The organism is Brevundimonas sp. GW821-FHT09G01 (assembly GCF_059416065.1).
In genome coordinates this window covers 441585-495881 of record NZ_JBWKOL010000001.1, presented here as the reverse complement: position 1 = coordinate 495881, position 54297 = coordinate 441585, and the positions used below count along the sequence as shown (strand labels likewise).

Annotated in this window: 56 protein-coding genes, 1 tRNA gene and 1 pseudogene (2 of these 58 running past the window's edge); 29 read left to right on the top strand and 29 right to left on the bottom strand. The window is 69.2% G+C overall.

Annotated elements, in window-relative coordinates; translation table 11 throughout:
* Positions 1 to 27, top strand: partial view of an aminoglycoside phosphotransferase family protein gene (locus AC07NB_RS02440; protein WP_494571611.1) — the 3' end only. 807 nt of this gene lie to the left of the window's left edge; only the last 27 of its 834 coding nucleotides appear in the window; its start codon lies beyond the left edge, outside the window; the stop codon is at positions 25 to 27.
* 6 nt (positions 28 to 33) lie between these two features.
* Here AC07NB_RS02440 and AC07NB_RS02435 read toward each other — a convergent pair whose 3' ends face one another.
* From AC07NB_RS02435 to glmU, 6 genes are all read right to left on the bottom strand, one after another.
* Complete coding sequence (locus AC07NB_RS02435) at positions 34 to 810, bottom strand: chorismate mutase (protein ID WP_492313227.1); 777 nt, start codon at positions 808 to 810, stop codon at positions 34 to 36.
* Positions 811 to 1037: 227 nt separating this feature from the next.
* On the bottom strand, positions 1038 to 1619 hold the full coding sequence (locus AC07NB_RS02430) for a prephenate dehydratase domain-containing protein (protein WP_291839251.1): 582 nt from the start codon (positions 1617 to 1619) through the stop codon (positions 1038 to 1040).
* Positions 1620 to 2993, bottom strand: a complete 1374-nt coding sequence (locus tag AC07NB_RS02425; protein WP_494571610.1) for a class II 3-deoxy-7-phosphoheptulonate synthase — start codon at positions 2991 to 2993, stop codon at positions 1620 to 1622.
* Between the two features lie 58 nt (positions 2994 to 3051).
* A complete protein-coding gene (gene gor / locus AC07NB_RS02420) occupies positions 3052 to 4449 on the bottom strand; it encodes a glutathione-disulfide reductase (RefSeq protein ID WP_492313229.1) in 1398 nt (465 codons plus the stop codon).
* 150 nt (positions 4450 to 4599) lie between these two features.
* Positions 4600 to 5283: a ribose-5-phosphate isomerase RpiA gene (gene rpiA / locus AC07NB_RS02415; protein WP_492313230.1), complete on the bottom strand. Its 684-nt coding sequence runs from the start codon at positions 5281 to 5283 to the stop codon at positions 4600 to 4602.
* 78 nt (positions 5284 to 5361) lie between these two features.
* Entirely contained in the window at positions 5362 to 6726 is a 1365-nt protein-coding gene (glmU, locus tag AC07NB_RS02410) for a bifunctional UDP-N-acetylglucosamine diphosphorylase/glucosamine-1-phosphate N-acetyltransferase GlmU (RefSeq protein ID WP_494571609.1), read from the bottom strand.
* Positions 6727 to 6791: 65 nt separating this feature from the next.
* On the opposite strand from glmU, the gene AC07NB_RS02405 reads away from it, so the two are divergent.
* The 3 genes from AC07NB_RS02405 (at position 6792) to AC07NB_RS02395 (ending at position 8989) form a co-directional block, all read left to right on the top strand.
* Positions 6792 to 7475, top strand: coding sequence for an HAD-IA family hydrolase (locus AC07NB_RS02405; protein ID WP_494571608.1), 684 nt, complete (start codon positions 6792 to 6794; stop codon positions 7473 to 7475).
* A 77-nt stretch (positions 7476 to 7552) separates the two neighbouring features.
* Positions 7553 to 8842 (top strand): dicarboxylate/amino acid:cation symporter, encoded by a 1290-nt coding sequence (locus AC07NB_RS02400; protein WP_494571607.1) that lies wholly within the window; start codon positions 7553 to 7555, stop codon positions 8840 to 8842.
* 72 nt (positions 8843 to 8914) lie between these two features.
* Positions 8915 to 8989 (top strand) — tRNA-Val (locus tag AC07NB_RS02395).
* Positions 8990 to 9005: 16 nt separating this feature from the next.
* Here the strand turns inward: AC07NB_RS02395 and AC07NB_RS02390 are convergent.
* Positions 9006 to 9548 carry a hypothetical protein gene (locus AC07NB_RS02390; protein ID WP_494571606.1) on the bottom strand — a complete coding sequence of 181 codons (543 nt, stop codon included), beginning with the start codon at positions 9546 to 9548 and terminating at the stop codon, positions 9006 to 9008.
* Positions 9549 to 9563: 15 nt separating this feature from the next.
* On the bottom strand, positions 9564 to 11582 hold the full coding sequence (locus AC07NB_RS02385; RefSeq protein ID WP_494571605.1) for a pre-peptidase C-terminal domain-containing protein: 2019 nt from the start codon (positions 11580 to 11582) through the stop codon (positions 9564 to 9566).
* A gap of 191 nt (positions 11583 to 11773) precedes the next feature.
* Here AC07NB_RS02385 and AC07NB_RS02380 point away from each other — a divergent pair, with 191 nt between their 5' ends.
* The 4 genes from AC07NB_RS02380 (at position 11774) to alr (ending at position 16618) form a co-directional block, all read left to right on the top strand.
* On the top strand, positions 11774 to 13915 hold the full coding sequence (locus AC07NB_RS02380) for a DEAD/DEAH box helicase (RefSeq protein WP_494571604.1): 2142 nt from the start codon (positions 11774 to 11776) through the stop codon (positions 13913 to 13915).
* 123 nt (positions 13916 to 14038) lie between these two features.
* The gene (locus AC07NB_RS02375) at positions 14039 to 15121 is read left to right on the top strand and encodes an ABC transporter ATP-binding protein (protein WP_494571603.1); all 1083 of its coding nucleotides are present in this window, start codon (positions 14039 to 14041) and stop codon (positions 15119 to 15121) included.
* A gap of 104 nt (positions 15122 to 15225) precedes the next feature.
* Positions 15226 to 15465 (top strand): hypothetical protein, encoded by a 240-nt coding sequence (locus AC07NB_RS02370; protein ID WP_492313237.1) that lies wholly within the window; start codon positions 15226 to 15228, stop codon positions 15463 to 15465.
* 115 nt (positions 15466 to 15580) lie between these two features.
* Positions 15581 to 16618, top strand: a complete 1038-nt coding sequence (alr, locus tag AC07NB_RS02365) for an alanine racemase (protein WP_494571602.1) — start codon at positions 15581 to 15583, stop codon at positions 16616 to 16618.
* Here the strand turns inward: alr and AC07NB_RS02360 are convergent.
* A complete protein-coding gene (locus tag AC07NB_RS02360; RefSeq protein ID WP_492313239.1) occupies positions 16615 to 17136 on the bottom strand; it encodes an RICIN domain-containing protein in 522 nt (173 codons plus the stop codon). The two genes, alr and AC07NB_RS02360, sit on opposite strands and share 4 nt — an antisense overlap.
* Before the next feature lie 10 nt (positions 17137 to 17146).
* Positions 17147 to 17737, bottom strand: a complete 591-nt coding sequence (locus AC07NB_RS02355; protein WP_494571601.1) for an RICIN domain-containing protein — start codon at positions 17735 to 17737, stop codon at positions 17147 to 17149.
* Positions 17738 to 17892: 155 nt separating this feature from the next.
* Here AC07NB_RS02355 and radA point away from each other — a divergent pair, with 155 nt between their 5' ends.
* The 8 genes from radA to AC07NB_RS02315 all read left to right on the top strand — a co-directional run bounded on the left by radA (position 17893) and on the right by AC07NB_RS02315 (position 25335).
* Entirely contained in the window at positions 17893 to 19269 is a 1377-nt protein-coding gene (radA, locus tag AC07NB_RS02350) for a DNA repair protein RadA (protein WP_494571600.1), read from the top strand.
* Positions 19270 to 19334: 65 nt separating this feature from the next.
* Complete coding sequence (locus AC07NB_RS02345) at positions 19335 to 19976, top strand: hypothetical protein (protein WP_494571599.1); 642 nt, start codon at positions 19335 to 19337, stop codon at positions 19974 to 19976.
* 100 nt (positions 19977 to 20076) lie between these two features.
* Complete coding sequence (locus AC07NB_RS02340) at positions 20077 to 20673, top strand: CvpA family protein (RefSeq protein ID WP_291836721.1); 597 nt, start codon at positions 20077 to 20079, stop codon at positions 20671 to 20673.
* Positions 20674 to 20701: 28 nt separating this feature from the next.
* The gene (gene purF / locus AC07NB_RS02335) at positions 20702 to 22216 is read left to right on the top strand and encodes an amidophosphoribosyltransferase (protein WP_291836720.1); all 1515 of its coding nucleotides are present in this window, start codon (positions 20702 to 20704) and stop codon (positions 22214 to 22216) included.
* 6 nt (positions 22217 to 22222) lie between these two features.
* On the top strand, positions 22223 to 22567 hold the full coding sequence (locus tag AC07NB_RS02330) for a VOC family protein (protein ID WP_492313242.1): 345 nt from the start codon (positions 22223 to 22225) through the stop codon (positions 22565 to 22567).
* Between the two features lie 48 nt (positions 22568 to 22615).
* On the top strand, positions 22616 to 23368 hold the full coding sequence (locus AC07NB_RS02325; RefSeq protein WP_291836716.1) for an SDR family NAD(P)-dependent oxidoreductase: 753 nt from the start codon (positions 22616 to 22618) through the stop codon (positions 23366 to 23368).
* A 7-nt stretch (positions 23369 to 23375) separates the two neighbouring features.
* The gene (locus AC07NB_RS02320) at positions 23376 to 24182 is read left to right on the top strand and encodes an AraC family transcriptional regulator (protein WP_494571598.1); all 807 of its coding nucleotides are present in this window, start codon (positions 23376 to 23378) and stop codon (positions 24180 to 24182) included.
* Positions 24183 to 24213: 31 nt separating this feature from the next.
* Positions 24214 to 25335 carry a serine hydrolase domain-containing protein gene (locus tag AC07NB_RS02315; protein ID WP_494571597.1) on the top strand — a complete coding sequence of 374 codons (1122 nt, stop codon included), beginning with the start codon at positions 24214 to 24216 and terminating at the stop codon, positions 25333 to 25335.
* A 6-nt stretch (positions 25336 to 25341) separates the two neighbouring features.
* Here the strand turns inward: AC07NB_RS02315 and AC07NB_RS02310 are convergent, their stop codons facing one another.
* Positions 25342 to 25701: a hypothetical protein gene (locus AC07NB_RS02310; protein ID WP_494571596.1), complete on the bottom strand. Its 360-nt coding sequence runs from the start codon at positions 25699 to 25701 to the stop codon at positions 25342 to 25344.
* A 132-nt stretch (positions 25702 to 25833) separates the two neighbouring features.
* Here AC07NB_RS02310 and AC07NB_RS02305 point away from each other — a divergent pair, with 132 nt between their 5' ends.
* Together AC07NB_RS02305 and AC07NB_RS02300 are read left to right on the top strand one after the other, a co-directional pair.
* On the top strand, positions 25834 to 26505 hold the full coding sequence (locus AC07NB_RS02305) for a DUF2306 domain-containing protein (protein ID WP_494571595.1): 672 nt from the start codon (positions 25834 to 25836) through the stop codon (positions 26503 to 26505).
* Complete coding sequence (locus tag AC07NB_RS02300; protein ID WP_494571594.1) at positions 26505 to 27440, top strand: LytTR family DNA-binding domain-containing protein; 936 nt, start codon at positions 26505 to 26507, stop codon at positions 27438 to 27440. The genes AC07NB_RS02305 and AC07NB_RS02300 overlap by 1 nt, the downstream gene beginning before the upstream one ends.
* 32 nt (positions 27441 to 27472) lie before the next feature.
* On the opposite strand, the pseudogene AC07NB_RS02295 reads toward AC07NB_RS02300, so the two are convergent.
* From AC07NB_RS02295 to AC07NB_RS02260, 8 genes and pseudogenes are all read right to left on the bottom strand, one after another.
* Positions 27473 to 27868, bottom strand: a pseudogene (locus tag AC07NB_RS02295) (lysozyme inhibitor LprI family protein); the annotation flags it as partial.
* A gap of 55 nt (positions 27869 to 27923) precedes the next feature.
* The gene (gene der, locus AC07NB_RS02290) at positions 27924 to 29546 is read right to left on the bottom strand and encodes a ribosome biogenesis GTPase Der (protein ID WP_492313249.1); all 1623 of its coding nucleotides are present in this window, start codon (positions 29544 to 29546) and stop codon (positions 27924 to 27926) included.
* 32 nt (positions 29547 to 29578) lie between these two features.
* The gene (locus tag AC07NB_RS02285; protein ID WP_492313250.1) at positions 29579 to 30994 is read right to left on the bottom strand and encodes a PQQ-like beta-propeller repeat protein; all 1416 of its coding nucleotides are present in this window, start codon (positions 30992 to 30994) and stop codon (positions 29579 to 29581) included.
* 23 nt (positions 30995 to 31017) lie between these two features.
* Positions 31018 to 31809: a tetratricopeptide repeat protein gene (locus AC07NB_RS02280; protein WP_494571593.1), complete on the bottom strand. Its 792-nt coding sequence runs from the start codon at positions 31807 to 31809 to the stop codon at positions 31018 to 31020.
* Between the two features lie 93 nt (positions 31810 to 31902).
* The gene (gene panB / locus AC07NB_RS02275; protein ID WP_291838154.1) at positions 31903 to 32739 is read right to left on the bottom strand and encodes a 3-methyl-2-oxobutanoate hydroxymethyltransferase; all 837 of its coding nucleotides are present in this window, start codon (positions 32737 to 32739) and stop codon (positions 31903 to 31905) included.
* A gap of 57 nt (positions 32740 to 32796) precedes the next feature.
* Entirely contained in the window at positions 32797 to 33210 is a 414-nt protein-coding gene (locus tag AC07NB_RS02270) for a hypothetical protein (RefSeq protein WP_291838152.1), read from the bottom strand.
* Positions 33200 to 33754, bottom strand: a complete 555-nt coding sequence (locus tag AC07NB_RS02265) for an RNA polymerase sigma factor (RefSeq protein ID WP_291838149.1) — start codon at positions 33752 to 33754, stop codon at positions 33200 to 33202. Before AC07NB_RS02265 ends, AC07NB_RS02270 begins: the two co-directional genes overlap by 11 nt.
* A gap of 25 nt (positions 33755 to 33779) precedes the next feature.
* Positions 33780 to 34184 carry a DUF6249 domain-containing protein gene (locus AC07NB_RS02260; protein WP_291838147.1) on the bottom strand — a complete coding sequence of 135 codons (405 nt, stop codon included), beginning with the start codon at positions 34182 to 34184 and terminating at the stop codon, positions 33780 to 33782.
* A 157-nt stretch (positions 34185 to 34341) separates the two neighbouring features.
* On the opposite strand from AC07NB_RS02260, the gene AC07NB_RS02255 reads away from it, so the two are divergent.
* Positions 34342 to 35163, top strand: a complete 822-nt coding sequence (locus AC07NB_RS02255; RefSeq protein ID WP_291838145.1) for an endonuclease/exonuclease/phosphatase family protein — start codon at positions 34342 to 34344, stop codon at positions 35161 to 35163.
* Here AC07NB_RS02255 and AC07NB_RS02250 read toward each other — a convergent pair.
* From AC07NB_RS02250 to AC07NB_RS02240, 3 genes are read right to left on the bottom strand one after another with little or no spacing between them, the layout of a single operon-like run.
* Positions 35127 to 35450, bottom strand: a complete 324-nt coding sequence (locus tag AC07NB_RS02250) for a hypothetical protein (RefSeq protein ID WP_291838142.1) — start codon at positions 35448 to 35450, stop codon at positions 35127 to 35129. The genes AC07NB_RS02255 and AC07NB_RS02250 overlap by 37 nt on opposite strands.
* Complete coding sequence (locus tag AC07NB_RS02245; protein WP_291838158.1) at positions 35440 to 35967, bottom strand: RNA polymerase sigma factor; 528 nt, start codon at positions 35965 to 35967, stop codon at positions 35440 to 35442. The genes AC07NB_RS02250 and AC07NB_RS02245 overlap by 11 nt, the downstream gene beginning before the upstream one ends.
* Positions 35968 to 36006: 39 nt before the next feature.
* Positions 36007 to 36411 carry a hypothetical protein gene (locus tag AC07NB_RS02240; RefSeq protein ID WP_291838139.1) on the bottom strand — a complete coding sequence of 135 codons (405 nt, stop codon included), beginning with the start codon at positions 36409 to 36411 and terminating at the stop codon, positions 36007 to 36009.
* A gap of 243 nt (positions 36412 to 36654) precedes the next feature.
* On the opposite strand from AC07NB_RS02240, the gene AC07NB_RS02235 reads away from it, so the two are divergent.
* Both AC07NB_RS02235 and AC07NB_RS02230 read left to right on the top strand, forming a co-directional pair.
* Positions 36655 to 36894, top strand: a complete 240-nt coding sequence (locus AC07NB_RS02235) for a DUF2188 domain-containing protein (RefSeq protein WP_291838136.1) — start codon at positions 36655 to 36657, stop codon at positions 36892 to 36894.
* Between the two features lie 232 nt (positions 36895 to 37126).
* Positions 37127 to 39262 carry a glycoside hydrolase family 3 N-terminal domain-containing protein gene (locus tag AC07NB_RS02230; RefSeq protein ID WP_494571592.1) on the top strand — a complete coding sequence of 712 codons (2136 nt, stop codon included), beginning with the start codon at positions 37127 to 37129 and terminating at the stop codon, positions 39260 to 39262.
* Here AC07NB_RS02230 and AC07NB_RS02225 read toward each other — a convergent pair.
* The 3 genes from AC07NB_RS02225 to AC07NB_RS02215 all read right to left on the bottom strand — a co-directional run bounded on the left by AC07NB_RS02225 (position 39259) and on the right by AC07NB_RS02215 (position 42122).
* Positions 39259 to 39606: an arsenate reductase gene (locus AC07NB_RS02225; RefSeq protein ID WP_291838130.1), complete on the bottom strand. Its 348-nt coding sequence runs from the start codon at positions 39604 to 39606 to the stop codon at positions 39259 to 39261. The two genes, AC07NB_RS02230 and AC07NB_RS02225, sit on opposite strands and share 4 nt — an antisense overlap.
* A gap of 84 nt (positions 39607 to 39690) precedes the next feature.
* Positions 39691 to 40914 (bottom strand): patatin-like phospholipase family protein, encoded by a 1224-nt coding sequence (locus AC07NB_RS02220; protein WP_494571591.1) that lies wholly within the window; start codon positions 40912 to 40914, stop codon positions 39691 to 39693.
* Between the two features lie 287 nt (positions 40915 to 41201).
* Positions 41202 to 42122, bottom strand: coding sequence for a LysR substrate-binding domain-containing protein (locus AC07NB_RS02215; protein ID WP_494571590.1), 921 nt, complete (start codon positions 42120 to 42122; stop codon positions 41202 to 41204).
* A 116-nt stretch (positions 42123 to 42238) separates the two neighbouring features.
* Here AC07NB_RS02215 and AC07NB_RS02210 point away from each other — a divergent pair, with 116 nt between their 5' ends.
* Genes AC07NB_RS02210 through AC07NB_RS02200 form a run of 3 tightly spaced genes read left to right on the top strand, consistent with a single transcriptional unit; the run spans position 42239 to position 44483 of the window.
* The gene (locus AC07NB_RS02210; protein ID WP_494571589.1) at positions 42239 to 43111 is read left to right on the top strand and encodes a pirin family protein; all 873 of its coding nucleotides are present in this window, start codon (positions 42239 to 42241) and stop codon (positions 43109 to 43111) included.
* A 60-nt stretch (positions 43112 to 43171) separates the two neighbouring features.
* Positions 43172 to 44068 (top strand): pirin family protein, encoded by an 897-nt coding sequence (locus tag AC07NB_RS02205; RefSeq protein ID WP_494571588.1) that lies wholly within the window; start codon positions 43172 to 43174, stop codon positions 44066 to 44068.
* A gap of 13 nt (positions 44069 to 44081) precedes the next feature.
* A complete protein-coding gene (locus tag AC07NB_RS02200) occupies positions 44082 to 44483 on the top strand; it encodes an OsmC family protein (RefSeq protein ID WP_494571587.1) in 402 nt (133 codons plus the stop codon).
* Positions 44484 to 44496: 13 nt separating this feature from the next.
* On the opposite strand, the gene cysC is transcribed toward AC07NB_RS02200, so the two are convergent.
* The 4 genes from cysC to gcvA form a co-directional block, all read right to left on the bottom strand.
* Positions 44497 to 46371, bottom strand: coding sequence for an adenylyl-sulfate kinase (cysC, locus tag AC07NB_RS02195; protein WP_494571586.1), 1875 nt, complete (start codon positions 46369 to 46371; stop codon positions 44497 to 44499).
* Entirely contained in the window at positions 46371 to 47336 is a 966-nt protein-coding gene (gene cysD / locus AC07NB_RS02190) for a sulfate adenylyltransferase subunit CysD (protein WP_494571585.1), read from the bottom strand. Before cysD ends, cysC begins: the two co-directional genes overlap by 1 nt.
* Positions 47337 to 47427: 91 nt before the next feature.
* Positions 47428 to 48249 (bottom strand): ferredoxin--NADP reductase, encoded by an 822-nt coding sequence (locus AC07NB_RS02185; protein WP_494571584.1) that lies wholly within the window; start codon positions 48247 to 48249, stop codon positions 47428 to 47430.
* A 97-nt stretch (positions 48250 to 48346) separates the two neighbouring features.
* Positions 48347 to 49276: a transcriptional regulator GcvA gene (gene gcvA / locus AC07NB_RS02180; RefSeq protein WP_494571583.1), complete on the bottom strand. Its 930-nt coding sequence runs from the start codon at positions 49274 to 49276 to the stop codon at positions 48347 to 48349.
* A 112-nt stretch (positions 49277 to 49388) separates the two neighbouring features.
* Between gcvA and cysG the strand changes: the two genes are divergently transcribed.
* The 5 genes in view from cysG to AC07NB_RS02155 are tightly spaced (at most 35 nt apart) and all read left to right on the top strand, a layout consistent with a single transcriptional unit that may run on beyond the window.
* A complete protein-coding gene (cysG, locus tag AC07NB_RS02175; protein ID WP_494571582.1) occupies positions 49389 to 50750 on the top strand; it encodes a siroheme synthase CysG in 1362 nt (453 codons plus the stop codon).
* Positions 50747 to 51016, top strand: coding sequence for a DUF2849 domain-containing protein (locus AC07NB_RS02170; RefSeq protein WP_492313265.1), 270 nt, complete (start codon positions 50747 to 50749; stop codon positions 51014 to 51016). The genes cysG and AC07NB_RS02170 overlap by 4 nt, the downstream gene beginning before the upstream one ends.
* Positions 51016 to 52683, top strand: a complete 1668-nt coding sequence (locus tag AC07NB_RS02165; RefSeq protein WP_494571581.1) for a nitrite/sulfite reductase — start codon at positions 51016 to 51018, stop codon at positions 52681 to 52683. The genes AC07NB_RS02170 and AC07NB_RS02165 overlap by 1 nt, the downstream gene beginning before the upstream one ends.
* Positions 52670 to 53743, top strand: coding sequence for a phosphoadenylyl-sulfate reductase (locus AC07NB_RS02160; RefSeq protein ID WP_494571580.1), 1074 nt, complete (start codon positions 52670 to 52672; stop codon positions 53741 to 53743). Before AC07NB_RS02165 ends, AC07NB_RS02160 begins: the two co-directional genes overlap by 14 nt.
* 35 nt (positions 53744 to 53778) lie before the next feature.
* Positions 53779 to 54297, top strand: partial view of a cysteine synthase A gene (locus tag AC07NB_RS02155; protein ID WP_494571579.1) — the 5' portion only. It continues 501 nt past the right edge of the window; the window shows 519 of its 1020 coding nt (coding positions 1–519); the start codon lies at positions 53779 to 53781; the stop codon falls past the right edge of the window.

Here is a 54297-nt window from a genome sequence, read left to right as displayed (position 1 = left end):
ATGGCTCTGGCCGCCCGCGAGGAGTGATGTGGCCTAGCCGACCGCGCCGACGCAGCCCTCGGCGCCGCCGACGCTGAGCGGGGCGTCGGTCAGTGACAGGGTCCAGCCGTGGTGGGTGGCCAGGCCCTGGCGGCGGATGCCGCCGCCGTCGCCCGCATCGCCGCCCACGTCGACGATGACGCGGCGGCCGTTCGGCAGGGCGGCGGGATCGATCTTGCCGACGGCCAGGGCGGTCGGGATGGCGGCGCCGCCGAAGCCGTCGAAGACGCTGAGACCCGTCCATTCGCGGCGCAGGCCGGTCCACCAGGCGTCTTCGGTGTTGATGGCCAGGACGGCGACGCCGTGGCCCTCGGCGGCCCACTTCAGCGCGGCCTGGGGGTCACGGACCGCGCGCATGTCGGCGGCGGCGCCGAAGCGCAGACGGGCGCCGTCGAAGGCGCGGGTCGGTTCGATGGGCGACCAGACCTGGACCTGCATCCGGCCCTGGCGGGCCAGACCCCAGCCGACGATCTGGCGCCAGAGGCTTTCCACCGCCTCGCGGTTGTCGGGGGCGGCGTGGGAGATCAGGCGGTCCAGCACCGCCTTCTCGCGGTCGGGGCGCAGCTTCACGTGCGGACCGGCGGGGGCGTCCTTGGCCTGACCGACGCGGGCGGCGATGGCGAGGCGGCGCTCGAACAGGGCCAGGAGCTCGTCGTCGAGCAGGTCGATCTCATGGCGCAGCGCGGCCAGGGCCATGTGTTCGGGCGACAGATCAGCGGGGTTGGTCATGGAATGCGGCCAGACCTGCTGCAGGGTGTTGGATTGGGGCACGGGGGCAAGACTTTCGATTTCGATACGGCATGGAGCTTTTGCGAGCCGCCGCCCCTAGCGGGGCGGTCGCCGGCGAGGCCGTCAGGACGCGATGCCCGACGCCTCAGCCGGCGTATCGAAAGCCGTAGAAATACAGGTCCGCGGCCGCGGCGAAGCGGGCGGAGAAAGTCGCAGCGATGGCTTGCGAGCGGACCATGGGCTTCAAAAGCCGCAAGGATCGTGCGCGGTCAAGCGATTCCGGCGCTCAACAGGACGAACCGCGTGCGGTTGTCGCTGGAATCCTGGATGTCGTTGCGCAAAATCGACAGGTCGTAGACCTCGGCCGCCCGCGCGGGGGCGACGGCGGCGCGGCTGGGATCGCCGGCCTCCGCGACATCGCGCGCGGCCCCGGCGGTGTCGAAGGCCTCGACCGCCGTGACGCCCAGCGCGCCAAGGGAAGCCGGGCATTGGCGCAGGGCGATGGGGTGGCTTTCGGCCGTCTTCACCGTGCGCAGCGAGGCGCCGTGCGGAGCCATCAGGGCCAACCGGATCGGGCGCCAGACCTCGGAGACAATGGTCAGGCCGGACTGTTCGACCAGGGTCGCGGCGGGCTCCACCCGGCCGATGGTGGAATTCTCGACCGGGATCAGGGCGGCGCCGATCCGGCCCGCCTTCAGCGCGTCGATGACCTCGGCGAAGGTGTCGAAGGCGACGGGGTCGTCCCACGGACGCAGGTCGACGCAGGCCTCATGGCTGAACGCGCCGGGCGCGCCCTGATAGCCGCAGCGGCCGCCGGTGCTGTCGCCTTCCGGTCGGCCGACGCCCTGCATCTAGGCCGCTTTCGACCGAGCCTGCCGGCCGGCCTTGAGCCGTTCGGCGACGAGGAAGGCCAGCTCCAGCGCCTGATCGGCGTTGAGGCGCGGGTCGCAGTGGGTGTGGTAGCGGCTGGACAGGTCGTCCTCGGTCAGGGCCTGCGCCCCGCCCAGGCATTCGGTGACGTTCTGGCCGGTCATCTCCAGGTGCACGCCGCCGGGGTGGACGCCCTCGGCCTCGGCCACGTCGATGAAGCCCCGGACCTCGCCCATGATGCGTTCGAACGGACGGGTCTTGTAGCCGTTGCCGGCCTTCAGCGTGTTGCCGTGCATCGGGTCGATCGACCAGATGACGCGCTTGCCGTGCTCCTTGGCCGCCCGCATCAGGCGCGGCAGGCGGTCGCCGACCTTGTCCACGCCGAAACGGCCGATCAACGTCAGGCGCCCGGGCGTGTTGTCCGGATTGAGCGCGTCGATCAGCGGCAGCAGGTCGTCCGGCTCCATGGTCGGGCCGCACTTCACGCCGATGGGGTTCTTCACGCCGCGCATGAACTCGACGTGGGCGCCGTCCAGCTGACGCGTGCGCTCCCCGATCCACAGCATGTGGGCCGAGGTGTCGAACCATTCGCCGGACGCGCCGTCCAGACGGGTCAGGGCGCTCTCGACGTTCAGCAGCAGGGCTTCGTGCGAGGTGAAGACCTCGACCCGGCTGAGGTCCGGATGGGTCTCGGGCGTGACGCCGACCGCCTCCATGAAGGCCAGGGCCTCGGTGATCTTGTCGGCCAGCTCGCGGTACTGGGCGCCGGCAGAGCTGTCGGCCGCGAAGCCCATCGTCCAGCGATGGATGTTGTAGAGGTCGGCGTAACCGCCGCCCGCGAAGGCGCGCAGCAGGTTCAGCGTCGAGGCGGACTGGTTGTAGGCCTTGAGCAGGCGCTGGGGATCCGGGACCCGTTCCTCGGGCGTGAAGGCCATGCCGTTGATGATGTCGCCGCGGTAGCTGGGCAGCTCGACGCCGTCGATGGCCTCGACGCCCGACGAGCGCGGCTTGGCGAACTGGCCGGCGATGCGGCCGACCTTCACGACCGGCTTGCGGCCCGCGAAGGTCAGGACCACGGCCATCTGCAGGATCAGGCGGAAGGTGTCGCGGATGTTGTCGGTCGAGAACTCCTTGAAGCTCTCGGCGCAGTCGCCGCCCTGCAGCAGGAAGGCGTTGCCCGCCTCGACCTCGGCCAGCTTGGACGTCAGCCGACGCGCCTCGCCCGCGAAGACGAGGGGCGGCATGGCCCGCAGCTCATCCTCGACACGGTGCAGCGCAGCCATGTCGGGATAGTCCGTCGGCATCTGCACGACGGGTTTCTGTCTCCAGCTCTCGGGCGTCCAACGGGTACTCATGGCGCCAAGATAGGCCGGAGAGCCGCCGGGGACAATGAACGCGGTGTCGCGTTTTTCCTCAGCCCGCCGACATGTTGCCCGCGTGCTGCTTCTCGCGCAGCGTGACCAGCTCCTCGGCCATGGTCGGATGGACCGCGCAGGTGGCGTCCCACTGGGCCTTGGTGAGGCCGGCCTTCACGGCGATGGCGGCCAGCTGGATCATCTCCGGGGCCTCGGGGCCGACGATATGGACGCCGACGACCTTCTGGCTCTGGGCGTCGACGACCAGCTTCATCAGGACGCGTTCGTCCGAGCCGGTGAAGGCGTATTTCATGGGGCGGAAGCGGGTCAGGTAGACATCGACCTCGCCCGGACAGGAATGACGCGCCTCGCTTTCGCTCAGGCCGACCACGCCGACCGGCGGCTGGCTGAACACGGCGGTGGCGACGGCCTCGTAGTCGAAGGCCTGCGGATTGTCCCTGAAGACGGTCTGGTGGAAGGCGACCGCCTCGCGGATGGCGACGGGGGTCAGGTTCATGCGGTCGGTGACGTCGCCGATGGCCCAGATGTTGTCCGCGGTCGTCTTGGAGAAGCCGTCGACCTTGATGGCCCCCTGCTCCGTCAGCTCGACGCCCGCCTTCTCGAGCCCCAGCCCCTTCACATAGGGCATGCGTCCGGTGGCGAACATGACCACGTCGCTCTCGATCGTCATGCCGTTGGCGAGGTGGTTCACCAGGCCGGTCTCGGTCTTCTCGATGGACTCGTGCTGGCAGCCGAGGATGACCTTGATGCCGCGCTTCTCGATCTCGCCGGCCAGGTGGGCGCGCACGTCGTCGTCGAAGCCGCGCAGGATGTTCGGGCCGCGATAGATCAGGGTCGTCTCGACGCCCAGACCGGCGAAGATGCCGGCGAACTCCACCGCGATATAGCCGCCGCCCGCGATCAGGATGCGCTTGGGCAGTTCCGGCAGGTGGAAGGCCTCTTCCGAGGTGATGGCGTGCTCGATCCCCGGCATGTCCTCGGGCGACCAGGGCCTGCCGCCGGTGGCGATCAGGATCTTGTCGGCGGTGATCTCCCGGTCGATGGAGCCGTCCTTCTTGAGGATCTGGACGGTGTGGTTGTCCTTCAGGATCGCGCGTCCATGGACCAGATCGACGCCCGCCTTGCCCAGGTTGGCGGCGTAGATGCCCGACAGGCGGGCGATCTCGACATCCTTGGCCTGGATGAATTTGGGCCAGTCGAAGCTGGCCTCGACGGTCCAGCCATAGCCTTCGGCGGTCTCGAACTGGTGGGCGAAGTCACTGGCCATGACCATGAATTTCTTGGGCACGCAGCCGCGGATCACGCAGGTGCCGCCGACCCGGAACTCTTCCGCGATGGCCACCCGCTTGCCGCCCAGCGCCGTCAGCCGCGCCGCCCGCACCCCGCCGGAACCGGCGCCGATGACGAAGAGGTCGTAGTCGTGGGTCTCTGACATTCTCTATCCGCTCATCCCGGCGAAAGCCGGGACCCAGTGCTGTCCAGCATGACGCCGGCGCTTCCGGACCTTCATCCGCGCCGACCGGAAAGAGTGCTCACCCAAAGGTCTGGGTCCCGGCTTTCGCCGGGATGAGCGGAGTAATTGGTATCAGGGCAGCAGCACCTCAACCCCGTCGTCCGTGCCGATGATCGCCTCGTCCGCGAGGTCGAGGAACAGGCCGTGCTCGACCACGCCGGTGATCAGCTTCAGGTCGTCGGCGAGACGGGCCGGGTCGTGGATCGCGCCGCAGGCGGCGTCATAGATCAGATTGCCGCCGTCGGTGCGGACCAGGCCGCGCTCGGCCATGCGGACGCGGGCGGGCATGGCGATGTCGTGGTCCGTCAGGACGTCGGCGATGCGGTTGCCGGTCGTCTTGTGGCCGAAGGCGACGACCTCGATCGGCAGTGCGAACTTGCCGAGCACCGGCACGACCTTGGCCTTGTCGGCGATGCAGATGCAGCGGGTCGAGGCTTCCCACACCAGCTTTTCGCGCAGCAGGGCCGCGCCGCCGCCCTTGATCAGGGCCAGTCCCGGCCCGACCTCGTCGGCGCCGTCGACGGTCAGGTCGATGCGCGGGCTGTCCTCCAGCGTCGACAGCGTCAGCCCCAGTTCCCGGGCCAGTTCGGCGGTCGCCTCCGAGGTCGGCACGCAGCGCAGGCCGGTGAGGTTGCGAGCGGCCAGCGCCTTGACGAACCAGGCGGCGGTCGAGCCGGTGCCCAGGCCGACGACCATGCCGGCTTCGACGCGGAGGGCGGCGGCCTCGCCGGCGTTCTTCTTCTGAATATCGGACATGGTCGGCTCGCTGGCGGGAGGGAATCGCACGGACAGGCGGGCTTTATCCGGCCATGGAGACGCGGGGAAGCGTGGTGATCAGCCCCTCGCCTTCTTCGCCCGCATCATCTCCATGAATTTGGCCGCCCAGCCGGCCTTGGCCGTCTGGGGCGCGCGGGCGAGGCCGAGATCGCCGGGAGCGACGTCGGACGTGATCACGGAGCCCGAACCGACCATGGCGCCGGCGCCGATGGTGACCGGAGCCACCAGCGAGGTGTTGGAGCCGACGAAGGCGCCCTCGCCTATCGTGGTGCGGTGTTTGAAGAAGCCGTCGTAGTTACAGAAGATGGTCCCGGCGCCGATGTTGGCCTTGGCCCCCACCTCGCCGTCGCCGAGATAGGCCAGGTGGTTGGCCTTGGCCCCGGCGGCCATGGAGACATTTTTCACCTCGACGAAATTGCCGACCTTCACGCCCTCGGCCAGTTTGGCGCCGGGGCGCAGGCGGGCGTAGGGGCCGACCTCGGCGCCGCCGGCGACCGTCGCGCCCTCGATGTGGCTGAAGCTGCGGATGCGCGCGCCCGGGGCGATCTTCGCGCCGGGGCCGAAGACGACATAGGGCTCGATCGTCGTGCCGCCGCCGACCTCGGTGTCCCACGAGAAGTGGACGGTGTCAGGCGCGGCCATGGTGACCCCGGCGGCGAGGAAGGTCTCGCGCTGCACCTTCTGGAACAGGGCCTCCGCGACGGCCAGTTCGCCCTGGGCGTTGACGCCCATGACGGCGTCCTCGTCGGCCATGACGGCGCGGGTCGGAGCGCCGCGTCCGCGGGCCAGCTCGACCACGTCGGTCAGATAGTATTCGCCCTTGGCGTTCTCGTTCTTCACCTCGGCCAGCAGTTCGAACAGCAGGCCGATCGGCGCGGCCATGACGCCGGAGTTGCAGGCGGTGATGGCCAGGACCTCGGCCGACGCCTCCTTGGCCTCGGTGATGGCGGTCAGGGTCTCGCCGTCCATGACCAGGCGGCCGTAGGCGCCGGGATCGCGGGCCTCGAAGCCGATGACGCGCACGCCCTCGGTCTGGGCGAAGACCGGCTCGATGTCGGCGGCGCGCAGCAGGGGCACGTCGCCGTAGGTGATGACCACCTGGCCGACAAAGTCGCCGAGCACGGCCTCCGCGGCGCGGACGGCGTGGCCGGTGCCCAGCGGCGGGTCCTGTACGGCGATGGCGTCCTCGCCCAGCCGCGCGACGACGTGCGCGCGCACCTGCGGCGAGTGGGAGCCGACGACGACCACGATGCGCTCGCAGCCCAGGGCCTCGGCGGCGTCGATGGCGTGATCCAGCATGGCGCGGCCGCCGACCGGGTGCAGCACCTTGGGCAGCGGCGATTTCATCCGCGTCCCCTGCCCGGCGGCGAGGATGATGGCGGCCCTGGCTTCAGAAGATCTGGGTTCGGCGTGGGTGGTCATGAATCGGTCCGGCGGATAGTCACCGGTCCGGTCTAGCCCATCGGGGCCGATGACGGGAGAGACGGGTGACGCAGCGGGATCTGGACGGCTGGACCATCGCCTTCGACCTGGACGGGACGTTGGTGGAGACCCACGTCGATCTGGTGGGGACGCTGAACCGGATGCTGGTCGCGCGCGGCCTGCCGGCGGCGCCGATGGACAGCGCCGCCTCCCTGATCGGCGGCGGGGCGCGGGCCATGCTGCAGCACGGGTTCGAGCGGGCGGGCGCGACCTGGGACGAGGCGCAGGCGCCGGCCCTGTTCGAGGCCTTCCTGGCTGACTACGTCCTGCACATCGCCGACCATTCGCGGCCCTATCCGGACGTGGTCGAGACGCTGGAGCGGCTGGCGGCGCGCGGGGCGATCCTGTGCGTGGCGACCAACAAGCGCACCGACCTATCCATGCTGCTGCTGGAAAAACTGGACCTGACCCGGCATTTCGCGGCCATCGCCGGGCCGGACAAGGTCAGCGCGCGCAAGCCCTCGGGCGCCCATCTGATCGAGGCGGTGCGGATGGCCGGCGGCGATCCGGCCAGAGCGGTCATGGTCGGAGACGCCCCGCCGGACGTCGGCGCGGCGAAGAACGCCGGCCTGGCCTGCATCGTCGTCACCTACGGCTACACCCCTATAGCGCCCGCCGAACTGGGCGGAGACGTGCTGATCGACGCCTTCGCGCAGCTGGAAACGGCGATTGACCGGCTGATCGGGTAAAAAGCCGCGCCTCGGGCGGTTGCGGTTTGCTGCACCTGCTAACATCTGCAAGGGCTGGCCACTCGAGAGACCCGTCCATGATCCGTCGCTTCTTCGCGATCCCGCTGTGGATTCGGACATTCGCCGGCTTCGGCCTCGGCATCCTCGCCGGCCTGATCCTGCGGGATAAGGCGGAGGTCTGGCTGCAGCCGATCGGCGACGTCTATCTGAACCTGATCCGGATGGTGGTGGCGCCGCTGGTGCTGTTCACCATCGCCAGTTCGATCGCCAAGCTGGGCGAAGGCGCCGGGGCGGTGCGGCTGGGCGTGCGGACCCTGGTCTGGTTCGCCATCACCTCCCTGCTGGCCGTGCTTGTCGGTTTCGCCTTCGGCCACTTGATCAATCCGGGCATGGGGCTGAGCAACCTGCCGCTGGGCGAAGTGCGCGAGCGGGTGATCCCGACGCCCCTGGAGGTGCTGATCGGCATCGTCCCGACCAATCCCTTCGCCGCCCTGAGCGACGGCAAGGTGCTGCAGATCATCTTCTTCTCGGCCCTGGTCGGCGGAGCGCTGGTGGCGCTGGGCGACCGGGCCCAGACGGCGCGCCGGCTGGTCGATGAGGGCGCGGCGATCGTCTTCCGCATCACCCGCTGGGTCATCCAGTTGACCCCCTTCGGCGTGTTCGGCCTGATCGGCTCGGTCGTCGGCGGCTACGGCTGGGAGGCCCTGCTGCCGCTGGGCAAGTTCATCTTCGCCATCTACGCGGCCTGCCTGTTCCACATCCTGATCGTCTATTCGGGCCTGCTGAAGCTGCACGGACTGAAGGTCCGCAGCTTCTTCCGCGGCGCCTTCGCGGCCCAGCAGACGGCCTTCGCCACCTCCTCGTCGCTGGGCACCCTTCCGATCACCCTGCGCCAGACGGTGGAACGGCTGGGCGTACCCCAGGCCTACGCCGCCTTCGCCGTGCCCCTGGGCGCCAGCGTCAAGATGGACGGCTGCGGCGCCATCTATCCGGCCATCGCCTCGATCTTCATCGCCCAGTATTTCAACATTGATCTGTCGCTGACCCAGTACATCCTGATCGGCCTGACCGCCGTGCTGGGCTCGCTGGGCACCGCCGGCGTGCCCGGCACCTCGATCGTCATGCTGACCCTGACCCTGTCGACGGCGGGCCTGCCGCTGGAAGGCATCGGCTACATCGTCGCCATCGACCGGATCATCGACATGATGCGCACGGCGACCAATGTCACGGGTCAGATGCTGGTCCCCGTGCTGGTCGCCAAGGAGGAGAAGATCCTCAACGAGGACATCTACAACGGCCACGTGGCCTGGCTTCCGGGCGACCCGGAGGCTGAAACGCCGGACGCCGTGAAAGCATCGGGCATCTAGGCTTGCGCCATCGGGGAGGTCGGGCTATGTCCGCGCCCTCCCCGACAGGCACATGGCCTCGGGGCCCGAGATGGATGTGTAGCTCAGCGGGAGAGCACCTCGTTCACACCGAGGGGGTCACAGGTTCAATCCCTGTCACATCCACCATTTCCTTCCTGCTCCTTCAGACTCCGTAGCCTTCGTCGGCGCAGACGACCGGCTCGCGGATTGCGGTCAATCCGCCGTCGGCGGACACGTCCCATGCCGCTTCGGCGCGCAGCAGGCCGAAGTCGCCGTTGTCGATCGCATATTCGGCGCCCACCAGAGCGATGACGCCGGGCTCCGGCGTCGGGTCCTTCAGCCCCCGGCTCGTCCGCTTGCATTCATAGGCGACGTAGCTCTCGGCGGTGCGTCCTGACGCCCGAACCGTGTCCACGCCTCGCCACAGGGCATGATCTCCAGCGCGACCGATTTCGATCTTGGAGACGAAGATCCAGTCGCGTGGGTTCGAAAGCGAGCGGTGAACGCCGATCGCAACCGGCGCACGCACGAAGGAGCCGCCATAGTTTTCATAACCGGCGATTCCCCGCTCTTCGCCACCCGACCAGGTCGCCCCCACCAGGGCGCGTTCCGGACCGCGAGCCTGGGTCTGCGCGGCGGTTCCGCATGCGGCCGCCAGGCTCGCCAGGATCACAAAACCGCCCAGGATCGACCCCGATGCTTTCATCACTTCATCCTCTCGCTATTCGGCGACCGGCAGGCGCACGATCACGTCGTCGACCTGCACGCCGCCCCGGTCGATGACCAGGTTCTGGTAGTTGCGCTGGCCGTCCTGGGTTTCCGATTCGACGTCCTCGACCTCGGTGCGGAACTGACGGCGCAGGTAGGTGGCCAGTTCGCCCGCGGTGACCAGGCGGTCGCCGTCCATGTCGGCCTCGCCGGACATACCCTCGCGCAGGAAGTGGGACAGGTAGCCGCCGGCGCGGAACTTGTCGGCCACGGCGCTGGTCAGGTCCTCTTCCGAGCTGAACAGGCCCATGACGCCGGGGCGGTCGACGACGTTGCGCGCGAAGCCGCCCGAGTAGCAGGCGTCGATCACCAGCAGCGACAGGCGGGTGCGCAGCGTCCCGAACAGGCGGCCCATCTCGGCGTCGCTGATCTCGCCGTCGCGCAGGACGATGGACTCGCTCTTGCCGTCCGGCTCGACGCCGCTGACCGCGACCTCGTTCTGGTCGCCGTGGCCGGAGAAGAAGAACAGGAACATGTCGTCCGGCCCCGCTTGGGCCGCGACGCGTTCGAAGGCCGAGCGCACGCCCGCCACCGTGGCTTCGGCGTTGGTCAGGACGACGCTGGCGTCGTTCAGCGAGCCTTCGCGCTGCAGCGCCTCGGCCAGCTTGCGGGCGTCCTCGTCGGTGAAGGCCAGGTCGTTCTGGGCGCCGCCGTAGTCCGAAACCCCGACCATGACCGCGAACACCCGCGCGCCGCCGGGCGCCGCCGCCTGACGCGAGGATTCCTGACCGGGCTCGACGGTGAAGCGATACGAGCCCGTCTCGCCCGGACGATAGGAGGTGACCTGGACCTCGTACCGGCCGTCTTCCGGCAGGGTGATCTGCTGGCGGCTGTTGGTGCCGTCGTCGCCGTCGTCGTTGTCGAACTGTTCGCCCGAGGGGGAGCGCACGATGGTGTAGGCGTCGAAGGCCGAGGAGGTCAGCTCGACCGCCACGCGCTCGCCGCGCCGGCCGTTGAAGGTGTAGCGGTCGAAATACTCGCCGCTGTCGAGGGTTTCGTCCCCGCCGGACAGGGCCCCGCCGATGGCCTGGCCGATCTGGATCTCCCCGCCGGGCGAGGCCTGTTCGGACGCTCGCACCGCGGCCGCGGGCGGCTTCTCGGCGCCGGCGCCTTCCAGCACCGACAACTGGTAGCCCCCCCGCTCTCCGGCGGCGTAGCTGGTGGCGGTGATGGTGTAGGCCCCGTCGGCCGGCAGGGTGACCAGCAGGCGGCTGTCGCGCGAATCCGCTGCGGAGGCGTCGTCGTCGTTGAACTCGGAGAAGCCGTCGGGACCGGAGATGGCGACATAGGGATCGAAGGCCTGTGAGGTCAGGCGGATGTCCAGCTGCTGCCCCCGGCGACCGGCCAGGGTCCAGCTGTCGGTGTACTCGCCGCTGCTGAGCGTCGCGTCGCCGTCCCGCAGTTCACCCGAGACCGGCCGGCCCAGGCGAATCACGCCTGTTGGCGCGGCGGCGGCCGGCGCGTCGGCCCCGCCGCCCACGGCGGTCAGCCGCAGGGTGTAGGCTCCCGTCTCGCCCGCCCCATAGCTGGTCGCGCCGATGGTCACGACGCCATCCGCCGGGACGGTGAACCGGATCCGGCTGTCGCGCGAGCCGCGCGCGGCGGGATCATCGTCGTTGTCCTCGCTGAGACCGCCCGGACCGCGCACCAGCAGGTAGGGATCGAAGCCCCGGCCGGACAGGGTCGCCTCATAGGTCCGGCCGCGCCGCAGGGGCACGGTGTAGCGGTCGATGTATTCGCCGCTGTCGAGGGTGGCGTCGCCGCCCGCCAGCTGGTTGCGAACGGTTTCGCCGACCGCCAGGCCAGGCTCGATCCGGCCGGTCGGCCTGACCGGGACGGGCGACGTATCCGGCGTGGCGCGCGTGCCCGAGGCTCCGACGGCGGGCGTGTCCTGTCCCGGACGGACCTGGGCGAAGACGGGTGCGGCCAGGACGGTAAGGGCGGTCGTGGCGGCGAGAACGGTTCGAAGCATGAAATCCCCCAGTCGGCGCAGCTTGCCCTGACACGCCCAGCTTGTCAGCGGGAACCGCCCCCCCGCGTCAGGAAATGGCGGAACAGCGCTCCCGGGGCCGCGGTTCCGCCTTGATTGCGGCGCACATGCCCCGCCCTTCGCTTGCCGGAATGGCTGGCGCGCGCCGCGTCGGCGCCCTACGGACCCTGCCCATGCCCTTCCCCGCCAGCCATCCCGCGCTTGACCGCGCGCTTTCCGAACGCGGCTATGCCGAGCCCACCCCCGTCCAGGCCGCCGTGCTGGAGGCCGAACAAGGCCGCGACCTGCTGGTCTCGGCCCAGACCGGCTCGGGCAAGACGGTGGCCTTCGGCCTGGCCCTGGCTCCCACCCTGCTGGGCGAAGCCGAGAAATTCGCCGAGTTCGGCGCCCCCGTCGCCCTGGTGATCGCGCCGACGCGCGAACTGGCGCTGCAGGTGTCGAACGAACTGCAGTGGCTCTACGCCCAGACCGGCGCGCGAATCGTCTCGTGCGTCGGCGGCATGGATCCCAAGACCGAGCGCCGTCAGCTGGATCGCGGCTGTCATATCGTCGTGGGCACCCCGGGCCGCCTGCGCGATCACGTCGAGCGCGGCGCGCTGGACCTGTCGACGCTGCAGGCCGTCGTGCTGGATGAAGCCGACGAGATGCTGGACATGGGCTTCCAGGAAGACCTGACCTTCATCCTCGACGCCGCCCCGGCCGAGCGCCGCACCCTGCTGTTCTCGGCGACGCTGGCGCGCGACATCGTGCAGCTGGCCAAGACCTATCAGAAGGACGCGCTGCGGATCGACACGGTCGCCGGCGCCGGCTCGCACGCCGACATCGAGTACAAGGCCATCCGCGTCGCCCCGAACGAGGTCGAACTCGCGGTCGTCAACGTGCTCCGCTATTTCGAGGCGCCCGGCGCCCTGGTGTTCGCCAACACGCGCGAACGGGTGAAGCATCTGACCTCGTCCCTGCGCGAACGCGGCTTCTCGGTCGTCGGCCTGTCGGGCGAACTGACCCAGAGCCAGCGGTCCGAGGCGCTGCAGGCCCTGCGCGACGGCCACGCCCGCGTCTGCGTCGCCACCGATGTCGCCGCTCGCGGTCTGGACCTGCCCGATCTGGGTCTGGTCATCCACGCCGAGATCCCGGTCAACAAGGCCGGCCTGCTGCACCGTTCGGGCCGTACGGGCCGCGCCGGCAAGAAGGGCGTGTCTGTCCTGCTGGTCAGCTATACGCGCCGCCGCAAGGTCGAGCTCATGCTGGGCTCCGCCGGGATCAAGGCGGAATGGTCGGGCCCTCCGAGCGCCGACGAGATCCGCGCCAAGGACCAGCAGCGCATGCTGACCGACCCTGTCCTGACCGCCCCGGTCGAGGACGAGGACATGCTGGCCATGGGCCGACAGCTTCTGGAGAAGAGCACGCCCGAGCAGATCGCCGCCGCCCTGATCCGCCTGTACCGCGAGAAGCTGCCGCCGCCCGAGGACGTCTATGACGACGACCGGATGAAGCGTCAGCAGGAGAGCGGCAAGAACGACAAGGGCCAGCCGGACGTCCCGTACACGGACTTCGCCCGCGGCGGGGACATGGCCTGGTTCCGCATCAATATCGGCCGCGACAAGAACGCCGACCCGAAGTGGCTGATGCCGACCATCTGCCGTCTGGGTCACGTGACCAAGCGCGACATCGGCGCGATCAAGATCTTCGACCGCGAGACCAAGTTCGAGATCACCGAGGAGATGAAGGCCAAGTTCGAGGCCGCCATCGCCCAGGGTCTGGAAGACGGCGTGAAGATCGAACCGGCGGTCAAGCCGGGACCGTCCGAGAAGCCCGTCAGCCGCTGGGACAAGAAGCCCGCCGGCGGCGGGGATCGCCCTGACAAGAAGCCCTGGAAGGCGCGCGAAGAGGGCGGCGAGAAGCCCGCCTGGAAGCCCCGGGAAGACCGTCCCGAGGGCGCCAAGAAGCCTTGGGTCAAGCGCGAGGACGGCGACAAGCCGGCCTGGAAACCGCGTGAGGACCGCCCGCAGGGTGAAAAGAAGCCCTGGGTGAAGCGGGAGGACGCCGCCGCTCCGGCCGCCGAGGGCAAGAAGCCCTGGGTCAAGCGGACCGCCGCCGATCCGACCCCTCCCGGCAAGAAGCCGTGGGTGAAGAAGCCCGCCGCCGAGGGCAAGACGCCCTGGACGCCGCGATCGGACGCCGAGGCCGCTCCGGCCGCCGCCGGCGACAAGCCGTGGAAGGGCAAGCCCAAGGGCGGCGACCGTCCGTGGGCGGCCAAGGACGCGCGCGGCAAGCCGGCCGCGAGCAAGCCTTTCAAGCCCAAGGGTCCCCGGTAACTCCGGGGCCCACGCCGCCCTGCGTCGCCTTGCGCCGCGACTGTAACCGTTTACGGTGACGTCGAAATCGGCTCGAACGGCGGCCAACGCCGCGAGTCGGGCGACAAGAAACGGGCAGGAAACATGGCGGACGTCCGGCTGACCGGCGTGACGAAGCGGTTCGGGACGACCGAGGTGCTGAAGGGAATCGATCTGGAGATCGAGGACGGCGAGTTCGTGGTCTTCGTCGGCCCCTCGGGCTGCGGCAAGTCCACCCTGCTGCGCACCATCGCCGGTCTGGAAGAAGCCTCGGGCGGCGAGATCGCCATCGGCGGACGCAAGGTCAACGACCTGTCCCCGTCAGACCGCGGCATCGCCATGGTGTTCCAGTCCTACGCGCTCTATCCGCACATGAGCGTGTATGAAAACATGGCCTTCGGGCTGAAACTTGCGAAGGCGGACAAGGCGGAGATCGACCGCCGGGTGCGCGCCGCCGCTGAAACGCTGAACATCACCGACTATCTGGAGCGCAAGCCCAAGGCGCTGTCTGGCGGGCAGCGCCAGCGCGTCGCCATCGGCCGGGCCATCGTGCGCGAGCCGCAAGTCTTCCTGTTCGACGAGCCCCTGTCCAATCTCGACGCCGCCCTGCGGGTGCGCATGCGCTACGAGTTCGCCGGGCTGCATGAGCGGCTGAAGACGACGATGATCTACGTCACCCACGACCAGGTCGAGGCCATGACGCTGGCCGACCGGATCGTGGTGCTGAACGCGGGCGTGATCGAACAAGTCGGCGCCCCGATGGAGCTGTACGAACGGCCCCGCAACCTGTTCGTCGCCGAGTTCATCGGCAGCCCGAAGATGAACCTGATCCCGGCCGAGATCGTCACCGCGACGGCGAAGGCTGCGACCGTGAAGACGGCCGCGGGCGATACGCTGAAGGTGTCAGTGGACGCCTCCACCGCCAAGGCCGGCGACAAGGTCACCCTTGGGATCCGCCCCGAACACCTGGCCCTGGGCGGGTCGAGCGGCGGGATCATGACGCAGGTGACCTTCGCCGAGACCCTGGGTCACGCCACCTATGCGTATGCGACCTACGGCGAGACGGCCCTTACGGTGCAACTGCCAGGCGACGTGCGGCCCCAAACCGGCAAGGCCCTGGCGCTGGCGATTCCGGCGGAGCAGGCGCACCTGTTCGACACCGGCGGGATCGCGTTCCCGCGCGCCTGACGAACCGCCCCGGGGACACCCCTGCAACAACACCTGCAGGTTGAGGCTCAACTCAATCTGTGATGGTAGTGACGCGGGCGCTTTCGCCCTTAGGGAGGTTACCGATGAAGACCATCGCCAAACTCGCCTTCGCCGCCGCCATCGCCCTGGCGGCCGCCTCCGGAACCGCGACCGCATCCCCGCCGCCCGCCGCGACTTCGGGACCCTGGGCCAGCGTCGCCTATCTTTCGGGCGGTCAGCTGGTGGGCGGTGCGCAAATCTACTGCGACACCGATCCTGTGACCTGGGGCAACACCACGACCTACGATTCCGAGGTGTGGACCTACTATTACATGTGTCCCTGATTTTGACCGGCGGCGCCCCTTCGGGGGCGCCGTCCTTGCTGCGGAGATCGCCTTTTCCGCACTTGCCGCGACCACTCGTGTTGCATCGCACAAGGGGAGGCTTCTAGATGGCGGGATGCCCTCTCCGGCCACGCTGACCATCGACCTCAACGCGCTCGCCGCGAACTTCCACACCCTGCAGGCGGTGGGCGGCGCCCCCGTGCACCCCGTGGTCAAGGCCGACAGCTACGGCCTGGGCGCCGCGGCGTGTGCGACCCGGCTGGCGGCCGAGGGAGCGCGGACCTTCTTCGTTTCCCGCAGCGCCGAGGGCGAGGCCCTGCGCCAGGCGCTGGGCGGCGGCCCTGTGATCTACGTGCTGGACGGCTGCCTGACCGGCCACGCCGGGCGGCTGGCGGCGGCGGACCTGCGACCGGTGCTGAACACCGCGGCGCAGCTGGCGGAATGGCGCGCCGCGAACGGCGGTCCGTCCGGCCTGCAGATCGACACCGGCATGAACCGGCTGGGCTTCCGCGTGGAAGATGCGCCCGAGCCGTTCGAGGGGCTTGAGCTGGTGCTGAGCCACCTGGCCTGCGCCGACGCCCCGGACGAGCCGATGAACGCCCGCCAGCGCGACGCCTTCGCGACGGCGGCGCTGCGTTATCCGGGGACGGTGCGGTCGTTCGCCAACTCGGGCGGCGCCTTCCTCGGTCCCGACTACGTTTTCGACGCCCTGCGCCCGGGCATCTGCCTGTACGGCGGCGGGCCGGAAGGCCGCCCCGATCCCCGTATCCGCGCCGTCGCGACGGTGGAGGCCGAGGTGCTGCAGGTGCGCGACGTGCCCGCGGGCGAAAGCGTCGGCTACTCCCAGGGCTTCCGCGCCGCCGCCCCGGTCCGCATCGCCACCTGCGCGGCGGGCTACGCCGACGGCCTGCTGCGCAGCTACAGCCCCCGAGGCGAGGTCTCCGTCGGGGGCGAACTGCGCCCGATCCTGGGCCGCGTCTCGATGGATGTCTGCGCCGTCGATGTCAGCGGGCTGGACGTCTCCGTCGGCGACCGCGTCGAACTGTACGGCCCGAACCGGATGATCGACGACGCCGCGACGGCGGCGGGGACGATCAGCTATGAACTGCTGACCTCGATCACCACCCGCGTGCCGCGCCTCTACGTCGGCTAGACCGCCTCGGCGCGCCAGATCTGGTTGGAGCCGCCGTTCCACGACCACGGGATGATCGGCGTGCGCTCGTCCGTGTGTTCCCCCGCGATATCCGCGACCCGGTCGTGATCCGGATTGTTGAGCGCGAACCAGCAGCCGTCGACGAAATCGATCGTGAAGCGGGTCGAGGGATCGCCCGACATGTCATCCATAGGAACGCGGTCGTTCGACAGGCTGAATCCCCCGTCTCCCCAGATCAGCAGACATCCGGGATCGGCACCCCAGCCGAGCGTGAACGTGCCGCCCGGCGCGGCCTCGGCGACGAGGACGGTCGCGCCGTCATCCCCCAGCGACATTCGCCGCACGCCGATGAAGTACTCCAGCGCCAGGGTCTCGACCTCGCCCATGAAACCGCTCCCGCCGGACGGCCGCGCGGCGTGGAGCCCGAAGGCGATGTCGGGATCCATGTAGGAGATCAGCCGGAGGCGTCGTCCGTTCGCGAACTCCGACAGGTCGGTCAGATTGCCGTAGGCGTCCATGGGGGTTTCCTCAGCCGAGCTTGCCGGATTTGACGGGATCCGGCGCAGCCGAGGCCGCCGGGGTGTCGGCGTTGGCCAGCGCGCCGCCGGCCGGCGGGACGAAATCCACGTCCTGGGCGCGCCAGGTCTGGTTGCCGCCGCCGTTGGCCTGGAAGGCGATGATCGGATTGTTCTCGTCCGTGCCGGACTCGCTGATGTCGACGACCTGGCTGGAGCCGAAGGCGCTGAGCACGAACCAGGGACCATTCTGCCACTGGGCCTGGAACTCCGGGTAATAGGTGGGGTCGCCGTCGATGGACTGGGAGATCGGCTCCAGTGTCAGACGGCCGGTGGAATCCCCCTCCATGGACAGGGCCTGGTTCGGGTCGCTGCCCCAGGCGAGGTAGAACATCCGGGATTTGCTGCCCGCCGCGACCCCGGCGATGAAGATCGTCTCGTTCGGACTGCCGTTCGACAACCGGTGCACGCCGACGCCGGACCAGCCGGTATCGGTGTCGCCCGTCACTCCCATGGCCACATCGGGATCAAGATAAGAGATCAAGCGGATGCGCCGGCCGGTGAGGAACTCGTCGTCCGTCGTCAGATTACCGTAGGCGTCCATGACCCGCGCTCCCTTGAGCGAACAACGATACACCGATGCAACGGCAAAGCTAGTCGCTGGGCATCCAGCGTGCGCCGCGGGCGGTACGTCAGAATTGGTCGTAGGCCTGTAGACGCCCCCTGCCCCGCCTTCGCCGACTCCTGTAAGCCAGCGGCATGGCGAGAGACGGCGCGATCTATGTTTGTCAGTCCTGCGGGGCGGTCCACGGCAAGTGGTCCGGCCAGTGCAGCGCGTGCGGGCAATGGAACTCCATCGTCGAGGAAAGCCGTTCGGCCCCGCCCGGCGCGCTGAAGCCGGCGGCGGCCAGCCGAACGCGCGGCCTGCAGTTCGAGACGCTGCAGTCCGACACGCCCGAGCCGCCGCGCATCATCACCGGCGTGGCCGAGTTCGACCGGGTGTGCGGCGGCGGCGTAGTGCCCGGCTCGGCTATCCTGCTGAGCGGCGATCCCGGCGTCGGCAAGTCGACCCTGCTGCTGGACGTGGCCGGACGGGCGGCGCTGGCGGGCAAGCGGGTGGCCTATATCTCGGGGGAGGAGGCGGTGGAGCAGATCCGCTCGCGCGCCCGCCGCATGGGGCTGGAGAAGGCGCCGGTCGAGCTGGCCTCGGCCACGGCGCTGCGCGAGATCCTCGGGACGCTGAAGCGCGAGAAATTCGACATCGTCATCGTCGATTCCATCCAGACCCTGTGGTCCGACGCCCATGAAGCCGGACCCGGCTCGGTGACCCAGGTCCGCGCCTGCGCCAGCGAGATGGTGCGGCTGGCCAAGTCGGGCGGGCCCGCCGTCATCCTGGTCGGCCACGTGACCAAGGACGGCCAGGTCGCCGGACCGCGCGTGGTCGAGCATATGGTCGACGCCGTGCTGAGCTTCGAGGGCGAGCGCGGCTATCCCTTCCGGATCCTGCGCGCGGGCAAGAACCGCTTCGGCGCCACCGACGAGATCGGGGTGTTCGAGATGGGCGACGGCGGCCTGCGCGAGGTCAGCAACCCGTCGGCCCTGTTCCTCGGCGAGGGCACCGACCGCGCGCCCGGCGTGGCGGTCTTCGCCGGCATCGAGGGCTCGCGGCCCGTGCTGGTCGAGATGCAGGCCCTGGTGTCGAAGTCCGCCTACGGCACGCCGCGCCGGGCCGTGGTCGGCTGGGACACCGGGCGCCTGGCCATGGTGCTGGCCGTGCTGGAGGCGCGCTGCGGCATCGGCTTCGGCGATCAGGACGTCTATCTGAACGTGGCGGGCGGACTGCGCATCAATGAGCCGGCGGCCGATCTGGCGGCGGCGGCGGCCCTGATCAGTTCGGCCATGGACATGCCCCTGCCGCAGGGCTGCGTCGTCTTCGGCGAGATCAGCCTGTCGGGCGAACTGCGGGCGGTGGGCCGAGCCGAGGCCCGCCTGCGCGAGGCCCGGAAACTGGGGTTCGACCTGGCCCTTTCGCCCCCTCTGACGGTCAAGGACCGGGGGGTGAAGGCCGCCCCCGTCAGCCGCCTGTCGGAAGCGGTCGATAGAATCTCGCAAAACCGCTACGGTGAGACCCGATAGGCGCCCTCCCCGCGTCCGGCGCCCGGCGATCAGTTCCAACCCTTCCTGATGGAGCGACTGGCGTAATGGTATCCAAGCATTTCGCGATCCCCGCCCTGGCGGTGATCCTGCTGGCCGGTTGCGGCCAGAACGCGGACAAGGCCGAGAGCGCCGCGCCCGCCGAGGCCGCAACTCCCGCGGCCTCGGCGACGACCGCCACCGCCCCGGCCGCGGCTTTCGACATCACCAAGATTCCGGTTTCGACCGCGCCGCTGGGCGTCTTCCCCTACATCACCCTGCCCGCCGGATACGTGGACGGCGGCGGGAAGACCCAGGATCTGGCCCGCTTCCCATTCTGGACCGGAACCGCGTTCGAATTCGTCGAGGGCAAGGTCTATCAGGCCGGCATCCGGCCCGACGAGGGCAAGACCTTCTCCAAGCTTGAGCTCCAGCGCGGCATCGAGCGCCAAGTTCTGGCCGCGGGCGGCGTGAAGGTCACCGAAAGCCGGATCCCGAGCTCGGCGTCCGACGCGCTGACCGACGATGTGAAGGTCGGCATGATCGACGGGCTGGGCGACATCTACAACGACGCGACCACGACCTATGTGATCCGCAGGGCGGACCGGAGCATCTGGGTGCATATCGTGCCCAGCATGTACGGCGGCGCCTGGACCATCGCCGAAACCGAACCCGCGCCGGCTCCGCCCGCCGCGGCCCCCGCCGCCTGATCCGGAGAGCGCGCCGGCGGACCGCACGGCGGCGCGCGCCGGAAAACATCGAACGAATCCCGCGGAGGGGCTATGCTGGCCTCTCTCTTGCCGAGCGCCCATGACCGGTTTCGACGTCTTCGCCATACTGGTCATCCTCGCCTCGGCCGGCGCCGGCTGGGTGCGCGGCGCGACGCGCGAGATCATCACCCTGCTCAGCTTCGTGCTGGCGGCCTTCATCGCCCTGATCGCCCTGCCGCTGACGGCGCCGATCGGGCGGGGCCTGGTCGATCCGGACTGGGCCGGCACGATCCTGTCCGCCGTCGGATCCTTCCTGCTGATCTATTTCGGCATCCGTATCTTCGGATCCTTCCTGTCGAAGCGGGCGCAGGCCCATCCGCAACTGGGCGGCGTGGACCGGTTCCTGGGCGTCTTCGTCGGCTCGGCCCGCGCCCTGGTGCTGCTGGGAGCGATCCATCTGGTGATCGTGGCGGCCATGCCGGGCGAGAAGACGCCGCGCTGGCTGAGCGAAGCGGCCCTGCGGCCGGCGACGGCGGGCGCCGCGCGGCTGATCCAGATCATTCTTCCCGGCATCGGACGCGGCGCTGACGCGTTGTCGCCCGTAGTCAGTTCGTCCGTGAGCAAAGGGTTTTCGGACGATGAAGCCTTGCCCTCGCCCCAAACAAGCAATACTTCGCCGCCGTCCGCCCAACGCTAGCGTTCCCCTGCTTCATCGGAGCCCCACGATGAGCCGCCTCGACCATTCCATCGCCGCCCCGGTCGTCCACCGGGAGCACCATCGCGACGCCGACGACGACCGTCCGCGTCTGGAATGCGGGGTCTGCGGGGTCTGGGGCGCGGACCAGGACGAAGCCTCCGCCGTCGTCGCCCTGGGCCTGCACGCCCTGCAGCATCGCGGCCAGGAAGCCTGCGGCATCGCCAGCGTCCACGACGCCCGCTTCTACACCGAACGGCACATGGGCCTGGTCGGCGAGGCCTTCGGCGGGACCAATCTGGCCGAGCGGATGCCGGGCTCGGCGGCCGTGGGCCACACGCGCTACTCCACCGCCGGCGGTTCGTTCCTGCGCAACATCCAGCCGATGTTCGCCGACCTGGATCAGGGCGGCATCGCCGTGGCTCACAACGGCAACCTGACCAATTTCAAATACCTGCATAGCCAACTTGTCTCGGAAGGCGCGATCTTCCAGTCGACGTCGGACTCCGAGGTCATCCTTCACCTGATCGCCCGCAGCCGTAAGGCCAAGATCGTCGACCGCTTCATCGACGCGATCGGCCGGATCGAGGGCGGCTACGCCCTGGTCTGCCAGACCCGCTCCAAGATGATCGGCGCGCGCGACCCCCTGGGCATCCGCCCGCTGGTGCTGGGCCGCCTGGGCGACGCCTGGGTGCTGGCCTCCGAGACCTGCGCGCTGGACACCATCGGCGCGACCTTCGAGCGCGACGTGGAGCACGGCGAGGTCATCGTGATCGATCACGAGGGCCTGCGCTCGCTGAAGCCCTTCCCGACCAAGGCGGCGCGCCCCTGCCTGTTCGAATACGTCTACTTCGCCCGCCCCGACAGCGTCGTGAACGGCAAGTCGGTCTATGAGGTACGCAAGCGCATGGGCCGCGGCCTGGCGCGCGAGCATGCGGTCGAGGCCGACGTGGTCGTGCCGGTGCCGGACTCCGGCGTCCCGGCCGCCCTGGGCTATGCGCAGGAAAGCGGCATCCCCTACGAAATGGGCATCATCCGCAGCCACTATCTGGGCCGCACCTTCATCCAGCCCAGCCAGGGCGCCCGGCAGAAGGGCGTGCGCATGAAGCACAGCCCCAACCGCGAGGTCCTGGCCGGCAAGCGCGTGGTGCTGATCGACGATTCGATCGTGCGCGGCACCACCTCGGTGAAGCTGGTGCGCGCCGTGCGCGCCGCAGGCGCCACCGAGGTCCATCTGCGCTCGGCCTCGCCGCCGATCCTGTACCCGGACTTCTACGGCATCGACATGCCGGAGCGGGACCAGCTGATCGCCGCCAACAAGACGCTGGAAGAGATGCGGGCCTATCTGGAGGTCGACTCGCTCGGCTTCCTGTCGGTCGACGGCCTGTACGGCGCCATGGAGGCCGGGAAGCGCGACGACCGCAACCCGCAGTTCACGGACCACTACTTCACCGGCGACTATCCGACCCGCCTGCTGGACCGGGAGATCGAGGAAGGCGGCCGCGAGGACAACACGCGGCAACTTTCCCTGCTGGTGAGCGCTTAGGGACCTATGGTCCAGCTCGGCTATTTCACGCTCGACACCCTCGATATCGAGAAGGCCCGAGCCTTCTACGGCGCCCTGTTCGGTTGGCGGTTCGACGAGGCCGCCTCAGGTCCGACCTACGCCCATGTCGCCGACAGCGAGCCGGCCTTCGGCTTCACCAAGGTCGAGCGCGCCCGGGACTTCGCTCACCTGTATTTCCGCGTCGATGACGTGGACGCCCTGTGCAAGCGGGTGACCGAGCTGGGCGGCAAGGCGGCGGTCCCTTCGGACAGCGCCTCCGGCCGCAGCGTTGTGGTGTCAGACGATCAGGGCGTCAGCTTCAGCCTGTGGCGTCCCGCCGCCGGGTTCTGACGCCGGTTTCGCTTCCGGTCCGCCCAAGGCCGCGCTATCAGGCGCGCCATGACCGACCTTCCCCTGAAAGACCGCATCGCCCTCGTCGTCGGGGCCTCGCGCGGCATCGGCTATGAGAGCGCGCTGGCTCTGGCCAAGGCCGGGGCGCATGTGATCGCCACCGCCCGCACCCAGGGCGGGCTGGAAGATCTGGACGACGCCATCTATGCGGCCACCGGGCAGCACGCGACCCTGATCCCCTTCGACCTGGTGGACGGCGGCGGCATCGATCGCATGGGCGGCGCCCTGTATGAGCGTTTCGGCAAGCTGGACATCTGGGTGCAGGCCGCCGCCACCATGGGCGCCGAGGGCCTGACGCCGGTATCGAACGCCGACCCGCGCGGCTTCGCCAAGGTCGAGAAGACCAATTTCACCGCCGTCTATCGCCTGATCCGCTCGCTGGAGCCGCTGCTGAAGGCGTCAGACGCCGGGCGCGTGATCCACCTGACCACCAGCGTCGCCGCCGCCCCGCGCGCCTTCTGGGGCGCCTACGCCGCGACAAAGGCAGGCGCCGAGGCGCTGATGAAATGCTGGGCCGACGAGATCGAGTCCATGCCGATCCGCGTCTCCATCGTCGATCCGGGCCGGATGCGCACCCAGCTGCGCGCCCAGGCCTATCCGGGCGAGGATCCGGAACAGAACATCCATCCCTCCGCCATCGGCCCGCTGGTGGTCGAGCTGGCGCGCGGCGACCTGACCCCGCCGCTGACCGTCAGCTTCAAGGAATGGAACGCGGCGCCGGGGGCGTCGGCGCTGGTCTAGACCGCGCATGCGCCCTCTCCCGCACGGGCAATTCCTCGGTGACCTGAACCGGTCGGTCCAGGCGGGCGGGTTCAGCGTCGATCTGCGGGTGGCCACACTGCCCCCGGAGGCGGTGACCGAACATTCGCATGACACTGCGCATTTCATCCTGCCGCTGGCGGACGGATACCGCAGTCTCGCGCGCGATCCGCTGGCCCCGGTCCGAACGCTCTTCGGCGCCGGCAGCGCGATCTACAATCCGCCCGGCGTCGTGCATCGCGATTGCTTCGACGTCGCCGGCGGTCTCTTCCTGTCCGTCAGCGCTCCGGCCGATCTCCCGACGGGCCTGTCCCACCCCGCCCTGCTTCGCGGCGAAGCCGAAACGGCGATGCGGCGGCTGGTCGGCCTGAGCATGCGCGCCGCGCCGGGCGACGAACTGGCCGTCGAACAGGCCTCGCTCACCCTGGCCGATGCGGTCGTCCTGTCCATGGACGCCTCTCGCCACGCGCCGGACTGGCTCATCAGGGCCGCGGAGATGGTCGAAGACCTGGCCTGCGCGCCGGGTCTGGAAATCCGCGCCATCGCCGACGAGGCCGGTGTTCATCCGGTCCATCTGACCCGGAGCTGGCGACGGCATCTGGGATGCTCCCCGACCCGTGCGATCCGCCACCGCCGCGCCGATCATGCGACCCAGAGCCTGATCCGGAACATGGATCTGGCCGAGTCGGCGGCCGGGGCCGGCTATGCGGACCAGAGCCACATGACCCGCGAGTATGCGCGGATCTTCGGCATTACGCCGGGGGCGTTCCGCGCCGTGATCTCCGGACAGGTTTGATCTGTTCAAGACAGGCCGTCCGGACCGTGGGATGCGGCGCCTCCAACCCAAGGAGTTCCTCGTGCGCGCCATCATCCTCGCCGTCTCGGCCCTGCTGCTGACTGTCTCGCCCGCCGAGGCGCAGACCGACGGCTGGAGGACGGCGCCGCCCGCGGCCGAACGCGCCTCCGCCGCCGGCCTGACCGCCATGGATGCGGCGGTGCGGAACGGCGACTTCCACCAGATCACCAGCGTCCTGATCAGCCGCAACGGCCGCCTGATTCATGAGGCCTATTTCGATGACGGCGGCGCGGAGGCCCGGCGCAACACGCGATCGGCGACCAAGACCGTCACCGCGATGCTGGCGGGCGCGGCGGTCGCCCGCGGCGATCTGTCGGTCTCCACGCCGGTCATGCCGCTGATCTCGTCCTGGGGCCCGTTCGATAATCCGGACCCGCGCAAGGCGCAGATCACGGTCGAAGATCTGCTGACCATGAGCTCCTTGCTGGAATGCGACGACGACAATCAGTTCTCACGCGGCAACGAAGAGCGGATGTATCTGATTGAGAACTGGGTGAAATTCGCTTTCGACCTGCCGGTGCGAGGCTTCCCCGCCTGGGCGCCCAAGCCCGAGAACTCACCCTACGGCCGCGCGTTCAGCTACTGCACGGCCGGCACGACGACGCTGGGGGCCGCGATCCAGTCGGCGACGGGCCAGCCGCTCCAGACCTTCGCCCATGACGTCCTGTTCGCCCCCCTGCAGATCGAGGGCGAGGAATGGCAGTTCTCGCCCATGGGCCTGGCGCAGGGCGGCGGCGGCCTGAGCCTGCGCAGCCGCGACCTTCTCAAACTGGGCCAGCTGTTGCTCGACGGCGGGAGGTGGAACGGGACCCAGGTCCTGCCCGAGGCGTGGACCCAGGCGATGACGACTCCGCATGCGAGCGTCGATCCCCAGCGCGGCGACTATGGCTATCTGACCTGGCTGCCGACCTACACGGTCGCCGGCAGGCCCCTGAAGGCCTTCGCCATGGCCGGGACCGGAGGCAACAAGGTCGTGGTCGTGCCGGAGCTCAACGCCGTCGTCGTCGTCACCACCACCAACTATGACGTCCGCAATCCGCACGGCCTGGCGGACGCCCTGATCGCAAACCACGCCCTGGCGGCGCTGCTCTGATCCCCCTCAGCCCGTGATGATCGTGCTCGGCATGACGATGCGGCGTTCGCATTCGGCGTAGTCGACGGCGTCGCGGGTGTAGGTCTCAAGCCGGCGCAAATAGGCGTTGATCTGGTCCACGTGGGTCGAGAACTGACCCTGGTAGCGGATCATGGCCGCCTCGTACTCGCGCAGGACGTTGTTGCGGCAGGTATGCGTTCCGCGCGCCTCGTTGACGCAGCCCGGCACGGGCGGGCGGCTCGGCTTGACCGGGCGCTCGATGGCCGGCGGCGTCGGCGCGGTGCAGACCGCGGGCGCGGCCTCCTGGGCGACAGCCGCCCCCGCGACAAGGAAGGCGGCCGACAGGCCGACGATGGTCTTGATCATGCTGGATCCCCCGAATCTGGAGCTCAGCTTCGCATCCGGCACCGGGAGATCAAACACCGCCGTTCGTCCCCGCGGACCGCATCCCGTCCCTGCGCCGTTGAATGCGAGACCGCCACCCGCCGTGATGGCGGCATGTCCATCTACCCTCTCCTCCTCGCCGTTCACATCGCCGCCGGACTCGGCACGGTCGTCGTCGGCGCGGCCCCGGTCCTGACCCGCAAGGGCTCGCGCCTGCACCGCTGGACAGGACGAGCCTTCGCCGTCCTGATGGCGATCCTGCTGGTCTGCGCCTGGGCGATGACCGCCCTGAAGATGAACAGTTATCTGCTGGCCCTGTCGGCCTCGGCGACCCTGACCCTGTTCTCGGGCCTGCGGGTGCTGGGGCGCAAACGTCCGGATCTGCAGCGCACGGACCGGGCGACGGCGCTGGACTGGATCGTGACCCTGGCGCTGGCCAGCGTGGGCCTGATCATCCTGGCCCTGGTCCTGACGGGCCGAAGCAGCGGGCCGCCCGTCCTCTCCATCGCCCTGGTCTATGCCGCGTTCAGCATGGGCGGCTGGGACGCGTGGCGCTTCCTGCGCCCGACCGACTGGCCCTTCAGTCCCGAGTTGTGGCGGTATGAGCATCTGTGGAAGATGCTTGGCGCATACTCGGCGGTGCTGAGCGCCTTCTCGGGAAATTTCCTGAGGTTCCTGCCCCCGCCCTGGAGCGCCCTTTGGCCGACGCTGCTGTTCCAGACCCTGACCGTGATCTGGATCGCCGGGTTGGTCCTGCAGCGCCGACGCCGGCCGGCAGCCGCCTGATGCGCGGCCTGCGCCGCATCCCGTTCGGGGTCGGACTGGGCCTTTTCGCGGCCTACAGCTATGCGGCGACCACGGCGTCGGCGGCGTGGTTCGTGCGCCGGGACCATGGCGCCGACCTGCCGACATCGCTGCTTTGGGCGGGACTGCTGTATGCTCCGAACGTCGTGACGGGGCTGATGGTCTGGGCCGTGCTGCGGCGGTTCGGGGCCGAGTGGCGGGCGATGGGCGTACTGACCGCCCTGGCGCCGCCCATGGTCGTCTCGGCGGCCCTGGCGATGACCGGCGCGGATGGAGCCATGCGCGGCGCGGGCTGGTCCGTCGCCGAGATCATGGCGCGGAGCATCGACCGGCTGCCGGTCTCCATCCTGCTGTACACCGCCATCGGCGCGGCTGGCCTGGCGGCGGCGCACTGGCGCCGGGCGATCCGGCAGCGGGCCGAGATGGAAGCGCTGTCGGCGGCCCTGGCCGAGGCCCGGCGCGCCCAGTCCGATCCCGCAGCCCCGTCATCGGAGCGGCTGATGGTCGGGGTGGGCCGGGGCCGGGTTCCGGTAGCGGTCCCGGAGATCGAATGGATCGCCTCGGCGGGCAACTACGCCGTCGTCCATTGGCGCGATCGCGAAGGCCTATTGCGCGAGACCCTGCAGGCGCTGGAGACGCGTCTGGCCCCGCGCGGCTTCGCCCGCAGCCACCGGTCGACGCTGGTCAATCTTGCGAGGGCGCGTGAGTTGAAGCCGCTGGCGGACGGCGCGTGGCGGGTCACGCTGGACAGCGGCGCGGAGCTGGTGGTCAGCCGGTCTTACAGAGACGGGTTCCTGGCGCGACTGGGAGGTTCGGCGGCGGTAGAGGTTTCGCCCTCGGAACCTTCCGCCGTTCGGTCTTCACTGATCGGGCGAACGGGTTCGGGTAGGACCGGCGGCGTCGTTTCAGACATATAGGTCAGATAGTCACCCCAGATGTCGCGAGTCCGTCGCCACGTCGCGTCCGTCAGACACGTCGCGTAGAACAGCCCGCCGATCGTGCCGCCGCTGCCGTCCGGAAGCCAGACGGCGCAGTGGCTTTCAGCATAGGCTTTCCAATCCCGCTGGGACTTCGTCAGCCAGTGCACCTGACGGGTTCTCGGGCCGTACTTGACCGACTCCGCGTCATTGTCCCGCGCCCGCTTCATCGCGGCCGAGAAATACCGCTGCATGCGGGCTTCTTCCTGGGCCAGATCGTCGCCGGCGCAGGCCTTGATCGACGGCATCGAGCCGTCGCTCCGATCACACTCATGAGACGGCCCCGCGGCCGGCCGCGCGTCTTCTGAATCACAGGCGCACAGGCCGACGCAGAGCAAGCCCGCGGCGATCAAAACAACGGGCTTCATGGCGGAGGTTCCGGTTGGATGGCTCAGCCTATCCCAAGCCTTAAAACCGTCCAGCCTACTTCTTCGGCGCGTGTTTCTGCCCCGTCCGGATCCGACCCGAACGCGAGACCTGACGCGCTCCGCCGCGCGCGCCCTTCTGGACGGCGATGGACGAGCCGGCCTTCTTGGACGAGCTGGCCTTCACGCCCGAGACGACCTTGGGCTGATGCTTGCGGGTCTTCTTCTGCTCCAGCGCCTTGCCGGGCAGATTGGACAGCATCTCGGCCTTCTCGGCCTTCTTGATCACCCGGCGCGGCGCGGTCTTGGCGTCGCCCTTGTAGCGTTCCGGACCCGACTTGGAACCGCCCTCGGCATAGGGGTTGTCGCCGCTGGACTTGACGATCAGGCGGATCGGCGTGCCCGGCAGGTCGAAGCTCTCGCGGATCGAGTTGACCAGGTAGCGCTTGTACTGCTCCGGCATCGACTCGGCGCGGCTGGCCATCAGCACGAAGGTGGGCGGACGGGCCTTGGTCTGGGCGATGTATTTGGGCTTGATGCGCTTGCCGTCGACGGCGGGCGGCGGGTGCCGCTGGGTGGCCATGGACAGCCAGGTGTTCAGGTCCTTGGTCTTCACCTTCACCGACCAGGTGTCATAGGCCTGGATCACGGCGGGCATCAGGCGCTCGACGCCCCGGCCCGAATGGGACGACAGAACGACGAACGGCGTGCCCTTCAGCTGGGGCAGCTTGTCCTCGGCCATGCTCTTCAGCTTGGCCATGCGCGCCTGGGGCTCTTCCTCGAGGTCCCACTTGGACGCGACGTAGATCAGCGCCCGGCCCTCGCGCTCGACCAGGTCGGCCAGCTGCAGGTCCTGGATGTCGAAGGCGTTGTCCTTGTCCATCATCAGGATGACCACCTCGGCGAAGGTGATGGCCCGGATGGTGTCGGCGACCGACAGCTTCTCCAGCTTCTCCTGCACCCGCGCCTTGCGGCGCATGCCGGCGGTGTCGACGAAGCGGATCGGACGGCCTTCCCACTCCCAGTCGACCGAGATGGAGTCGCGGGTGATGCCGGCTTCCGGTCCGACCAGCAGGCGGTCCTCGCCCAGCAGGCGGTTCACCAGCGTCGACTTGCCCGCATTCGGGCGACCGATCACGGCGATGCGGATCGGCTTGTCGGCCTCCTCGACCTCTTCGATGAAGATGTCGGCCGAAGCGGCCAGAATGGCCTGGAACAGATCCGCCATGCCCTCGCCGTGCTCGGCGGAGATAGCGACCGGCTCGCCGAAGCCCAGGGCGTGGGCCTCGCCGACGCCGCCGCCGCTCTCGCGGCTCTCGGCCTTGTTGGCCAGCAGGATGATCGGCTTGTGCACCTTGCGCAGCCGGTCGGCGAAGATGCGGTCCAGCGAGGTCACGCCCTCACGGGCGTCCATCATGAACAGGATCAGCTCGGCGTCCTCGATGGCCGCTTCCGTCTGCTCGCGCATCCGGGCCTCGAGGCTGTCGTCGGTGACGTCCTCATAGCCGGCGGTGTCGATCAGCGTCAGATCCATGTCGCCGATGTTGCCGTCCGCATAGCGGCGGTCGCGGGTCACGCCCGGGCGATCGTCCACAAGCGCCAGGCGCTTGCCGACGAGGCGGTTGAATAGTGTCGACTTGCCCACGTTGGGGCGGCCGACGATGGCGACTTTGAGAGCCATGTCGGCCTTCTAACGCAGTTTGGGGGTTTCCGTCAGCGAATGCTGACGACGTCGCCCCGGTCGGTGAGCACATAGACCGAGCCGTTGTAGGCGGCCGGAGCGATGAAGGCGGCGCCGCCGAGCTTGAGCGTCGCGGTCTGCAGGCCCGTCTTCGGATCCAGGGCGACCAGTTCGCCCTCGGAATTGACCAACAGCAGGCGGTTGGACGCCAGCAGCGGGCCCGACCACGCCGGAGTCACGGTCCGATCCCAGAAGCCGAGGAAGCCGCCTTCCTGGTGGACGCGGCCCTCGTTGAGGTTGCGGGTCCAGTAGACCTGGCCGCTGTCGCGGTTGACCACGGTCAGTTCGCCGGTCTTGGACACGATATAGACCACATCGCCGACCGGCAGGGGCGCATTGACGCCCGCGATCGGCAGTTGCCACTTCGGCTGACCCGAACGGATGTCCATGGCCGACAGCACGCCGGAGTGGGCGACGGCGTAGACGATGCCGCGGCTGATCACGGGGCGGCCGGCGATGTCGCGGATTTCCGACAGGGCGCTGGTGCGGCTGGTGCGCGACAGGGTCTGGGTCCAGAGCGACTGGCCGGTGGAGGCGCGCAGGGCGCTGACTTCGCCCGAGGAGAAGGGCGCGATCACCGTGTCGCCGGTCACCGCCGGGCTGGAGGCGCGCATGATGCGGGCCGGCTCGGGGATGCCGCGGTAGGCCCAGTTCTGGTGGCCCGTGGCCGCGTCAAACGCCAGCATCTGGTTTTCGACATCGACGACGAAGACGCGGTTGCCCGCCACCGTCGGCGCGCCGTGGATCGGCACGTCGACCGGAGTGGTCCACAGCACGGCGCCCGACGCCTGATCCAGCGCGGTGATGGTGCGATAGCCCGAGGCGACGAAGACCTTGCCGCCGCCCACGGCGACGCCGCCGCCGAAACCGCCGCCGGTCGAGGACCCGCCGATACCGAAGAAGCCGCGACGGCCCTCGCGCTCGTCAGGCTTGATGTTGGCCTTCCAGGCGACCGCGCCGGTGGCGGCGTCCAGCGCCGACACCGTGGCTTCGCCGTCCAGGACGAAAATGCGGCCGCTGTCGGCCACGATCGGCGCCATGACCTGACGGGTGCGTCCAGAACCCGCGCCGATGCCCCGGCGCCAGGCGACGGTGAAATCGACGGCGCCGATCACGTGTTCGACCGAATTGTCGGCCGACCCGCCCGGCTGGGTCCAGGCGACCGCGGCCTGCGGACCCGGGATGAAGAAGTCACGGCCCGACAGCGCGGCCGAGGGAGCCAGCTGTTGCTCGAACTCCAGCACCGAGATGCGCTGGCCTTCCGTGGCGGTGGCGCCGGGAGCCTCCTTGCCGCCGAGGCCGAACGGCAGCGAACGACGCACGGTGCCGCACGAGGCGACGGTCAGGGCGAGCCCGCACAGCAGGGCGACTTTAAGCACACGATTCATGGCGAACGTCCTGGAGGCCGGGATCACGGGCGGGCCGGAGCGGCGGGCTGTGGGGTTGCAGGCTGCGGCGCGGCCGGAGCAGCGGCGGCGGCGGCGGCGGCGGGACCGGCGGCGGCCGCGGCGGCCTGGGCGGTCGCCATCTGGCGGACGATCGCCTGGATGTTGGCGGCTCCACCCGATTCGATCGCGTCGAGGGCGAGCTGGGCGCGGCGGCTGACCACCTGAGGGGTGTCGAGGTCGTTCTTCAGGATCGCCAGCGCGTCCTTGGCCTCATTGACCTTGCCGTGTTGCAGCAGGGCCAGGGCCTCAGCTTCCTGGGCGAAGGCGCGGAACGGGCGCTTCTCGCCGGTCAGCGCCTTGGCGCGGGCCTGGATCTGTTCCAGCGTCTCGGTGTCCATGGCCAGCAGCAGCGCCTTGAAGGCGGCGGCGTCGGCGATCAGCGGATCACGCGAGGCCTTGGCGGCCTCGTCCATGAGGGTCAGGGCCTCGGCGTCGCGGCCGGCGTCCAGGGCGATGCCCGCCCGGTGCTGCAGGGCCAGGCCCTTGTAGGCTCCATTGCCCTCCTTCGCCGCCTGGGCGAAGGCGGCGTCGGCGCCGACCGGGTTGTTGGCCTGCATGGCTTCGAGGCCGCGCTCATAGGCGACCGAGGCCTTGTCGGCCTTGGACGTTTCCATCGACTGCCAGCCCCACCAGGACAGGGCGGCGATCAGGGCGACCAGAAGAACGCCGCCCATGACGGGCAGCCAGGTGCGGGCGAGACGCTTGTAGCGTTCGGAGCGAAGCTCCTCCTCGACCTGCTCGAAGACATCAGACACGGAACAGTCGCCCCCAGAAAACGGCGATCAGAGCCGTTGAATTTCAATCCGGCCGGACCCTAGAGGGTCAGCACGGCCCCCGCAACGCAGCCTTCACTGCGAAACCGGCTTTTTCGAGAAGTAGGTCTCGACTTCGGCAGGAAAACGGCGGGTCCGGACGTCCTTCGCATAGGCCTCGACAGCGCGGTCGATCTCGCCGCGCAGATCGGCGTAGCGGCGGACGAATTTCGGCGTCCAGTCGAACAGGCCCAGCATGTCGGGCACGACGAGGATCTGACCGTCGCAGGCCGCAGAGGCGCCGATCCCGATTGTGGGCTTGTCGATGGCTTCGGTGATGTCGCGGGCCAGCCCTTCGGCCACGCCCTCGATGACCACGGCGAAGGCCCCGGCGTCGGCGGTGGCCTCGGCCTCGGCGATCACCCGCAGGCGCTCCTCCTCGGTCTTGCCCTTGGCCTTGAAGGCGCCATCGGTCAGCACGGCCTGGGGCCGCAGGCCGACGTGGCCCATCACCGGAATGCCGCGCTGGACCAGATAGGCGATGGTCTCCGCCACCGTGGGTCCGCTTTCCAGCTTCACGCCCTGGGCGCCCGTTTCCTTCATGACGCGGGCGCAGTTCTCGTAGGCCTGCTCCTTGGCGCCCTCATAGCTGCCGAACGGCATGTCGATGACGACCATGGCCCGCTTCGAGCCGCGCATGACCGCCTGGCCGTGCAGGATCATCATCTCCAGCGTGACGCCGACGGTGTTGGGCATGCCGTGGACCACCATGCCGACGCTGTCGCCGACCAGCAGGACGTCGCAGTGGGCGTCGAGGATTTCCGCGGTCGGGGCGTCGTATGCGGTCAGGCAGACCAGCGGCTCGCCGCCCTTGCGGGCCCGGATGTCCGGCGCGGCGAGGCGGCGGACGTTTTCCTGCTTCTGGCTGGACATGGGAGAGGCTCCGGTTCGGGGAGCCCCTAGATAGGCTCCCCGAGCGGAACCGTCACGTCACACTTCCTGCGACAGACGAACCACGCCCGCGGCGGCCGCGGCGATCAGGGCCCCGGCGGCGATCCAGAACATCTGCATGCCGCTCATGGAGCCGAACGCCAGATTGCCGAGGCCGGCCTGGTCGAGGCCGGACTGGATCGCCGTCTGGGCGTTGAAGGAGACCGCCTCAAGTCCCTGCATGCCGGTCGCCGCCGAGCCGCCGCCTTCGCCCAGATTGACGTTGACCGAGACCACTTCGCGAACGGCCACCACGGCGCCGACCAGGCCGGCCAGGCCCAGGACGACGACCCGCAGGCGCGAGCCCTTCTGCATCCGTTGTTCCACCTGGGCCGTGAACAGAGCGGCGTCAGGCATCGTCGGCGTCCGGGCGAACAGACGCTCGATCGCGGGATCGAACTCATCAGCCGACATGCTGTGTTCTCCCCAGGGTTTGAGCGGGTTGGAGCCGCGCGCGGAGTTTATCCAGACCACGTTTGACATGAGACTTCACCGTACCGAGTGGCAAATTCAGGGCCGTCGCGATCTCCGGATGGGCCATTCCCGCGCCGTGGCACAGGGAGACGCACAACCGTTCCGGCTCGCTCAGGGTCTTGAGGGCTTCGTCGAGGTCCATCAGGCCTCCCGGATCGGGCGCAGTGACGGTCTCTTCCGTTTCAAGTTCAGCGACATACCGGGCCTCCTTGGCGACACGCTTGAGGTAGAGGCGCGCCGCGATCCGCTTCACCCAGGCGGCGAAGGTGCCGTCGCCGCGAAACTCCGAACAGCGTTCGAAGGCCTGAATGAAGGCGTCCTGCGCCACGTCGTCCGCCAGCGAGGGCTGAGCCCCCATCCGGCGCAGCAGGGCGCGGACGGCGGAGCCGTGCCGGCGAACGAGTTCGCCGAACTCCTGACGCCCGCCCGCCGCCGCGAGGGCGGCGAGCTCGACGTCATGTCGGTCGACCAGGGCTTGGGCCATGTGTTTTCCCCCGTCCCGAGCCGGATCAGTCCCTGTTCTTGTTGAAGAAGCTCAGGGCGATGAAGGCCAGGCCGATGGTGATCGGGATGGCGGAGATGCCCAGCATGCCCGTATCAAAGTGATTGCCGTCCCAGTCGTCGCCGAAGCCGCCTCCAGTGATCGCGCCGAAGGCGGCGATGCCGATGCCGACGGCCAGCCAGATGATGCCGCGGCGAATGTCCTTGGTGCGCGACGGCAGGTTCTTCGAGACGTCCTTGGTCATCGCCTCGATGACTTCGGGCGGCATGTCCTGCCCCTTGTCGATCGCGTGGCGCAGGGTCTCCTGCATCTCGCGACGCTCACGGCTCCTGAGCCAGGTCGGACCCACGACGATGGCGGTCAGCGTGCCGAAGACGGCGAAGATCGCGAAGATCGGAATGAAGTCTTCCATCGAATATCCCCTTTAATCCTTGTGGACCGAAGCGTGACGTTTCGGCCTTCTGAGAACAAGAGGCGCCGGGAAGCTCCTACAGATGCGAAGTTTCGGGTGAAACTTTCGTAAGGCTCATGAAACCGGTTACAAGGCCGCAAAAGGGAGAGGATTCGCCATGATCGACCGTCGCACCCTGCTGGCCGGACTGGCCGCCGTTCCGGCCGCGGCGGCCGTCACGGGCTGCGCCACCCTGCCCGCCCCCGGCGCATCGCGCCCGCTGAAGCTGGTCACCTTCAACATCTGGCACAATCAGGGCGACTGGGCCGCCCGGCAGCCCCTGCTGATCGAGGCCATCCGCGCCGCCGACCCTGACGTTATCGCCCTGCAGGAGGTGCTGGAGGACGCCAACGTCGGCCTGCCCAACCAGGCCCGGACGTTGGCCGACGCCCTGGGCGGCTACGAAATGCATTTCGTCTCCACCGACGCGGAAGGCGCCCCGCGTCGCTACGGCAACGCCATCCTCAGCCGCCTGCCGGTGCTGGCGCATGATTCGCGGAAGCTGGAACCGCTGGACGACTACCGCACCGCCCTGCGGGTGCGGGTCGATCTGGACGGCAAGACCATCGACATCGTCGACACCCATCTGGCCTGGCAGGCAGACGCCCAGGCGGTCCGGGCGCGCCAGATCGGCGACCTGCTGGGCTGGCTGCCGCACGACGGGACGCCGCTGATCGTCATGGGCGACTTCAACGCCGTGCAGGAGGACGCCGGGCTGAACGTGCTGACCGGCGACCGCTTCTTCAGCGCCCTGCCCCGCGGCGTGGTCCCGACGACCCTCAATCCGGCCAAGGGCCATCCGAACCGGGTGATCGACCACATCTTCGTCGAGGCGGCGCATTTCGCGCCCGGCGCATGGTCAGTGTTGGGGAATACGCCGGTGAACGGAGAGTATCCGTCAGATCACTTCGGCGTGGCGGCGACCGTCACCGTGCGCTGAAGCGCGCCGGTCAACCACAGGCCGACGCTCCCGGCGACCACGGCGCCGGCGAGGATGAAGGCCACCGGCTGGATCAGCGGGACCAGTTCCCACGACACGGTCTCCAGCAACGGATGCAGGACCCATAGGACCAGGCCGGTCACGACGGCCCACGGCAGCAGGGCCGCGACCGTCATCCAGGCGCGGCGCCGTGCGATCCGCCCCGCCACCTCGACCTCGAACGCATAGTCGCGCCGGGGTGGAGCCTCGGCGGCGAACAGGGTTGCGAGTTTCTGTTCAGGCGTCATCGGGACCTCCGAGCGCTTTCAGCAGGCGCGCCCGTCCGCGCGCAACATGGGACTTCACCGTGCCCAGAGGCAAGCCCAGCGCCTCCGAGGCCTCGCCATGCGACCAGCCGTCGCCCAGACACAGGGCCACGCAGGCGCGCACGTCCGCCGGCAGTTCGGCCATGGCGGCCTGGAGGGCCATCTTCTCCTCCGCCGATATGCCCGCCGGCGTCTCGACCGCCTCCAGCCAGCCCGAGTCGCGCGCCGCGCCGCGCCGGGCGCTGCGGATCCGGTCCTGCGCCTTGCGCCAGGCGATCCCGCAGAGCCAGGATCGTACGCCCGCCGGGTCCTTGAGGCTGCGCAACGACGCCCAGCCGGCGACAAAGGCCTCCTGGGCCACATCGTCCGCCTCGGCCCAGCCGCTGCCCAGGAAGCGGCGCAGGAAGGCCCGCACCGCCGCCTGATGCCGCTCGACAAGCCGCGAGAAGGCCGCGTCCGAACCGGCGAGCGCGCGGCTCACCAGTTCGGCGTCGGTCATGGCGTGCTGCACGGTTCAATGTCCCCCCGGCTCGCCCCCTCAACGATTCCGGCGACAGGTCAGGGCGCTGATCAGAGCCCAGATCGCCACCGCGCCCATGACGAAGGACACCACCGTGAAGGCGCCGCTGTCGCCATCCATATTGGTCAGATAGGAGGCCCCGAAGAAGCCGATGCTCAGGGCAGTGAACAGGCCGAACAGCGACCAGTAGTTGGTCGGCTGGCGATTGCCGGGCGATTTGCCGTCCCAGCCGTCCTCGTCCAGTGGACGCTGCAGCACCTTCAGCAGCGCCTCCGGCGGCTCCTGCCCCTTTTCGGCATAGGTCTTGAGCAGGTTCAGCGCGTCGCGCTGACGCCGGTAGCCGAGCAGGCTGTTGAACGCCCCCGCCAGCATGAAGCCGATCGGGAAGAGCAGCCACCAGAACTGGTAGAAGAAGTTTTCCATCGTCGTCATCCCCACTGGCGAAGGCCGTCCTCCGCGCTATTCATTCCGTAGTCGGCGCCGTTCCGCGTTGCGGATGCGCACGTCCGAAAATTACTTCATCCACAGCCGCAGGCTCGACACCGGCGCGTCTGCGGTCAAGGTAGGCGACCCACTCGCGCCAACGTGCGTTCCCGCAACCGCATCGTTACGGCCGCGTTGGCTGTCGCGACGTCAAACATCCCTCCCCCGGCCCGGAGTCCCGCCATGGTCCAGATCACCTATCGCATCGTCGAACACGACGGAGGCTGGGCCTACAAACTTGGGGACACCTATTCCGAAACCTACCCCGACCACGACTCGGCCCGCGCCGCCGCCGTGGCCGTGTCGCGCGAGCAAAAGGTGTCGGATGAGGACGCCTTCATCGAGTATGAAGACACCAACGGGCGCTGGATCACCGAACGGGCGGACGGGCATGACCGTCCTGACGCCGACGTCGAGGGCTGATCGGCCGCAACCGGTTGTGATCACTTCGGGGTAGGCGCGGCCCAGCATGGCCGTTAAGTCCTGCGCGAAATTTGATGGAACCGGTTACATGCATCACCGACTCGGCTCAGCACCGTCCCGTCGATGGCTTCTCGCCGGAGGCGCTCTTATGGCTGGAATGATGATGGCTCCCCGTATCGCTGCCGCTCAGGCGCAGGCAAATCTCTCCCGTGTCGACGCCCTGATCGCTCGCATGACGATCGAGGAAAAGGCCGGCCAACTGAACCTGATGAACGACCCGTTCCGCTGGCGGCCGGAGGGGGTCAACCCCGGCGACGCCCTGGACACGGACCAGTCCCAGACGGCCGCCGACATCCGCGCGGGCCGTATCGGCGCCCTGTTCAACGGCGTCGGCGCCGCGAGCACCCGCTATGTGCAGGACATGGCCGTGCGCGAGAGCCGGCTGGGCATCCCCCTGCTGTTCGCGGCCGACATCATCCATGGCCTGAAGACCACCTTCCCCGTGCCGCTGGGCGAGGCCGCCAGCTGGGACATGGACCTGGCCGAGCGCACCGCCCGCGCCGCGGCGGTCGAAGGCGGCGCTGCGGGCGTGCACCAGACCTACGCCCCCATGGTCGACGTGGCCCGCGACCAGCGCTGGGGCCGGGTCGTCGAGGGCGCCGGCGAGGACGTGCTGCTCAACAACATGTTCGCCGTGGCGCGGACCAAGGGCTTCCAGGGCGACGACCTGACCGCCTGGTCCTCGCTGCTGGCCACGCCCAAGCATTTTGCGGCCTACGGCGCCGCCGAAGCGGGCATGGACTACAACTCCACCGACATGAGCGAGCTGGCGCTGCGCTCCATCTACCTGCCGCCGTTCAAGGCCTCGCTCGATGCGGGCGCCCTGTCAGTGATGAGCGCCTTCAACGACCTGAACGGCGTGCCGACGAGCGGCAACAAATGGCTGTTGACCGACATTCTGCACGGCGAGTGGGGCTTCGCGGGCTTCGTGGTCTCCGACTACACCTCCGAGCAGGAGCTGGTGGCCCACGGCTACGCCGCCGACGGTCGCGACGCAGCGCGCCTGGCCCTGATGGCCGGCGTCGACATGTCGATGAAGAGCGGCCTGTTCCTCAAACACATCCCAGAACTGGTCCAGTCTGGCGACGTGCCGATCGAGCGCGTCGACCAGGCCGTGCGCCGGGTGCTGATGACCAAGGCCGCCCTGGGCCTGTTCGACGACCCCTATCGCGGCTCGGACGTGCGCACCGAGCGCCGCGTCACCGGCAGCCCGGAGCATCTGGCCCTCGCCCGTGAGGCCGGGCGCAAGTCGATCGTCATGCTGAAGAACGACGGCGGCGTCCTGCCCCTGCCCAAGACGGGCAAGCGCATCGCCCTGATCGGGCCGTTCGGGGCGGACAAGGCCGACATCTTCGGTCCGTGGTCGGTGTTCAAGGACACCCGTCTGGCCGTGTCGCTGGAGGACGGCGTGCGCGCCGCTCTCGGCGAGGACGCGACACTGACGGTGGTGAAGGGCTCGGATGTCGAGGCCCCGATCCCCGGCGGCATCGAGGCGGCGGTCACCGTCGCATCCGAGGCCGATGTGATCCTTCTGGCCGTCGGCGAGTCGAGCGAGATGTCGGCGGAATCCAAGTCGCGCGTCGACATCGGTATTCCCGCCGCCCAGCTGGCCCTGGCCGAGGCCGTCGCCGCCACGGGCAAGCCGGTGGTGGTCCTGCTGCGCAACGGGCGCGGCATGGAGCTGTCCGGCGCGATCCGCGACGCGCAGGCGATCCTGGTCACCTGGTTCCTGGGTTCGGAGACCGGCCACGCCGTCGCCGACGTGCTGTTCGGCGACCATGCCCCGGTCGGCCGCCTGCCGGTCAGCTTCCCCTACGCCTCGGGCCAGTCGCCCTTCTATTACGCCCACAAGTCGACCGGCCGCCCGTCGCGCCCGACCGACCGCGAGTTCACCTCGAAATTCCGCGAGGTCCCGCACGCGGCCCTCTATCCGTTCGGTCACGGCCTGAGCTACTCGCCGGTCAGCTATTCGCCGGTGAGCCTGTCGTCGCCGTCCGTGACCCGGGACGGGTCGGTCACAGCCTCGGTCACCCTGACCAACGGCGGCCGGCATGACGCCTCGGAAGTGGTGCAGCTCTACATCCGCGACCGCGTGGCCTCGATCACCCAGCCGGTGCGCCTGCTCAAGGCCTTCGAGCGGGTCACGGTCCCGGCGGGCGGCAGCGTGCAGGTTTCGATCCCCCTGCCCGCCTCGGACCTGTCATTCCTCGGCGCGGATCTGCGCCCGACCCTGGAGCCCGGCGTGTTCGACGTCTGGCTGGCCTCCAGCGCCCAGACGGGCGAGCCGGCGCAGCTCACGCTCGTCTAGCCGAATACGGCCGCATAGATCTCGGGCTTGAACCCCACGGTCGTGCGGCCGTCGACATCCAGCACCGGGCGTTTGATCATCGACGGATTGGCCAGCATCAGGCCGATGGCCTTGTCGGCGGTCAGGTCCGCCTTGTCCTCCGGCGGCAGAGCGCGGAAGGTCGTACCGGCGCGGTTCAGCACGATCTCCCAGCCGTGCGCCTCGACCCAGCCGCTCAACGTCTCACGGTCGATCCCGACCTTCTTGTAGTCGTGGAAGGCGTAGGCGACGCCGTGCTGGTCCAGCCAGACGCGCGCCTTCTTGACCGTGTCGCAGTTGGGAATGCCGTAGAGCGTCGGGATCATGGTCTGGCCTCAAGCGTTTCAGCCGGGTCTGCCGCAGCCCGCCCTGGCCCGCAAGGCCGCCAAGCTGGAGGCAGCGTCCAGGGGCTAGCCGCCGGGTGGGGACGTGACCGCCGGGGCCGGCGGCGGCTCGTCGGTCAGCTCGGCGGCGGGCGTGACCCAGGCCTCTCCGGCCGCGGCGCGCGACCGGCCCAGTTCGAAGGTGCGGGTCATCGAGGCGTGATCGAATTTCAGGCTGGAGGCCTCCGCGTCGGCCGGGATGGACGCCACCCGGAAGGTCACCCCATTGCGGGCCGCGAAGGCCGCGTTGGCCGCCAGGTGGGTGCGGGTGCTGGCCTTGCTCATGCTCTCGTAGGCGCGCGCCAGGATGGCCGACAGACGGCCGCGCACCACCTGGTTCGTACGACCGGTCTGGCCGTTGATCAGCACATAGATCGACGCCCGATCCGCGCCCGGCACCCGCTGGGCGCCCACCAGCAGGGTCTCGGGCACGCCCAGGAAGGGCATGTTGATGCCGCCGTCGGCGTGCATCTCCTCGACGATCTGGTCGCCCTGCAGGCCGGCGATCATCACCGGCGGAAACACGCCCGGGATGCTGGCCGACGCGATCAGCACCTCGCGGAACAGCACCAGGGCCTGCTCGTCTCCCTGGGTCGCCAGCTGTCCCATGTCCCAGACGATCGATTCCTGGCTGTCCAGATTGGTGGTCACGACCAGCAGCCGCCGTCCCTTGGCGTGCTCGGCGGCGATCTGGCGCAACAGCTCCGGCGTGACGTTCTGGTCGACCAGCCGCCGCAAAGGGGCGGCGCTGAACAAGCTCGGCCCCGTCAGCCCGGCCAGGGCGCGCGGGCTCAGCAGGCCGTCGGCGCCGCCATCGGTGTAGGCCGCGCGCAGCTCGTCGTCCCAGCCGGAGCCGAGGAAGGCGAAGGGCGCGGCCAGGGCGCCGGTGCTGATGCCGGTGACGATATCGAATTGCGGGCGAGTTCCCGTCTCGCTCCAGCCGACCAGCACGCCCGCACCGAAGGCCCCGTTGGCCCCGCCTCCGGACAGGGCGAGCACGGCTCCGGTGGCGTGGGGCGAGGCCAGCCGCTGGGTGAACAGGGCGATGAGTTCGTTGACCCGGACCTGATCCCCGGGCCGGATGCGCGGGTCGACGGTGTACGACAGCGGCGCATTGAGCGTCCGCACCGGCAGGGGCTCAAGCCGCGCCACGGCGCCGCAACCCGACAGCAGGAACGCCCCCATCAGCACGCCCGCCAGGGCTGGGCGCCACGCGGATGTCCGCCGCGGATCAACAGGGTCCTGGTTCATCTCTCTCTCCGCCACGCCCGATATTCGCCAACACAATCCGCAACCGCCACGGTTGTTGCGTGAAACCGAAAGGAACCGGCGTCCCTGCGGCAGCCTTCACAGTGTTCAGGTGCGCGTTAGACCACTTTGGAGAACAGTCCGTCTTCAGGACCAGCTCACGTCAATCTGATCGCTGGGTACTGGAGGGAACGAGGCGTCCATGACCCTGATCCTTCCCCCGTCCAGCCGCCCGCAACCTGTTGGCGGGCGCAGACGACCTACAAGGAAGGCCGCGAGGTGTGGCGCCGCTAAGGAAGACCTTCGTCGTGGAGGCGCTGGGCGGCGCACCCCTCGGCGAGGAAGTCCAACAGCAGGCGCACCGACGGCAACAGACCCCGCCGCGAGGGGAAGACCGCGTGGACGATCCAGCGCTTGGGCCGCCAGTCGGGGAAGAGGTCGATCAACCGTCCTTCCTCCAGGTCCCGCCCCACGGTGACCGTCGGCAGCAGGACGACGCCCACCCCCTGCAAGGCGCCCTCGTGCAGCATGTGCAGGTCGTCCGTCACCAGACGCGGCGCGTGGCGCACAGAGGCGGTCATTCCGTCCCTGTGGTGCAGGGCCCAGGTGTGATCGCGATTGGCCGGACCGAAGTCCAGACTGGGCCAGTCGGCCAGGTCCGCCGGACCGGACGGCGGCGGGAACCGCGCCATCAGTGTGGGCGAGGCCACCAGACGGTGCACGCTCTCATCCAGCTTGCGCATGACCAGGTCCGTCACCTCCAGCGGCGGCTCGCGCACGCGGATGGCCAGGTCGAAGCCCTCGCCGATGACGTCCACCCGGCGGCTGGTGCTGTGCAGATGCACCTCGACCTCGGGATAGAGGGCCATGAAGCCGGCGATCAGCGCGCCCATCTGATAGGTCAGCAGCCCCGGCACGCACGCTACGCGGATCACCCCGCGCGGCTGCGCCGTGACGTTGTCGATCACTGCCTGGGCCGCCTCGGCCTCGACCAGCATGGCCAGGCAGTGCTGATAATAGGCCTGACCGATCTCGGTGACCGAGAATTTGCGGGATGAGCGGTGGATCAGCCGCGCCCCCAGCTGGTCCTCCAGCGCGGCGATGCGACGGCTCAGCTTGGACTTCTGCATTCCCAGCGCCCGCGCGGCCGGGGCGAAGCCGCCGTGGTCCACCACCTGGACGAAGTAATAGAGGTCGTTGAGGTCCCGCATCGTTCTATTGATAGGACGCTCCGACGCGATTTCGCAATCTATCGCGGTCGGCGTTCCCGGATCATATCGGTCTCAACGCGGTCGGCCCGGTCCGATCGCTCCGAAGGAGACACGTCATGAAGAAGGTTCTGGGACGATACGGCAACGACCGCGGCCACTGGGTCGGCGACGGCTTTCCGGTGCGCTCACTGTTTTTCTATGACGCCGCGGGCAAGCAGGTCAGCCCCTTCCTGCTGCTCGACTACGCCGGTCCTCATAATTTCGAGCCGACCGACCAACGGCGCGGCGTCGGCCAACATCCCCACCGCGGCTTCGAGACCGTGACCATCGTCTATGACGGCGAGGTCGAGCACCGCGACTCTACGGGTCAGGGCGGCGTCATCGGCCCCGGCGACGTGCAGTGGATGACGGCGGGCGGCGGTATCCTGCACGAGGAGTTCCACTCGCCCGCCTTCGCGCGGACGGGCGGGCCATTCCGCATGGTGCAGTTGTGGGTCAACCTGCCGGCCAGGGACAAGATGACCCGGCCCGGTTACCAGTCGATCCTGAACGCCGACATTCCGACCGTCGCCCTGCCTGAGGGCGCGGGCACGGCCCGGATCATCGCCGGCGCCATGGACGCGGCCAAAGGCCCGGCCAGCACCTTCACCCCGATCAATGTCTGGGACGTGAGGCTGAACCGGGACGCCGAGACGACGCTGGACCTGCCCGAAGGCCATACCGCCATCGTCGTGGTCCTGTCGGGTCACGTCACGGTCAACGGCGACCAGCCGACCGGCGCCGCCGAGGCCCTGCTGCTGGATCGCAAGGGCGACAGCGTCACCCTGAGCGCCGACGCGGACACCGTTCTGCTGGTCCTGACCGGCGAGCCGATCGATGAACCCATCGTCGGCTACGGCCCGTTCGTGATGAACAGCGAGCAGGAAATCCGCCAGGCGATCACGGACTTCAACAGCGGCCGCTTCGGGGCCATTCCCGCCGTCGCCTGATCCCACCCTTGGCCCGGTCTTCGGACCGGGCCGCACCGTCCCAACAGAGAAGGGTCTCCGATGATTGAGATGATAATCGACCAGCGCCGCAAGGATCTCGGCGGGTTCGAGGTGGGCCGCGTCCTGCCCTATGCGAAGCGCCGCGCGGTCGGCCCCTTCGTCTTCTTCGACCATATGGGTCCGGTCGACATGCCCGCCGGCGTGCCCAAGACTGTGGACGTGCGCCCCCACCCTCACATCGGCATCTCGACCCTGACCTACCTCTTCTCCGGCGAGATCACCCACCGCGACAGCCTGGGCGTCCAGCAGGACATCCGTCCGGCCGAGGTCAACTGGATGACCGCCGGCAGCGGCGTGACCCACTCCGAACGCTTCGAGCGCGCCCGCCGCGAAGGCGCCCTGCTGGAAGGCATCCAGGCCTGGGTCGCCCTGCCCGACGGTCAGGAAGAGATCGCCCCCTCATTCCAGCACGTGCCCACCGCGGACCTGCCGATCTGGCGCGAGAATGGGGTCAAGGGTCGCTTGGCGGCAGGCGAGGCGATGGGCATGAAGGCCGGAGTCAGCACCTTCTCGCCCCTGCACTATCTGCATCTTGAGCTGGAGCCCGGCGCGCGCTTCCAGACCCCGACCGACCATTCCGAAAGCGCCGTCTATGTCGTCTCCGGCCTGATCGAGGTGGATGACGGCCGCCCGCTCGGCCATGGCCAGATGGCGGTGCTGGAGAAGGGCGTGGCCTCGGTTCTCCGCGCGCTGGAACCCTCGACCGTCATGGTGCTGGGGGGCGAGCCGGTCGGCGAACGCTTCATCGACTGGAATTTCGTCTCGTCGTCCAAGGACCGTATCGAGCAGGCCAAGGCCGACTGGCGCGCCGGACGAATGAAGCTGCCCGACATGGACGACCAGGAGTTCATCCCCCTGCCGCCCGAACCGGCGCCTCCCGCCAACCCCATGTCCTGATCGGAACCGTCCCATGGCCATCGCCCACGCCCGTATCGGAACCGCCCGCTACCTGACCTCGATCAGGACAGGCGGCGACCTGAAGCACACCCTGACCGCCGACGAGCCCGACCGTCTGGGCGGCGCCGACGCCGGTCCCGCCCCGTTCGACCTGCTGGTCTCGGCGCTCGGCGCCTGCACCGCCATCACCCTGACCATGTACGCCGAGAAGAAGGGCTGGCCGCTGGAGGGACTGGACGTCCGTCTGGAATATCTGGGCGGCGAGACCCCGCCGCGCATCGAGCGGATACTGGTTCCCGCCGGTCCGCTGGACGACGCCCAGCGCGCGCGCCTCGCCGACGTCGCCGAACGCACCCCGGTGACGCTGGCGATCAAGAACGGCGTGCCGGTGCACACCACCCTGCGATCCGACTGAAAAGCCGGAGGCGTCAGGCGGTCGGAATCCACCGGCGATCTTCGAGCAGCCCGAGGATCCGGTCGGCGGCCGCTTCGGGTGTGAGCGCGAGTGTATCGACGACCAGGTCCGGATCGGACGGCGGTTCGTAGGACGAGCCGACGCCGGTGAGGTCGACGATGACGCCCGCGTCGGCCCGGGCGTACAGGCCTTTGGGGTCGCGCGCGCGGCAAGCGTCCAGAGGCGCGTCGACGAAGATTTCGAGGAAACCGTTCGTGGGCAGACGGTCACGAACGGCCCGGCGCGCGGTGATGCTGGGCGAAACGAAGGCGCACAGACTGATGACGCCGCCCTCAGCGAACAGGCGCGCCACTTCGCCGGCGCGGCGGACGTTCTCGGCCCGGTCCTCCGGCGAGAAACCAAGATCCCGGTTCAGACCGTGGCGCAGATTGTCTCCGTCCAGCAGGACCGTCCGTATGCCCCGCCCGTGGAGCTTGCGCTCCAGGGCCGTGGCGATGGTCGACTTGCCCGAACCAGGCAGTCCGGTCAGCCAGATCGCACCGCCCTCGTGACCGTTCAGGCGGGACCGATCGCGCCGCGAGACGGCTTCGGCGGTGGGATAGATGTGTCCGGCCTGGCCCAGCGCGACCCGCGCCACCCCGGCCGCCGCGACGGCGCCGGTCTCCCGGTCGATCAGGACGAAGGCTCCCATTGCGGGATCGTCCGTAAACGGATCGAAAGCGATCGGCGACGACAGCGTCAGTTCCGCGGCGGCGATCTCGTTCAGGTTCAGCCCCGCATTGTCGCCCGCTTCGGCCTCGGCCAGCACGACCTTGACCGGCGAGATCCGGCCTCCGATGCGGATCCTGTAGGCGCGATCGGACGCAAAGGGCCGGTCGCCCATCCACAGCAGGCTGGCCGAGAACCGGTCCACCGAGGTCGGCCGGGCGTGCGGCAGCGCCAGGACATCGCCCCGGGCCACGTCGACCTCTTCCTTCAGCACCACGGTCACCGCGTCGCCGGCCTCGGCCGAGGTCCGGTCGCCTTCCCAAGTCACGATGCGCGCGACGGTCGCCGTCTTGCCTGACGGACTGACCACGATCTGGTCGCCGGCGCGGACCCGCCCGGAGGCCACCGTTCCCGCATAGCCGCGGAAGGTGTGGTCGGGGCGATTGACGTACTGCACCAGGAAGCGGAGCGGCCGCGACACGCGGTTGTCCTCGACCGGCAAGCCCTCGAGCGCCTCGATCAGCGTCGGCCCCTCGAACCACGACAGTTCAGGCGAGCGACGGACGACATTGTCGCCCTGCCGCGCGCTGATCGGCACGGCGGCGACGGACCGGAAGGCCAACCCCGCCGCAAAGGCGGCGTAGTCGGAGGCGATGGCTTCGAAAACCGAGCGGTCGTAGTCGACCAGATCGATCTTGTTCACCGCCAGGATGACGTGCCGGATTCCGAACAGGGAGACGATGCGGCTGTGGCGCTCGGTCTGGGCCGTGACGCCCCGGGTCGCATCGACCAGAATGACGGCCGCGTCGCACCCGGACGCGCCGGTCGCCATGTTGCGGGTGTACTGCTCATGACCGGGGGTGTCGGCCACGATGAAATTGCGGCGCGCCGTCGAGAAATAGCGATGGGCCACGTCGATGGTGATGCCCTGTTCGCGTTCCGCCTCAAGGCCGTCCAGCAGCAGTGCGAAATCCAGGGCGTCGCCCGCCGTGCCGAAGCGGCGGCTGTCGCGCTCAAGCGCGGCGAGCTGATCGTCCGCGACCTGGCCGGTGTCATGCAGCAGGCGGCCGATCAGGGTGGACTTGCCGTCATCGACCGAGCCGCAGGTCAGGAACCGCAGATGGTCGCGGGCCGCGGGGTCGGGAACGGTCCCGGACAGGGGCACGATTTCACCGTCCATCAGAAATAGCCCTCGCGCTTCTTGCGCTCCATCGAGGCGGTCTCGTCCGCGTCGATCAGCCGGCCCTGACGCTCGGAGGCGCGGCTGGACCTCAGTTCCGCGATGACGGAATCGATATCATCGGCGTCCGACTCGACAGCCGCCGAGAGCGGGTAGCAGCCGAGCGAACGGAAGCGCACGCGGCGCAGACGCGGAACCTCGCCGGCCCGCAACGGCAGGCGTTCATCGTCGCGCACGATCAGCGCGCCGTCGCGCTCGACGACCGGCCGTAGGGCGGAAAAATAGAGCGGCACGACCGGGATGGCCTCGATCCGCGTGTATTCCCAGACGTCGAGCTCGGTCCAGTTCGATAGGGGGAAGACCCGCAGGGATTCGCCGGGCTGGAGGGCTGAGTTCCACAGCTTCCAAAGCTCGGGTTTCTGACGACGCGGATCCCAGGTGTGGTCGGGGCCGCGCACCGAGAAGATGCGTTCCTTGGCGCGACTCTTCTCCTCGTCACGCCGGGCGCCGCCGAAGGCCACGTCGAAGCCGTGCTGGTCCAGCGCCTGCTTGAGGGCGTCGGTCTTCATGACCTGAGTGTGCAGCGACGAGCCCGAGGCGACGGGACTGACGCCGCGCTTCACGCCGTCCTGGTTGATGTGGACGATCAGGCGGGCGCCGTAGGTTTCGGCGACCGTATCGCGATGCCGGATCATGTCGCGGAACTTCCAGGTCGTATCGACGTGGAGCAGCGGGAACGGCGGCGGAGCCGGATAGAAGGCCTTGGCGGCGAGGTGCAGCAGCACGCCGGAGTCCTTTCCGATCGAATACAGCATCACCGGATTGCGCGCGGTGGCGGCGACCTCCCGGAAGATCTCGATGGCTTCCGCTTCCAGACGCCGCAGGTGGGGCGACAGCCGCCCGATCGGCGCCACGGGCGCGGTCGGCGTATCGGAAGGACGGACGAGTGGTGCGGCAAGGGTCATGGAAGCCTCGTGGATGCCTTACCCAAACTCCACCCGCGCGGCTCAGGTCGAACGATTTGATCTGGGTGAAGTCGATAGATTTTCTTACAGGTCACCCGACGAAGGCCCGCTCCAAGACATAGTCGCCGGGGGCCGCGTTCGAACCTTCCGTGAAACCCGCCCGCTCCAGCAGGGTCGCCACGTCGCGGATCATGGCCGTCGATCCGCACAGCATCGCGCGGTCGGTCACGGGGTCGAATCCGGAGCCGAGATCCAGATCGGAGAACAGGGCGCCGTCCTCGATCCGACGGGTGATCCGTCCTGGCCGATCGAACGGTTCGCGCGTGACGGTGGGGTAGTAGAGCAGCCGTCCCAGGGCGAGGTCGCCGATCAGAGGATCTTCGAAGACATCGCGTGTCAGGAAGGTCCGATAGGCCAGGTCCTGCACCTGCCGGACGGTGTGGGTCACGACGACCTGGTCGAACCGCGCCCAGGTCTCCGGATCGCGCAGTACGCTCACCCAGGGGGCCAGTCCGGTCCCGCTGGCGATCAGGAACAGTCGCCGACCGGGGGTCAGGGCGTCCAGCACCAGGGTGCCCGTGGGCTTTTTGCCCAGCAGGATGCCATCTCCAGCGGCCAGCCGGCCGAGCCGCGACGTCAGCGGGCCGTCCGGAACCTGGATGGAGAAGAACTCAAGCTCGTCCGACCAGCCTGGACTGGCGATCGAATAGGCCCGGAGCGTCGGCTTGCCCGCGCCGTCTTCAGCCGGGAGCCCCAGCATGACGAACTCGCCCGAGCGGAACCGGAAGCTCTCGGGCCGCTCGACGGCGAAGCTGAACAACCGGTCGGTCCAGCGCCGCGTCCACAGGATGCGGGGCTCGTGCCAGGCGGAGTCCTGGGCGGCGGGACGGACGGGCGCAAGGGTTTCGGTCATGGCGATCCTTCAGGCAGGACCTCGCCCATAGGAGACTGCGCCGCCGCAGCGCGAACGACTTCTTCTGCCGCCATCGGGCAGAAAAACTGCGACCGTCCTAGAGCTGATCCAGGCCGGTGTCGTGGAACGCCGCCTGCTTCTTCAGCCAATCCGTGAAGGCCTTGGCGCTCGGGGACAACGGCCGATCCTTCGGATGCACCACGTGATAGGCGAAGCCGACGACAGCGCCGCCGTCGTGGAAAGGCGCGATCAGGCGTCCCGCCGCCAGGTCCGCCTGGGCCAGGGTGCGCTTGGCCAGGGCGACGCCGCGGCCCGCGACCGCCGCCTCGATCAGCATGGCGGATTGGTTGAACCGGGAGCCCCGCCGAGCGTCGCCGTGGCGAACCCCGCGCGCCATCAGCCACATCGGCCAGTCCGGCCGACCGGGATCCCCGTCGCCCGACATGTCGTGCAGCAGCACATGATGCGCCAGGTCCGCCGGCGTCCGGATCGCGTTCGGCCGCTGCATCAGCGAGGGCGCGCAGACCGGAAGGACGCTCTCGATCAGCAACCTTTCTGAAATGTGGCCTGGATAATCCCCAGGGCCGTAGCGGATCGCCAGATCGACCTGACCCTGATCAAAGGCGACCGGCTCCATGTCCGCCGAGACCCAGACCTCGATCTCGGGATGAAGCGCGTGGAAGTCGTCCATGCGGGGCATCAGCCATTTGGAGGCGAACGAAGGCGCGACGCTGATCGAGACCTGGCGGCGGCGCGGCGGTTCCCGCATCAGGGCCGAGGCGTCGCGCAGCCGGTCCAGCCCCTCGGCCACCAGCGGCGCCGACGAGCGGCCCAGGTCGGTCAGTTGCAGCCCCTTGGCTTCGCGCTTGAACAGCGGAGCGCGAATGATCTCCTCGAGCTGCCGGATCTGCTGGCTGACGGCGCCGGGGGTGACCGCCAACTCCTCCGCCGCGCGCGAGAAGCTCAGGTGCCGGGCGGCGCTTTCGAAGACGCGCAGGGCGTTCAGGGGTAACAGGGTTCGGGCCATCGCTGATAGAAAACCTAATAGATCGACAAAGACAATCTCGTTTGTTGCGCATCACCGCCGGACCTAGGGCTGGGGTGGAAGCTCGGCCGTCAGAGAGCCGTGAAATGATCCGATGCGCGTATTCCTCGCCTCCATTCCCCTGCCGGGGACCTCGATTGTCCTGATTGGCGCGGGCGACGCCGCCGCCGCCAAGGCGCGGCTGTTTGACGGCTCCGGGGCGAAGCTGCGCTGGTTCGCGGGACCGACCGCGGAGCCTGACGAGACGTGGATCGCGCGCTGGCCGGAGGCGGCGGACCTGTCCGGCGCCAGACTGATCTTCATCGCCGTCGCCGATCCGGCGCAGTCGCGCGCCCTTGCCGAGCTGGCGCGGGCGTCCGGCGCCCAGGTCAATGTCGTGGACCAGCCCGGATTGAGCGACTTCCACACCCCCGCCCTGATCGACCGGGACGGGGTGGTGGTCGGGATCGCCACCGGCGGTGCGGCGCCGGTGCTGGCCCGCGAAGTGCGCGCGCGCGTCGAAGCGGCCCTGCCCCAGGGACTGGATCGCCTGGCCCGTCTGGCCGAAGGCCTGCGCGAAACAGTGATGGCGACCCTGCCGGACTTCATGGCCCGCCGCCGGTTCTGGGAGACCGCCTTCCGCGGCGCGCCCCGGGATCTGGCGCTGGCCGGCCGGACCGCTGAGGCGCGCCGCGAGATGCTACGCCTGCTGAACCGCCCAGAACAGCCGCAGGGGGTCGTGCATCTGGTCGGCGCCGGACCGGGCGATCCCGAGTTGTTGACGCTCAAGGCGCTGCGCGCGCTGCAGGACGCCGACATCGTCATCCACGACCGCCTGGCGCCGCCCGCTGTTCTGGACCGCGCGCGCCGCGATGCGCGCCGGATCTACGTCGGCAAGAGACGCGGCGAGCATTCCGTCCCGCAGGAACAGATCGCGGCGCTGATGATCGCTGAAGCGAAAGCCGGGCACCGCGTGGTGCGACTGAAGGGTGGCGATCCGTTCGTGTTCGGCCGCGGCGGCGAGGAGCTGGAGGCCGTGCGGGCCGCGGGGATCGAGGTCGTCGTCGTGCCGGGAATCACCGCCGCCCTGGGGTGCGCGGCGGCCGCGGGCATTCCGCTGACGCATCGCGACCAGGCGCAGGCCGTCAGCTTCGTGACCGCCGAGACCCGACCCGGCGGCGCCGGGCCCGACTGGACCGCCCTCGCCACCCCCAACCATACGCTCGCCGTCTATATGGGCGTAGCCGGAGCGGCGGCGGTGCAGGCCGGCCTGATCCAAGCCGGCCGGGCGCCGGACACGCCGGTCGCGGTGATCGAGAACGGGTCCCGGCCCGATCAGCGCGTCGTCACGGGCCGGCTCGACGACCTCGCCCGCCTGGTGGCCCGCGAGAAAGTCGTCAGCCCTGCCCTCCTGATCGTCGGTGAAGTCGCGGCCTGGGCACGTTCCGGCGCGACGGCGCGGGAGGTCGCGGCATGAAGATCGTGACCGCCAACCGCCTCTCCGACGGGCGGGTGATCTACGCCGATGCGTCGGGAGAACCCGTCGGGGCGCTCGACCAGGCCGGCCGGTTCGACGGCGAAGCCGCCGACCTCGCCCTGTCGCAGGCGGCGCTCCAGCCCGCGATCTACGTCAATCCCTATCTGGTCGAAGTCGATGACGGTCGCCCCTCAGGCCGCGACCGGTTCAAGGAGCTGATCCGCTCGAAGGGTCCCACCGTGGGCCACAGTCTGGAGCAGCTCTGATGTACCGCTACGACGAATTCGACACCGCCATTGTCCGCGAACGGATCGAGGAGTTCCGGGACCAGGTCTCGCGCCGGGTCTCGGGAGGCCTGACCGAGGACGAGTTCAAGCCCCTGCGCCTGATGAACGGCGTCTACCTGCAGCTGCACGCCTACATGCTGCGCGTCGCAGTGCCCTACGGGACCATGAACAGCGGCCAGCTGCGCCGTCTGGGCCACATCGCGCGGGTCTATGACAAGGGCTACGGCCATTTCACGACCCGCACCAACATCCAGTACAACTGGCCGGCGCTCAGCGACATTCCTGCGATCCTGTCGGAGCTGGCCGAGGTCGAGATGCACGCCATCCAGACGTCGGGGAACTGCATCCGCAACGTGACCACCGACGTCTTCGCCGGCTGCGCGGACGACGAGATCGAGGATCCCCGCCCGTGGTGCGAGATTCTGCGCCAGTGGTCGACCATCCATCCCGAATTCTCGTTCCTGCCGCGCAAGTTCAAGATCGCGGTGATCGCGGCCCCGAAGGATCGGGCCGCCATGCGCACCCACGACGTCGGCCTTCAGCTGATCCGGGGCGAGGACGGACAGGCGGCCTTCCGGGTGTTCGTGGGCGGCGGCCAGGGCCGGATCCCGCATATCGCGCAAGAGATCGCGCCGGCGGTGCCGGGCCGGGACCTGCTGGCCTATCTCACGGCCATTCTCCGCGCCTGGAACCTGCTGGGCCGCCGCGACAACATCCACAAGGCCCGGATCAAGATCCTGGTGGCCGCCCTCGGCATCGACGCCTTCCGCGAGGAGGTCGAGCGGCATTTCGCCACCCTGCGCCGCGAGGATCTGCGGGTGCCGGACGAAGAGGTCGCCCGCATCCGCGCCTATTTCGCGCCGCCGCCGTTCGCAGACCTGCCGAGGACCAGCGGAGCCTTCGACCGGGCGAGCCTGGCGGATCCCGACTTCGCCCGTTTCGCGCGCAACAACATCCGGCGCCACCGGCAGCCGGGCTATGCGACCCTTATCGTCTCGCTGAAACCGCAGGGCGGCGTTCCAGGCGACATCACCGCCGACCAGATGGATCTGGTCGCGGACCTCGCCGAACGCTTCTCCTTCGACGAGGTGCGCGCCGCCTATGAGCAGAACCTGGTCCTGCCCCATGTCCGCCTGGACGACACGCCGGAGATCTGGCGGCGGCTGACCGGCGCCGGACTGGCGACTCCGAACGCGGACCTGGTGACGGACATCATCGCCTGCCCCGGCCTGGACTACTGCAGCCTGGCCAACGCCCGGTCGATCCCTGTCGCCCAGGCCCTGTCCGAACAGCTCGCCGATCTCGACTACCAGGAACGGCTGGGTCCGGTCCGGGTCAATATGAGCGGCTGCATCAACGCCTGCGGCCACCACCACGTCGGCCACATCGGCGTGCTGGGCGTCGATCGGAAGGGCGAGGAGTACTACCAGATCACCGTCGGCGGTTCGGCGGATGAGCAGGCCGCGCTGGGCGAAATCGTCGGCCGCAGCCTGGCCGCTGACGACGTCGCGCCGGCGCTCAAGCGGGCTCTGGACCGCTATCTCGAGGTCCGCCGCGAGGGCGAGACCTTCCTGGACGCCGTTCGCCGCCTGGGCGCCGATCCGTTCCGCGACGCCATCTATGGAACGCTCGATGCAGTGGCTTGATACAGCTCCCGAGGGCGTGCGGCTGCCCGTGACGACGCCCCTTGAACAGGTCGAGGCGGCGGCGCGGGACGCCGAAGTCCTCATCCTGGAATTCGACGCCTTTCGCGATGGGCGAGGCTTCTCCCTGGCCGCGGTCCTGCGTGAGCGCGGCTATCGCGGACGATTGATCGCGGAAGGCCGCGTCATTCCCGACCAGGCCCGTCACCTGCGCCGCTCCGGCTTCGACGGCGTGGTCCTGGGGCCCGGCGCGGACCTCGACGCCTGGAGGCGGATGGACGCCGCGTTCAGCGCGACCTACCAGCCCGTGGAAGACAGCGCGGTCCCGATCTGGCGACGCCGGAACCCCGCATCGCAGGACCTCGAAGCTCTTGTCGGGACACTCGACCGCGCAACGCGCAAGGGCGGCGCCGAACACGTTCTTCAGGCGGCGTTGGCCCCGTCCCTCGGGTTGAAGCCCGCCGTCCTGTCGTCGTTCGGCGCCGAGGCCGGCGTGCTGCTGTCGCTGGTCGCGCGGATCGACCCGTCGATCCCTGTGATCTTCCTCGATACCGGGATGCATTTCCTCCAGACCCTGGCCTACCGAAAGGCCCTGTCGGAGCACCTCGGCCTGACCGATGTCCGGCTGGTGACGCCCGACGCGGGCGAGCACGCCGACCGCGATCCCCGCGACGACCTGTGGCGCGCCGATCCCGACGCCTGCTGCGACCTGCGCAAGGTGGCCCCGCTGGAGCGGGCGCTGGCCGGCGTCGACATCCTGATCACCGGCCGCAAGGCGTTTCAGACCCCGGATCGGCGGGGCCTGCGCCCCTTCGAGCTGTTCGAAGGCCGCATCCGGGTCAACCCGCTGCACGACTGGTCGGAGGAGCGGCTCGCGGCGTGGCTCGACGCCCAGGACCTGCCGAGGCATCCGCTCAGCGCCCACGGCTACCGGTCGATCGGCTGTTGGCCCTGCACCCAGGCCGTCGAGGCCGGCGAGGACGGCCGTCTCGGCCGCTGGGCCGGAGCCGCAAAGACCGAATGCGGTATACATCTGGGTCGCCGCGCGCTCCCGGTCGGCTGATTTCCCCGCCTCCTCCCGTTTCCAGAGATATCGCCTTGACGCTCCGACGTTCCGTGATCGACCTGATCGGTCAGACTCCCCTTCTTCGACTGAATCGCCTGTCGGATGCGACGGGGTGCGAAATCCTGGGCAAGGCGGAGTTCATGAACCCTGGCCAGTCGATCAAGGACCGCGCCGCCCTGTCGATTGTCCAGCGCGCCCGGGCGTCGGGCGAACTGCGTCCGGGCGGAACCATCGTGGAAGGCACCGCCGGCAACACCGGGATCGGTCTGAGCCTGGTGGGCGCCGCCCTCGGCCACCCGGTCGTGGTCGTCATGCCCCGCACCCAGTCGGAAGAGAAGAAGCTGACGCTGCGGGCGCTCGGCGCCCGGCTGGTCGAGGTGGACGCGGCGCCCTTCTCGAGCCCCAGCCATTTCGTCCACCATTCAGCCCGCCTGGCGCGAGAACTCGACGCCGAACTTGCGAACGGCGCCTTCTGGGCCAACCAGTTCGACAACCTGTCCAACCGCCTGTCCCACTATGAAGGGACCGGACCGGAGGTCTGGGAGCAGACC

What these genes read in the sequence shown, in the direction of transcription:
- AC07NB_RS02370 (WP_492313237.1), top strand. Translation starts at nt 15,226, where the DNA reads ATGAAGACCATCGCCAAACTCGCCTTCGCCGCCGCCATCGCCCTGGCG.
- AC07NB_RS02300 (WP_494571594.1), top strand. Translation starts at nt 26,505, where the DNA reads ATGCGCGGCCTGCGCCGCATCCCGTTCGGGGTCGGACTGGGCCTTTTC.
- cysD (WP_494571585.1), bottom strand. Translation starts at nt 47,336, where the DNA reads ATGACCCTTGCCGCACCACTCGTCCGTCCTTCCGATACGCCGACCGCG.
- AC07NB_RS02215 (WP_494571590.1), bottom strand. Translation starts at nt 42,122, where the DNA reads ATGCGGGACCTCAACGACCTCTATTACTTCGTCCAGGTGGTGGACCAC.
- alr (WP_494571602.1), top strand. Translation starts at nt 15,581, where the DNA reads ATGCCCTCTCCGGCCACGCTGACCATCGACCTCAACGCGCTCGCCGCG.
- gor (WP_492313229.1), bottom strand. Translation starts at nt 4,449, where the DNA reads ATGTCAGAGACCCACGACTACGACCTCTTCGTCATCGGCGCCGGTTCC.
- AC07NB_RS02285 (WP_492313250.1), bottom strand. Translation starts at nt 30,994, where the DNA reads ATGAATCGTGTGCTTAAAGTCGCCCTGCTGTGCGGGCTCGCCCTGACC.
- glmU (WP_494571609.1), bottom strand. Translation starts at nt 6,726, where the DNA reads ATGACCACCCACGCCGAACCCAGATCTTCTGAAGCCAGGGCCGCCATC.
- AC07NB_RS02270 (WP_291838152.1), bottom strand. Translation starts at nt 33,210, where the DNA reads ATGTCGGCTGATGAGTTCGATCCCGCGATCGAGCGTCTGTTCGCCCGG.
- AC07NB_RS02245 (WP_291838158.1), bottom strand. Translation starts at nt 35,967, where the DNA reads ATGACCGACGCCGAACTGGTGAGCCGCGCGCTCGCCGGTTCGGACGCG.
- AC07NB_RS02305 (WP_494571595.1), top strand. Translation starts at nt 25,834, where the DNA reads ATGTCCATCTACCCTCTCCTCCTCGCCGTTCACATCGCCGCCGGACTC.
- AC07NB_RS02165 (WP_494571581.1), top strand. Translation starts at nt 51,016, where the DNA reads ATGTACCGCTACGACGAATTCGACACCGCCATTGTCCGCGAACGGATC.
- AC07NB_RS02390 (WP_494571606.1), bottom strand. Translation starts at nt 9,548, where the DNA reads ATGAAAGCATCGGGGTCGATCCTGGGCGGTTTTGTGATCCTGGCGAGC.
- AC07NB_RS02340 (WP_291836721.1), top strand. Translation starts at nt 20,077, where the DNA reads ATGACCGGTTTCGACGTCTTCGCCATACTGGTCATCCTCGCCTCGGCC.
- AC07NB_RS02325 (WP_291836716.1), top strand. Translation starts at nt 22,616, where the DNA reads ATGACCGACCTTCCCCTGAAAGACCGCATCGCCCTCGTCGTCGGGGCC.
- AC07NB_RS02230 (WP_494571592.1), top strand. Translation starts at nt 37,127, where the DNA reads ATGACGATCGAGGAAAAGGCCGGCCAACTGAACCTGATGAACGACCCG.
- AC07NB_RS02210 (WP_494571589.1), top strand. Translation starts at nt 42,239, where the DNA reads ATGAAGAAGGTTCTGGGACGATACGGCAACGACCGCGGCCACTGGGTC.
- AC07NB_RS02380 (WP_494571604.1), top strand. Translation starts at nt 11,774, where the DNA reads ATGCCCTTCCCCGCCAGCCATCCCGCGCTTGACCGCGCGCTTTCCGAA.
- AC07NB_RS02330 (WP_492313242.1), top strand. Translation starts at nt 22,223, where the DNA reads ATGGTCCAGCTCGGCTATTTCACGCTCGACACCCTCGATATCGAGAAG.
- AC07NB_RS02200 (WP_494571587.1), top strand. Translation starts at nt 44,082, where the DNA reads ATGGCCATCGCCCACGCCCGTATCGGAACCGCCCGCTACCTGACCTCG.
- AC07NB_RS02185 (WP_494571584.1), bottom strand. Translation starts at nt 48,249, where the DNA reads ATGACCGAAACCCTTGCGCCCGTCCGTCCCGCCGCCCAGGACTCCGCC.
- AC07NB_RS02385 (WP_494571605.1), bottom strand. Translation starts at nt 11,582, where the DNA reads ATGCTTCGAACCGTTCTCGCCGCCACGACCGCCCTTACCGTCCTGGCC.
- AC07NB_RS02375 (WP_494571603.1), top strand. Translation starts at nt 14,039, where the DNA reads ATGGCGGACGTCCGGCTGACCGGCGTGACGAAGCGGTTCGGGACGACC.
- AC07NB_RS02160 (WP_494571580.1), top strand. Translation starts at nt 52,670, where the DNA reads ATGCAGTGGCTTGATACAGCTCCCGAGGGCGTGCGGCTGCCCGTGACG.
- AC07NB_RS02430 (WP_291839251.1), bottom strand. Translation starts at nt 1,619, where the DNA reads ATGCAGGGCGTCGGCCGACCGGAAGGCGACAGCACCGGCGGCCGCTGC.
- AC07NB_RS02255 (WP_291838145.1), top strand. Translation starts at nt 34,342, where the DNA reads ATGATCGACCGTCGCACCCTGCTGGCCGGACTGGCCGCCGTTCCGGCC.
- rpiA (WP_492313230.1), bottom strand. Translation starts at nt 5,283, where the DNA reads ATGTCCGATATTCAGAAGAAGAACGCCGGCGAGGCCGCCGCCCTCCGC.
- AC07NB_RS02400 (WP_494571607.1), top strand. Translation starts at nt 7,553, where the DNA reads ATGATCCGTCGCTTCTTCGCGATCCCGCTGTGGATTCGGACATTCGCC.
- der (WP_492313249.1), bottom strand. Translation starts at nt 29,546, where the DNA reads ATGGCTCTCAAAGTCGCCATCGTCGGCCGCCCCAACGTGGGCAAGTCG.
- AC07NB_RS02315 (WP_494571597.1), top strand. Translation starts at nt 24,214, where the DNA reads ATGCGGCGCCTCCAACCCAAGGAGTTCCTCGTGCGCGCCATCATCCTC.
- AC07NB_RS02310 (WP_494571596.1), bottom strand. Translation starts at nt 25,701, where the DNA reads ATGATCAAGACCATCGTCGGCCTGTCGGCCGCCTTCCTTGTCGCGGGG.
- panB (WP_291838154.1), bottom strand. Translation starts at nt 32,739, where the DNA reads ATGTCCAGCCAGAAGCAGGAAAACGTCCGCCGCCTCGCCGCGCCGGAC.
- AC07NB_RS02250 (WP_291838142.1), bottom strand. Translation starts at nt 35,450, where the DNA reads ATGACGCCTGAACAGAAACTCGCAACCCTGTTCGCCGCCGAGGCTCCA.
- purF (WP_291836720.1), top strand. Translation starts at nt 20,702, where the DNA reads ATGAGCCGCCTCGACCATTCCATCGCCGCCCCGGTCGTCCACCGGGAG.
- cysC (WP_494571586.1), bottom strand. Translation starts at nt 46,371, where the DNA reads ATGGACGGTGAAATCGTGCCCCTGTCCGGGACCGTTCCCGACCCCGCG.
- radA (WP_494571600.1), top strand. Translation starts at nt 17,893, where the DNA reads ATGGCGAGAGACGGCGCGATCTATGTTTGTCAGTCCTGCGGGGCGGTC.
- cysG (WP_494571582.1), top strand. Translation starts at nt 49,389, where the DNA reads ATGCGCGTATTCCTCGCCTCCATTCCCCTGCCGGGGACCTCGATTGTC.
- AC07NB_RS02355 (WP_494571601.1), bottom strand. Translation starts at nt 17,737, where the DNA reads ATGGACGCCTACGGTAATCTGACGACGGACGACGAGTTCCTCACCGGC.
- AC07NB_RS02425 (WP_494571610.1), bottom strand. Translation starts at nt 2,993, where the DNA reads ATGAGTACCCGTTGGACGCCCGAGAGCTGGAGACAGAAACCCGTCGTG.
- AC07NB_RS02205 (WP_494571588.1), top strand. Translation starts at nt 43,172, where the DNA reads ATGATTGAGATGATAATCGACCAGCGCCGCAAGGATCTCGGCGGGTTC.
- AC07NB_RS02220 (WP_494571591.1), bottom strand. Translation starts at nt 40,914, where the DNA reads ATGAACCAGGACCCTGTTGATCCGCGGCGGACATCCGCGTGGCGCCCA.
- AC07NB_RS02345 (WP_494571599.1), top strand. Translation starts at nt 19,335, where the DNA reads ATGGTATCCAAGCATTTCGCGATCCCCGCCCTGGCGGTGATCCTGCTG.
- AC07NB_RS02265 (WP_291838149.1), bottom strand. Translation starts at nt 33,754, where the DNA reads ATGGCCCAAGCCCTGGTCGACCGACATGACGTCGAGCTCGCCGCCCTC.
- AC07NB_RS02360 (WP_492313239.1), bottom strand. Translation starts at nt 17,136, where the DNA reads ATGGACGCCTACGGCAATCTGACCGACCTGTCGGAGTTCGCGAACGGA.
- AC07NB_RS02235 (WP_291838136.1), top strand. Translation starts at nt 36,655, where the DNA reads ATGGTCCAGATCACCTATCGCATCGTCGAACACGACGGAGGCTGGGCC.
- AC07NB_RS02260 (WP_291838147.1), bottom strand. Translation starts at nt 34,184, where the DNA reads ATGGAAGACTTCATTCCGATCTTCGCGATCTTCGCCGTCTTCGGCACG.
- AC07NB_RS02225 (WP_291838130.1), bottom strand. Translation starts at nt 39,606, where the DNA reads ATGATCCCGACGCTCTACGGCATTCCCAACTGCGACACGGTCAAGAAG.
- AC07NB_RS02170 (WP_492313265.1), top strand. Translation starts at nt 50,747, where the DNA reads ATGAAGATCGTGACCGCCAACCGCCTCTCCGACGGGCGGGTGATCTAC.
- AC07NB_RS02320 (WP_494571598.1), top strand. Translation starts at nt 23,376, where the DNA reads ATGCGCCCTCTCCCGCACGGGCAATTCCTCGGTGACCTGAACCGGTCG.
- gcvA (WP_494571583.1), bottom strand. Translation starts at nt 49,276, where the DNA reads ATGGCCCGAACCCTGTTACCCCTGAACGCCCTGCGCGTCTTCGAAAGC.
- AC07NB_RS02240 (WP_291838139.1), bottom strand. Translation starts at nt 36,411, where the DNA reads ATGGAAAACTTCTTCTACCAGTTCTGGTGGCTGCTCTTCCCGATCGGC.